General features: G+C 70.7%; 56 protein-coding genes (2 of these 56 running past the window's edge). 32 read left to right on the forward strand and 24 right to left on the reverse strand.

From position 1 onward, the window contains the following. Both V7Z97_RS04400 and V7Z97_RS04405 read left to right on the forward strand, forming a co-directional pair. On the forward strand, nt 1-140 hold the final stretch of the coding sequence (locus V7Z97_RS04400; protein ID WP_334161678.1) for a VOC family protein. Its footprint begins 238 nt before the window's first position; the window shows 140 of its 378 coding nt (coding positions 239-378); its start codon lies beyond the left edge, outside the window; the stop codon is at nt 138-140. Then, the gene (locus V7Z97_RS04405) at nt 128-805 is read left to right on the forward strand and encodes an O-methyltransferase (protein ID WP_334161680.1); all 678 of its coding nucleotides are present in this window, start codon (nt 128-130) and stop codon (nt 803-805) included. The genes V7Z97_RS04400 and V7Z97_RS04405 overlap by 13 nt, the downstream gene beginning before the upstream one ends. A gap of 1 nt (nt 806) precedes the next feature. On the opposite strand, the gene V7Z97_RS04410 is transcribed toward V7Z97_RS04405, so the two are convergent. Then, entirely contained in the window at nt 807-1,592 is a 786-nt protein-coding gene (locus V7Z97_RS04410) for an SDR family oxidoreductase (RefSeq protein WP_334161796.1), read from the reverse strand. Nucleotides 1,593-1,797: 205 nt separating this feature from the next. Between V7Z97_RS04410 and V7Z97_RS04415 the strand changes: the two genes are divergently transcribed. Continuing rightward, nucleotides 1,798-3,660, forward strand: coding sequence for an outer membrane protein assembly factor BamB family protein (locus V7Z97_RS04415; RefSeq protein WP_334161682.1), 1,863 nt, complete (start codon nt 1,798-1,800; stop codon nt 3,658-3,660). Here V7Z97_RS04415 and V7Z97_RS04420 read toward each other — a convergent pair. Continuing rightward, nucleotides 3,657-4,361, reverse strand: a complete 705-nt coding sequence (locus tag V7Z97_RS04420) for an extensin-like domain-containing protein (RefSeq protein WP_334161683.1) — start codon at nt 4,359-4,361, stop codon at nt 3,657-3,659. The two genes, V7Z97_RS04415 and V7Z97_RS04420, sit on opposite strands and share 4 nt — an antisense overlap. Before the next feature lie 134 nt (nt 4,362-4,495). Between V7Z97_RS04420 and V7Z97_RS04425 the strand changes: the two genes are divergently transcribed. From V7Z97_RS04425 to V7Z97_RS04440, 4 genes are all read left to right on the forward strand, one after another. Then, nucleotides 4,496-5,971: a M20 family peptidase gene (locus V7Z97_RS04425; RefSeq protein WP_334161684.1), complete on the forward strand. Its 1,476-nt coding sequence runs from the start codon at nt 4,496-4,498 to the stop codon at nt 5,969-5,971. A gap of 384 nt (nt 5,972-6,355) precedes the next feature. Continuing rightward, nucleotides 6,356-6,979, forward strand: coding sequence for an ATP-dependent Clp protease proteolytic subunit (locus V7Z97_RS04430; RefSeq protein ID WP_334161685.1), 624 nt, complete (start codon nt 6,356-6,358; stop codon nt 6,977-6,979). Nucleotide 6,980: 1 nt separating this feature from the next. Beyond that, nucleotides 6,981-8,597, forward strand: coding sequence for an alpha-glucosidase (locus V7Z97_RS04435; protein ID WP_334161686.1), 1,617 nt, complete (start codon nt 6,981-6,983; stop codon nt 8,595-8,597). Between the two features lie 43 nt (nt 8,598-8,640). Next, nucleotides 8,641-9,732: an aromatic ring-hydroxylating dioxygenase subunit alpha gene (locus V7Z97_RS04440; RefSeq protein WP_334161688.1), complete on the forward strand. Its 1,092-nt coding sequence runs from the start codon at nt 8,641-8,643 to the stop codon at nt 9,730-9,732. Here V7Z97_RS04440 and V7Z97_RS04445 read toward each other — a convergent pair. Further along, nucleotides 9,729-10,817: a L,D-transpeptidase family protein gene (locus tag V7Z97_RS04445; protein ID WP_334161689.1), complete on the reverse strand. Its 1,089-nt coding sequence runs from the start codon at nt 10,815-10,817 to the stop codon at nt 9,729-9,731. The two genes, V7Z97_RS04440 and V7Z97_RS04445, sit on opposite strands and share 4 nt — an antisense overlap. 39 nt (nt 10,818-10,856) lie before the next feature. Between V7Z97_RS04445 and V7Z97_RS04450 the strand changes: the two genes are divergently transcribed. Both V7Z97_RS04450 and V7Z97_RS04455 read left to right on the forward strand, forming a co-directional pair. After that, nucleotides 10,857-11,792, forward strand: coding sequence for a D-alanyl-D-alanine carboxypeptidase family protein (locus V7Z97_RS04450; protein WP_334161690.1), 936 nt, complete (start codon nt 10,857-10,859; stop codon nt 11,790-11,792). A gap of 16 nt (nt 11,793-11,808) precedes the next feature. Further along, complete coding sequence (locus V7Z97_RS04455; RefSeq protein ID WP_334161691.1) at nt 11,809-12,603, forward strand: alpha/beta fold hydrolase; 795 nt, start codon at nt 11,809-11,811, stop codon at nt 12,601-12,603. On the opposite strand, the gene V7Z97_RS04460 is transcribed toward V7Z97_RS04455, so the two are convergent. After that, complete coding sequence (locus tag V7Z97_RS04460) at nt 12,600-13,229, reverse strand: glutathione S-transferase family protein (protein ID WP_334161692.1); 630 nt, start codon at nt 13,227-13,229, stop codon at nt 12,600-12,602. The genes V7Z97_RS04455 and V7Z97_RS04460 overlap by 4 nt on opposite strands. A 73-nt stretch (nt 13,230-13,302) precedes the next feature. Between V7Z97_RS04460 and V7Z97_RS04465 the strand changes: the two genes are divergently transcribed. Next, nucleotides 13,303-14,943, forward strand: coding sequence for an acyl-CoA dehydrogenase family protein (locus V7Z97_RS04465; RefSeq protein WP_334161693.1), 1,641 nt, complete (start codon nt 13,303-13,305; stop codon nt 14,941-14,943). Nucleotides 14,944-14,950: 7 nt separating this feature from the next. Here the strand turns inward: V7Z97_RS04465 and V7Z97_RS04470 are convergent, their stop codons facing one another. Beyond that, nucleotides 14,951-15,586: a TetR/AcrR family transcriptional regulator gene (locus V7Z97_RS04470; protein WP_334161694.1), complete on the reverse strand. Its 636-nt coding sequence runs from the start codon at nt 15,584-15,586 to the stop codon at nt 14,951-14,953. 26 nt (nt 15,587-15,612) lie between these two features. Beyond that, nucleotides 15,613-16,263: a TetR/AcrR family transcriptional regulator gene (locus V7Z97_RS04475; protein ID WP_334161695.1), complete on the reverse strand. Its 651-nt coding sequence runs from the start codon at nt 16,261-16,263 to the stop codon at nt 15,613-15,615. Between the two features lie 424 nt (nt 16,264-16,687). Between V7Z97_RS04475 and V7Z97_RS04480 the strand changes: the two genes are divergently transcribed. Continuing rightward, nucleotides 16,688-16,885, forward strand: coding sequence for a twin transmembrane helix small protein (locus V7Z97_RS04480; protein WP_334161696.1), 198 nt, complete (start codon nt 16,688-16,690; stop codon nt 16,883-16,885). Nucleotides 16,886-16,892: 7 nt separating this feature from the next. After that, complete coding sequence (locus V7Z97_RS04485; RefSeq protein WP_334161697.1) at nt 16,893-17,462, forward strand: cob(I)yrinic acid a,c-diamide adenosyltransferase; 570 nt, start codon at nt 16,893-16,895, stop codon at nt 17,460-17,462. Here V7Z97_RS04485 and V7Z97_RS04490 read toward each other — a convergent pair. Continuing rightward, nucleotides 17,459-17,725, reverse strand: a complete 267-nt coding sequence (locus V7Z97_RS04490; protein ID WP_334161698.1) for a hypothetical protein — start codon at nt 17,723-17,725, stop codon at nt 17,459-17,461. The two genes, V7Z97_RS04485 and V7Z97_RS04490, sit on opposite strands and share 4 nt — an antisense overlap. Before the next feature lie 156 nt (nt 17,726-17,881). On the opposite strand from V7Z97_RS04490, the gene V7Z97_RS04495 reads away from it, so the two are divergent. The 3 genes from V7Z97_RS04495 (at nt 17,882) to V7Z97_RS04505 (ending at nt 20,759) form a co-directional block, all read left to right on the forward strand. Next, nucleotides 17,882-18,634, forward strand: coding sequence for an electron transfer flavoprotein subunit beta/FixA family protein (locus V7Z97_RS04495; RefSeq protein WP_334161700.1), 753 nt, complete (start codon nt 17,882-17,884; stop codon nt 18,632-18,634). Continuing rightward, nucleotides 18,634-19,578, forward strand: coding sequence for an electron transfer flavoprotein subunit alpha/FixB family protein (locus tag V7Z97_RS04500; protein WP_334161702.1), 945 nt, complete (start codon nt 18,634-18,636; stop codon nt 19,576-19,578). The genes V7Z97_RS04495 and V7Z97_RS04500 overlap by 1 nt, the downstream gene beginning before the upstream one ends. A 302-nt stretch (nt 19,579-19,880) precedes the next feature. Next, on the forward strand, nt 19,881-20,759 hold the full coding sequence (locus V7Z97_RS04505) for a 3-hydroxybutyryl-CoA dehydrogenase (RefSeq protein WP_334161703.1): 879 nt from the start codon (nt 19,881-19,883) through the stop codon (nt 20,757-20,759). Nucleotides 20,760-20,768: 9 nt separating this feature from the next. On the opposite strand, the gene V7Z97_RS04510 is transcribed toward V7Z97_RS04505, so the two are convergent. Continuing rightward, nucleotides 20,769-22,250 carry a flavin-containing monooxygenase gene (locus tag V7Z97_RS04510; RefSeq protein WP_334161704.1) on the reverse strand — a complete coding sequence of 494 codons (1,482 nt, stop codon included), beginning with the start codon at nt 22,248-22,250 and terminating at the stop codon, nt 20,769-20,771. 170 nt (nt 22,251-22,420) lie between these two features. Between V7Z97_RS04510 and tipF the strand changes: the two genes are divergently transcribed. The 7 genes from tipF to V7Z97_RS04545 all read left to right on the forward strand — a co-directional run bounded on the left by tipF (nt 22,421) and on the right by V7Z97_RS04545 (nt 30,374). Further along, nucleotides 22,421-23,707, forward strand: coding sequence for a flagella assembly cyclic-di-GMP phosphodiesterase TipF (tipF, locus tag V7Z97_RS04515; protein ID WP_334161705.1), 1,287 nt, complete (start codon nt 22,421-22,423; stop codon nt 23,705-23,707). Between the two features lie 59 nt (nt 23,708-23,766). Then, entirely contained in the window at nt 23,767-24,639 is an 873-nt protein-coding gene (locus V7Z97_RS04520) for a TIGR01459 family HAD-type hydrolase (RefSeq protein ID WP_334161707.1), read from the forward strand. A gap of 46 nt (nt 24,640-24,685) precedes the next feature. Next, complete coding sequence (locus tag V7Z97_RS04525; protein WP_334161708.1) at nt 24,686-25,108, forward strand: MaoC family dehydratase; 423 nt, start codon at nt 24,686-24,688, stop codon at nt 25,106-25,108. Beyond that, a complete protein-coding gene (locus tag V7Z97_RS04530; protein WP_334161709.1) occupies nt 25,105-26,055 on the forward strand; it encodes a bifunctional riboflavin kinase/FAD synthetase in 951 nt (316 codons plus the stop codon). The genes V7Z97_RS04525 and V7Z97_RS04530 overlap by 4 nt, the downstream gene beginning before the upstream one ends. A 234-nt stretch (nt 26,056-26,289) precedes the next feature. Then, nucleotides 26,290-29,235, forward strand: coding sequence for an isoleucine--tRNA ligase (gene ileS, locus V7Z97_RS04535; RefSeq protein WP_334161715.1), 2,946 nt, complete (start codon nt 26,290-26,292; stop codon nt 29,233-29,235). Then, the gene (gene lspA, locus V7Z97_RS04540) at nt 29,232-29,741 is read left to right on the forward strand and encodes a signal peptidase II (RefSeq protein WP_334161716.1); all 510 of its coding nucleotides are present in this window, start codon (nt 29,232-29,234) and stop codon (nt 29,739-29,741) included. The genes ileS and lspA overlap by 4 nt, the downstream gene beginning before the upstream one ends. Before the next feature lie 78 nt (nt 29,742-29,819). Beyond that, nucleotides 29,820-30,374, forward strand: coding sequence for a DUF3035 domain-containing protein (locus V7Z97_RS04545; RefSeq protein WP_334161718.1), 555 nt, complete (start codon nt 29,820-29,822; stop codon nt 30,372-30,374). Nucleotides 30,375-30,412: 38 nt separating this feature from the next. Here the strand turns inward: V7Z97_RS04545 and V7Z97_RS04550 are convergent, their stop codons facing one another. Beyond that, on the reverse strand, nt 30,413-31,378 hold the full coding sequence (locus tag V7Z97_RS04550; RefSeq protein WP_334161720.1) for a TraB/GumN family protein: 966 nt from the start codon (nt 31,376-31,378) through the stop codon (nt 30,413-30,415). Nucleotides 31,379-31,450: 72 nt separating this feature from the next. Between V7Z97_RS04550 and mutL the strand changes: the two genes are divergently transcribed. Together mutL and V7Z97_RS04560 are read left to right on the forward strand one after the other, a co-directional pair. Next, entirely contained in the window at nt 31,451-33,310 is a 1,860-nt protein-coding gene (mutL, locus tag V7Z97_RS04555) for a DNA mismatch repair endonuclease MutL (protein WP_334161721.1), read from the forward strand. 22 nt (nt 33,311-33,332) lie between these two features. Next, nucleotides 33,333-33,728 (forward strand): VOC family protein, encoded by a 396-nt coding sequence (locus V7Z97_RS04560; RefSeq protein ID WP_334161723.1) that lies wholly within the window; start codon nt 33,333-33,335, stop codon nt 33,726-33,728. Here the strand turns inward: V7Z97_RS04560 and rsmD are convergent. Together rsmD and V7Z97_RS04570 are read right to left on the reverse strand one after the other, a co-directional pair. Further along, on the reverse strand, nt 33,718-34,284 hold the full coding sequence (rsmD, locus tag V7Z97_RS04565; RefSeq protein WP_334161725.1) for a 16S rRNA (guanine(966)-N(2))-methyltransferase RsmD: 567 nt from the start codon (nt 34,282-34,284) through the stop codon (nt 33,718-33,720). The genes V7Z97_RS04560 and rsmD overlap by 11 nt on opposite strands. Nucleotides 34,285-34,290: 6 nt before the next feature. Then, nucleotides 34,291-35,430: a pseudouridine synthase gene (locus tag V7Z97_RS04570; RefSeq protein ID WP_442958007.1), complete on the reverse strand. Its 1,140-nt coding sequence runs from the start codon at nt 35,428-35,430 to the stop codon at nt 34,291-34,293. Nucleotides 35,431-35,442: 12 nt separating this feature from the next. Here V7Z97_RS04570 and tadA point away from each other — a divergent pair, with 12 nt between their 5' ends. The 3 genes from tadA to V7Z97_RS04585 all read left to right on the forward strand — a co-directional run bounded on the left by tadA (nt 35,443) and on the right by V7Z97_RS04585 (nt 37,301). Next, nucleotides 35,443-35,892: a tRNA adenosine(34) deaminase TadA gene (gene tadA / locus V7Z97_RS04575; protein ID WP_334161726.1), complete on the forward strand. Its 450-nt coding sequence runs from the start codon at nt 35,443-35,445 to the stop codon at nt 35,890-35,892. Beyond that, nucleotides 35,889-36,332: a DUF6265 family protein gene (locus V7Z97_RS04580; RefSeq protein ID WP_334161728.1), complete on the forward strand. Its 444-nt coding sequence runs from the start codon at nt 35,889-35,891 to the stop codon at nt 36,330-36,332. The genes tadA and V7Z97_RS04580 overlap by 4 nt, the downstream gene beginning before the upstream one ends. Nucleotides 36,333-36,416: 84 nt before the next feature. Beyond that, nucleotides 36,417-37,301, forward strand: a complete 885-nt coding sequence (locus V7Z97_RS04585; protein WP_334161729.1) for an SDR family NAD(P)-dependent oxidoreductase — start codon at nt 36,417-36,419, stop codon at nt 37,299-37,301. Here V7Z97_RS04585 and V7Z97_RS04590 read toward each other — a convergent pair. The 7 genes from V7Z97_RS04590 to V7Z97_RS04620 form a co-directional block, all read right to left on the reverse strand. Continuing rightward, a complete protein-coding gene (locus V7Z97_RS04590) occupies nt 37,298-37,879 on the reverse strand; it encodes a GNAT family N-acetyltransferase (RefSeq protein WP_334161731.1) in 582 nt (193 codons plus the stop codon). The genes V7Z97_RS04585 and V7Z97_RS04590 overlap by 4 nt on opposite strands. 139 nt (nt 37,880-38,018) lie before the next feature. Beyond that, complete coding sequence (locus V7Z97_RS04595) at nt 38,019-38,774, reverse strand: TSUP family transporter (protein ID WP_334161732.1); 756 nt, start codon at nt 38,772-38,774, stop codon at nt 38,019-38,021. A 174-nt stretch (nt 38,775-38,948) separates the two neighbouring features. Next, complete coding sequence (locus V7Z97_RS04600; protein WP_334161734.1) at nt 38,949-40,256, reverse strand: MFS transporter; 1,308 nt, start codon at nt 40,254-40,256, stop codon at nt 38,949-38,951. Between the two features lie 96 nt (nt 40,257-40,352). Beyond that, entirely contained in the window at nt 40,353-41,678 is a 1,326-nt protein-coding gene (locus tag V7Z97_RS04605) for an acyl-CoA dehydrogenase family protein (protein ID WP_334161735.1), read from the reverse strand. A 134-nt stretch (nt 41,679-41,812) separates the two neighbouring features. Beyond that, nucleotides 41,813-42,208 (reverse strand): hypothetical protein, encoded by a 396-nt coding sequence (locus V7Z97_RS04610; RefSeq protein ID WP_334161736.1) that lies wholly within the window; start codon nt 42,206-42,208, stop codon nt 41,813-41,815. 262 nt (nt 42,209-42,470) lie between these two features. Beyond that, entirely contained in the window at nt 42,471-42,881 is a 411-nt protein-coding gene (locus tag V7Z97_RS04615) for a hypothetical protein (protein ID WP_334161738.1), read from the reverse strand. 87 nt (nt 42,882-42,968) lie between these two features. After that, a complete protein-coding gene (locus V7Z97_RS04620; RefSeq protein WP_334161740.1) occupies nt 42,969-44,186 on the reverse strand; it encodes a cyclopropane-fatty-acyl-phospholipid synthase family protein in 1,218 nt (405 codons plus the stop codon). Nucleotides 44,187-44,424: 238 nt separating this feature from the next. Here V7Z97_RS04620 and groES point away from each other — a divergent pair, with 238 nt between their 5' ends. After that, nucleotides 44,425-44,736, forward strand: a complete 312-nt coding sequence (groES, locus tag V7Z97_RS04625) for a co-chaperone GroES (RefSeq protein WP_334161742.1) — start codon at nt 44,425-44,427, stop codon at nt 44,734-44,736. A gap of 39 nt (nt 44,737-44,775) precedes the next feature. Then, nucleotides 44,776-46,425, forward strand: a complete 1,650-nt coding sequence (groL, locus tag V7Z97_RS04630; RefSeq protein WP_334161743.1) for a chaperonin GroEL — start codon at nt 44,776-44,778, stop codon at nt 46,423-46,425. Nucleotides 46,426-46,488: 63 nt separating this feature from the next. Here the strand turns inward: groL and V7Z97_RS04635 are convergent, their stop codons facing one another. Both V7Z97_RS04635 and V7Z97_RS04640 read right to left on the reverse strand, forming a co-directional pair. Beyond that, nucleotides 46,489-46,746, reverse strand: coding sequence for a hypothetical protein (locus V7Z97_RS04635; protein WP_334161744.1), 258 nt, complete (start codon nt 46,744-46,746; stop codon nt 46,489-46,491). A 3-nt stretch (nt 46,747-46,749) separates the two neighbouring features. Further along, on the reverse strand, nt 46,750-47,103 hold the full coding sequence (locus V7Z97_RS04640; RefSeq protein WP_334161797.1) for a phage holin family protein: 354 nt from the start codon (nt 47,101-47,103) through the stop codon (nt 46,750-46,752). A 185-nt stretch (nt 47,104-47,288) separates the two neighbouring features. On the opposite strand from V7Z97_RS04640, the gene V7Z97_RS04645 reads away from it, so the two are divergent. Together V7Z97_RS04645 and V7Z97_RS04650 are read left to right on the forward strand one after the other, a co-directional pair. Continuing rightward, nucleotides 47,289-49,019, forward strand: coding sequence for an ATP-binding protein (locus V7Z97_RS04645; RefSeq protein WP_334161746.1), 1,731 nt, complete (start codon nt 47,289-47,291; stop codon nt 49,017-49,019). A gap of 128 nt (nt 49,020-49,147) precedes the next feature. After that, on the forward strand, nt 49,148-50,878 hold the full coding sequence (locus V7Z97_RS04650) for an ATP-binding protein (protein WP_334161747.1): 1,731 nt from the start codon (nt 49,148-49,150) through the stop codon (nt 50,876-50,878). Here the strand turns inward: V7Z97_RS04650 and V7Z97_RS04655 are convergent. The 4 genes from V7Z97_RS04655 to V7Z97_RS04670 form a co-directional block, all read right to left on the reverse strand. Then, entirely contained in the window at nt 50,875-51,711 is an 837-nt protein-coding gene (locus V7Z97_RS04655) for a TIGR00282 family metallophosphoesterase (RefSeq protein ID WP_334161749.1), read from the reverse strand. The two genes, V7Z97_RS04650 and V7Z97_RS04655, sit on opposite strands and share 4 nt — an antisense overlap. 9 nt (nt 51,712-51,720) lie before the next feature. Continuing rightward, complete coding sequence (locus V7Z97_RS04660; RefSeq protein WP_334161750.1) at nt 51,721-52,287, reverse strand: 5-formyltetrahydrofolate cyclo-ligase; 567 nt, start codon at nt 52,285-52,287, stop codon at nt 51,721-51,723. A 235-nt stretch (nt 52,288-52,522) separates the two neighbouring features. After that, entirely contained in the window at nt 52,523-52,861 is a 339-nt protein-coding gene (locus tag V7Z97_RS04665; RefSeq protein WP_334161751.1) for a cell division protein ZapA, read from the reverse strand. 4 nt (nt 52,862-52,865) lie between these two features. Then, nucleotides 52,866-53,135: a DUF4164 family protein gene (locus tag V7Z97_RS04670; RefSeq protein WP_334161752.1), complete on the reverse strand. Its 270-nt coding sequence runs from the start codon at nt 53,133-53,135 to the stop codon at nt 52,866-52,868. Nucleotides 53,136-53,313: 178 nt separating this feature from the next. Here V7Z97_RS04670 and tkt point away from each other — a divergent pair, with 178 nt between their 5' ends. Beyond that, nucleotides 53,314-54,098, forward strand: the beginning of a protein-coding gene (tkt, locus tag V7Z97_RS04675; RefSeq protein WP_334161798.1) for a transketolase. 1,216 nt of this gene lie beyond the right edge of the window; the window shows 785 of its 2,001 coding nt (coding positions 1-785); the start codon lies at nt 53,314-53,316; its stop codon lies off the right edge, out of view.

Consider the following 54,098-nt stretch of genomic DNA (forward strand, 5'->3'; position numbering starts at 1 on the left):
CCTCCATCGAGGCGGCCGGCGGCAAGGTGATCATGCCGCCCTTCCACATCGAGACGGTCGGCAAGCTGATCTTCTTCCAGGACACCGAAGGCAACATCGCCGGCGCCATGCAGTACGAGGCGACGCAATGGCCGGAATGAGCGTGCTGTCCGACCCGGCGCTGGAGGCGCGGATCGAGGCCCTGCAGGCCGAAAGCCGCGCCCAGGAGCCGGCCGTCTTCGGCTACTTCGCCGAGCGGGCGCAGAAGGGCGACCTCTCCTGGGACGCTCTCGACGCCGACGCGAACCGCTTCATGGCCGACAAGCTGATCGCGCTCGAGCCGATCAAGGCCGAGTTCGCCTACCTGCTCTGCCGCTCGCTCCGCGCCACGCGCGTCGTGGAGGTGGGCACCTCCTACGGCGTTTCGACCCACTACCTGGCCGCCGCGGTGCGCGACAACGGCGGCGGGACGGTGATCGCCACGGAGTACGAGCCGGCCAAGGCCGCCCGCGCCCGGGCGAACTTCGAGGCCGCGGGCCTTTCGGGCCTCATCGACCTGCGCGAGGGCGACCTGCGCGAGACGCTGAAGGTGATCGACGGGCCGGTGGACTTCGTCCTGATGGACATCTGGACCGAGATGGCGCGGCCGGCGATCGAGCTGATCGGCCCGCGCTTGCGGCCCGGCGCGGTGGTCCTGGCCGACAATACCGACCAGTTCCGCCACGCCTACCGCCACTTCTTCGACTACGTGGCCGACCCCGCCAACCGCCTGCGCACCCTCACCCTGCCCTTCGACGGCGGCCTGGAGATGGTCGTCAGGGTCTAGGTCAGCAGGTGCTCCCGCCGTCCACGACGATCGTCTGGCCGGTCGTCCAGGCGCCGGCGCGCGAGGCGAGGTAGATGGCCGCGCCGGCCAGGTCGTCGGGCTCGCCCAGGCGGCGCAGCGGCGTGCCGGAACTGGCGCGCTTTTCGCCCTCCGGCGTGTCCCAGAGCGCCTTGGCGAAGTCGGTCTTCACCAGGCCCGGCGCGATGCAGTTCACCCGGATGTTGTCCGGCCCCAGCTCCTGGGCGAGGTTGCGGGCGAGCTGCATGTCGGCCGCCTTGGAGATGCAGTAGGCGCCGATGGTCGTCGAGCCGCGCAGGCCGCCGATCGACGAGACGACGATGATCGACCCGTCCTTCCGCTCGCGCATCTCCGGCGCGACCATCGAGATCAGCCAGTTGTTGGCCACGATGTTGTTGTTGAGGATCTTGTTGAAGGCGTCGTCGGTGATGTCGAGCTGGCTGCCGTAGAACGGGTTCGAGGCGGCGTTGCAGACCAGGATGTCGATCTTGCCGAAGGCCTTGCGGGTCTCGTCCACCAGCCGCTGAAGGTCCTCCTTCGAGGAGATATTGGCCGGCACGGCGATGGCGTGGCCGGGGCTCTTCTCGTTGATCAGCGCGGCCACCTCCTCGCAGGGGCCCGGCTTGCGCGAGGAGATCACCACCTTGGCGCCCTGCTCGGCCATGCGCTCGGCGATGGCGCGGCCGATCCCGCGCGAGGAGCCGGTGATCACCGCCACCTTGCCCGTCAGGTCGAAGAGGCCGCCCGCCAGAACCTTCGGCTTGTCCATCACCTCGCCCATGGCGCGCTCCTCTTGAAACAGTTGTTTGACTTGGCGGCCATTTGCGACGTCGCGCGCGGCAGCGTCAAGCCGGTCGACTTCCTGAGCAGCGATCACCTATCCTCATGGCCAACGCGCCCCACCGGTCGGCGAGGAGCGCGGAATCAGGGGGGAAGACATGCGCCTATCGCGCCTGGCCGCGGCTGCGGCCGCCATGTTGAGCTTGTCCGCCGGAGGCGCGGCGCTGGCCCAGACGCCCCTGCCCCATCCCGGCCAGGCGCTCTACCGGACGCAGTGCGCCGCCTGCCACGACAACCCGGAAGCCACCCGCTCGCCGGCGCGGAGCACCCTGGAGGCGATGAGCTACCAGGCGCTCAACTACGCGCTCACCCAGGGCAAGATGAAGGTGCAGGGCGCCGCCCTGACCGACGAGACCCGCGGCCAGCTGATCAACTACCTGACCGGCCGCTCCACCGTCACGACCGACGCCTGGACGGGCGCCATGATGTGCCAGGGCGCGCGGGCGAAGGTGGACCTGAAGGGCCCCGCCACCGTCGCCACCTTCGGCTTCGACCCCCGCCAGACCCGCACACTCACCCCACGCCAGGCCGGCCTCAGCAAGGCGAAGCTCGGCAGGCTGGAGCTCGCCTGGGCGGTGGGCTTCCCGGACGTGACCATGATGCGGTCCCAGGCGGCCGTGGTCGGGAACAACCTCTTCCTGCCCGTAGCCGAGGCCGCGGCCCTCTACAGCCTCGACGTCAGCGACCCGGCCAAGCCCTGCGTCCAGTGGATCTACCGCACCCCCGGCGGGGCGCCGCTCAGGACCAGCGCGGCCTATGGCGTGATCGCCGACGGCCGGCCGGTGCTGGCCTTCTCCGGCCTGGATTCGACCGTCCACGTGGTGGACGCGCGCACCGGCAAGGCGCTCTGGACGAAGAACGTCGGGGTCTATTCCTACTCGCTCACCACCGGCACGCCCCGCGTGCTGAAGGACCGGATCATCGTGCCGGTTTCACAGTACGAGATCATGCAGGCCGCCGACAACGCGGTGACCTGCTGCACCAACCACGGCTTCGTGGTCTCGCTCGATCCGGCCACCGGAAGCCAGCAGTGGCGCTACGACACCATGCCGGACGCGCAGCCCGTCCGCGACCGCGGCGACGGCAAGCCGCTGATGGGGCCGTCCGGCGCGCCGATCTGGAACTCGCCGCTCGTGGACGAGAAGCGCGGCCTGGTCTTCTTCGGCACCGGCGAGGCCAATTCGCCGCCCGCCCACCGCAACACCGACGCCCTGATCGCCATCCGGCTGAAGGACGGGACCGAGGCCTGGAGCATGCAGGCCACCGAAAACGACATCTTCAACGCCGGCTGCGGGCCGAACCCTCCGCCCACCCGGCTGAACTGCGTGAAGGAGACGGTCTATCGCGACGTGGATTTCGGCGCCTCGCTGATCCTGGCGAAGCTATCGGGCGGCCGCGAGCTGGTCCTGGCCGGCCAGAAGTCCGGCACGGTCTGGGCGCTCGATCCCGACACCGGCAAGGTGGTCTGGCGGCGCGACATCGGCACGGGCGCGCCCAACGGCGGCATCCACTGGGGCATCGCCTTCGACCGGGACACCGTCTACGTGCCGGTCGCCCAGATCGGCCGGCCGCTGCCCGGCGGCGCGCCGATCGATCCGAAGCTGCAGCCCGGCATGTACGCCGTGGACGCCAATACGGGCGAGATCCGCTGGCACTATTCGGCCACGCCGGATTGTGAGGGCGAGCGGGGAAAGAAGGCGCCCCGCTGCGAGCGGCTCTACGGCTTCTCCGGCGCGCCCACGGTGATCGACGGCGCCGTGGTCCAGGGCAGCCTGGACGGGCGGCTGTTCGTGCTGGACGCGGGCACGGGCCAGGAGCTCTGGCGCTACGACACCCTGCGCGACTTCGAGACCGTGAACGGCGTGAAGGGCCGCGGCGGCTCCATCGACGCGGCCTCGATCGTCGCCGCCAATGGGCTGCTGTTCGTGAACTCCGGCTACGGCATGTTCGGCCAGGCGCCAGGGAACAGCTTCCTCGCGTTCCGGCCCAGGCCCTAGCGGCAGACGCTCCACCGGCCGTGGTCGAGGTGCAGGTGGTCGCGGTGGGCGGCGTTGTAGTCGGGGCTGAGCACCGCCCGGAACCAGGGGCAGGCGCCGTCGCGCACCCGGCGCAGGAACCGGCCGCGGGCGTCCTCGTCCCGGAAGTCGCCCAGCACCGTGATCCGCGCGCCCTCCGTGGTGCGGAAGCTCGCCACATCGATGGCGTTGGCGAACGCGTGCTCGGACCGCCGGCCCTCCTCACGGCCGTAGATGTTGCGGCAGGCGTAGGTCCCGTAGTGCTCCACGCGACCGATGCGGGTCTGCAGCAGGTCCCGCGCCGCCGGCTGCACCACGTGGCGGGTCCACATGGCGTAGCCCAGGGCCACCGGGCAGGTGACCACCGGCGCTGCCGGCGAGAGCGGGACGGCGGTCCCGTCGCGGAGGCGCACCGTGTTCTCCGTAGCGCACTCCCCGAGGTCGCGGTCCGGCTCCTCCGTGAAGGTGACGCGGCCTTCCGCCAGGGCCGCGCGGCAGAGGGCGGGATCGGCGGCGGCGCGCATGAACTGGGTGTGGGTGGCCAGGCCCACCGGCCGGTTCAGGCTGAACGGCTTCCACGGCAGGTCCTGCGGCGGCGCCCAGGCGTTGACGAACACCAGCACGGCGAGCCCCGCCAGCGCCAGGTCGACGAGCGTCGTCCAGAGGCCGGCGAGCGCCAGCATCTCGGGCGAAACGGGCTTCAGCTTGGGCGGACGGAACGGCACAGCGGCGGAACGGGTGGGCGGACGCCCGGTTCAGCCGCTTCCCAACCTCGCGGGAAGCCCTAAGGTCGCGCTTCCTCGGGAGGGATCATCGCATGCGTCTTGTGGGCCGTATCGCGCTCGTCGTGTTCGCGCTGGTTCTCGTGCTGGTGGGCGTGATCCTCGTGCGCACCCTCACCTACAGGCCGCCCGTCACCGCCGACGTCTCGTCCGTGCGGATCGCCGCCCCCGTAGCCGTAGACGTGGCCGGCGCCGCGCAGCGGCTGGCCGCCGCGATCCGCATCCGGACCGTCAGCCACCAGGACCCGGCGCAGGACCAGCCGGGCGAGTGGGACCGCCTGCACGCCTTCCTCCAGGCCTCCTATCCCGCCGCCCACGTCGCCCTGCGCCGCGAGGTCGTAGCCGGCCACACCCTGATCTACACCTGGGCCGGGACGGATGCGTCGCTGGCGCCCATCGTGCTGATGGCCCACCAGGACGTGGTGCCGGTGACGCCGGGCACGGAGCGGGACTGGAAGCACGCCCCCTTCGCCGGCGACATCGCCGAGGGCGCTGTCTGGGGCCGGGGCGCGATCGACGACAAGGGCTCCCTGATAACCCTCTTCGAAGGCGTCGAGACCCTGGCCGCCGGCGGCTTCCGCCCGCGCCGCACCGTGATCCTGGTCAGCGGCCACGACGAGGAGGTGCGCGGACAGGGGGCCCGCGCCGCCGCCGCCCTGCTCAAGTCCCGGGGAATCCGCGCCCAGTTCGTGCTGGACGAGGGGCTGGCGGTGATCACCGACAACCCGGTCACCAACGGCAAGCTCGCCCTGATCGGCACGGCGGAGAAGGGCTACGGCACCCTGGTGGTCACGGCCAAGGCGCCCGGCGGCCACTCCTCCGCCCCGCCGAAGGACGCTGGCGGCGTGGTGACGCTCGCCCGCGCCGTCACCGCCATCGCCGACCGCCCGTTCCCGATGGCGTTCCGCGGGCCCGGCGCGGACATGCTGCAGGTGCTGGCCCCGGACGCGGCGTTCCCCGTCCGGATGGCGGTGGCCAACGACTGGCTGTTCGCGCCCATGCTGGCGGGCCAGGTGGGCGCGACGCCCTCGGGGGCGGCGCTGCTGCACACCACCATCGCGCCGACCATGCTGAAGGGCAGTCCCAAGGAGAACGTCCTGCCGCAGGACGCCACCGCCTGGATCAACTACCGCATCGCGCCCGGCGACACCTCGGCGACCGTCATGGCCCGGGCGAAGGAGGCCGTGGGCGACCTGCCGGTGACGCTGGCCTGGGCGAAGGCGCCGGACGAGCCCTCGCCGGTCTCCTCGATGCGTTCCGACGCCTGGAAGGTGGTCGCCGCCGTGGCGGGCGAGGTGACGAAGGCGCCCGTCGCCCCATCCCTGGTCACCGCGGGCACCGACAGCCGCTACCTGCAGCCGGTGGCCCAGGACGTCTACCGCTTCCAGCCCATGGACCTGTCGCTGAAGGACGTCGGCATGATCCACGGGACCAACGAGCACCTGACGCTGAAGAACCTCGAGCAGGCGGTGCAGTTCTACGCCCGGCTGATCGCGACGGCGGCTCAATGATGCCCCGCCCCTTCTCATATAGCCTGACGCTTGCCCTCGTGACCGCCTGCGTCCCGAACGAGCCTCTGGCGACCACTGTCTCCAGAGCGACGCCCGTTCCCCCAAACTGCTCTGCCTCCTGGGAGGAGTTCCACTGTCCGGGCCAGCCGGTAGCACAGCTCTTTTGCACTGACGGCCCGCGATGGTTGTTTGCGGACGGCTCGAGTCGAGCCGTCCAACTCTCCGACTTCCCCAAGGCTTATGCGATCGTCAGCGAAAAGCCGTCCCGCCCGACTTGCCCGAAGGCGCGTCGACCAATAAGTCCGAGGGACTAGCCGCTGCCCCGCGGCGAGACGAATGGCAGATCTCGCAATGCGACGGTCTGCCTGCACCTACGAGGTATCTATGCGCCACCAGTGGACCGGCCGGCTTGACGACGAAGACGGCGACGACGAGGACAAGGGCCGGCTGCCCGACATGCCGATGACGGCGGGGCCCGTCCAGAACGCGCTGTTCAAGTCTCGCACGGTGCTCGTGTTCGGCGAGATCGACATGCGGCTGGCCGAGCGGGTCACCGCCCAGCTCACCGCGCTCGCCGCCGACAGCGACAAGCCGATCCGGATGATCATCAACTCGCCGGGTGGCCACGTCGAAAGCGGCGACACCATCCACGACATGATCCGCTTCGTCGAAGCGCCGGTGAAGGTGGTCGGCACGGGCTGGGTGGCCAGCGCCGGCGCGCACATCTTCCTCGGGGCGAAGAAGGAAAACCGGCTCTGCCTGCCGAACACCCGCTTCCTGCTGCACCAGCCGGCCGGCGGCATGCGCGGCCAGGCCTCGGACATTCAGATCGAGGCCGAGCAGATCATCAAGATGCGCGACCGCGTGAACCGGATGATCTCCGAGGAGACCGGCCAGCCGGTCGAGCGGATCATCAAGGACACCCAGCGGAACTACTGGCTGAGCGCGGAGGAGGCCGTCGATTACGGCATCGTCTCCAAGATCATCAGCCACGCCTCCGAGGCCTGACGTGTCCGAGCCGTGGTGGAAGGGCGCGGTCCTCTACCACGTCTACGTCCGGTCCTTCTTCGACAGCGACGGCGACGGCCATGGCGACCTTGCGGGCGTCATGGCCCGCCTGGACTACATCGAGAGCCTCGGGGTGGACGGCATCTGGCTGTCGCCGATCCACCCGTCGCCGAACCGCGACTGGGGCTACGACATCGCCGACTTCCAGGGCGTGCAGGCCGACTACGGCAGCCCCGAGGACTTCCGGCGCCTGCTGGACGCCGCGCACGCCCGGGGGCTGAAGGTCGTCCTCGACGAGGTGCTCAGCCATACCTCGGACGAGCATCCCTGGTTCCTGGAGAGCCTGACCGGCGGCCGGGACGGCCCCAAGGCGGACTGGTATGTCTGGGCCGCCCCGAAGGAAGACGGCACGGCGCCGAACAACTGGCTCTCGGTGTTCGGCGGCCCGGCCTGGGCCTACCAGCCCAAGCGGCGCCAGCACTACCACCACAAGTTCCTGCGCCAGCAGCCGAAGCTGAACTGGCGCAACGAGGCCGCCCGCGAGGCGGCGCTCTCGGTGCTCGACTTCTGGCTGGAGAAGGGCGTCGACGGCTTCCGGCTCGACGTCGCCGGCACCTACCTCCACGACGCGGCGCTGACCGACAACCCGCCGGTGCCGGTCGAGGAGCGAACGGGCCTGCACTGGGGTCACGCGGGCAACCTGCAGCGCCACCTGCACGACTCCAACCTGCCCGAGAACGTCGAGATGCTGGAGCTCATCCGCCGTCGGGTGGAGGCGCATGACGGCAGGAACGGTGGCGAGCGCTTCGTGTTCGGCGAGTTCTCGGAGGAGGAGGCCCGCTGCGGCGCCTACTGCACACCGGACGAGGGCCTGCACTCCGGCTACACCTTCGTGATGCTGCTGGCCCGGAAGCTGACGCCGGCTTTCGTGCGCGAGCACTGCGCCACCCTGGCCGACTATCCCTTCCACTGGCCGACGATCAGCTTCTCCAACCATGACGTGCCGCGCACCGTCAGCCGGTTCGGAGGCAAACACGCCTCGCCTGAACTCGCGAAGATGCTGTTCGCCCTGCTGGTCAGCCTGAAGGGCACGACCCTGATCTACCAGGGCGAGGAGCTCGGCCTGCCGCAGGCCACGCTTCCCCGTGACCAGCTGCGCGATCCTGTGGGCGACCTCTACTGGCCCTACGACAGCGGCCGTGACGGCTGCCGCACGCCCATGCCCTGGGCCCCCGGCCCAAACCTCGGCTTCACCAACGGGGAGCCCTGGCTGCCGGCCGCCCGTGAGCACGAAGGCCTGACGGTCGCCGAACAGGAGCAGGATCCGGATTCGGCGCTGACCTTCGCCCGGTCGATGATCGCCTTCCGGCGGAGCTCGGCGGCCATGCGGCTGGGCGAGCTGTCCTTCCTCGACGCGCCGGAGCCCGTGCTGGCCTTCGTCCGGCGCTTCGGCGACGACGCCGTGGCCTGCATCTTCAACCTGGGCGCCCAGCCCGCCGTGGTCGCCGACGCCGCGTTCGCGAACGCCGAGGTCCTGCCCCTGGGCGGCGAGGCGGAGCTCCGCGCCGGCTCGCTGGGCCTCTCCCCCTACGCCGCCGCCTTCCTGAAGCTCGCCTAGGTCCCGGCTTCCACCGGGACGTGCGGACGGCTAGGAACGGTCCATGCCTGACGGCGAGACCAAGGCGGCGCGCACCGGGGGCCGGTTCGGCCAGGGGTTCCTGACCGACATCTGGTACTTCGCCGCGCTCACCTCGGAGCTGAAGCCGGGCCGCCTCACCCGCCACGAAATCCTGGGCGAGCCGGTGCTGCTGGGCCGCTCCAGGGCGGGGCGCCTCTTCGCGTTGCGCGACATCTGCCCCCACCGGGCTGCGCCGCTGTCGGCCGGCCGCTTCCGCACGGAGCCCTCCGGCGCCGAGACGGTGGAGTGCCCCTACCACGGCTGGAGGTTCGGCCAGGACGGCGCCTGCGCGGCCATCCCCTCGCTGGTGGCAGACCAGGCGATGGATGTCTCCCGCATCCGCGTGCGGTCCTACCCGGTCGCCGAGAGCCAGGGGCTGGTCTTCGTCTGGATGGGCGCCGACCCCGGGGCCGAGCCGGCAGAGCCGCCGCCGGTGTTCCCCGGCGTCGTCGGCGGGCCGCCGAAGATTGTCGACAGGATGACCTTCGACGCCCACGTGGACCATGCGGTGGTGGGCCTCATGGACCCGGCCCACGGCCCCTACGTGCACCAGCAGTGGTGGTGGCGCTCGGCGGGCAGCCAGCATGAGAAGGCCAAGCGCTTCGAGCCCCGCGAGGCGGGCTTCGCCATGGTCCGCCACGAGCCCTCGAAGAACTCCCGCGCCTACGCCGTCCTGGGCGGACAACCGCTGACCGAAATCACCTTCCGACTGCCGGGCCTGCGCTGGGAGCACATCTCCGTCGGCCGCCGGCAGGTGCTGTCGCTGACGTGCCTGACGCCGGTGAACGCCACGACGACCAAGATCACCCAGCTCGGCTGGTCGGACCATCCGGCCTTCCTGCTGCTGCGGCCCTTCATCCGGGCCGGCGCGCGGACCTTCCTGCGCCAGGACGGCGAGATGGTGAACCTGCAGAACCAGGGCCTGAAGTACGACCCGCCCCTGATGTGGATCGAGGACGCCGACCGCCAGGCCAAGTGGTACCAGCAGCTCAAGCGCGAATGGGCCGCGAGCCGCCGGGAGGGCCGGCCGTTCCGCAATCCGGTGGAGCCGACCGTCCTTCGCTGGCGGAGCTAGGTCTTGGCCGGCGCCGTCGCCTGCGGCGCTTCCATGAACACCACCTTTGTCCCCTTGGAGACCGCCGAGGCGAGCTGGCGGGCGTCCCAGTTGGTCAGCCGCACGCAGCCGTGGCTGGCGGTCTTGCCCACCAGGCGGGGCTCCGGCGCGCCGTGGATCCCGTAGGTGTCCTTCGTGAGGTCGATCCAGACCGCGCCCACGGGATTGTTCGGCCCGGGCTTGATGGTCAGCTTGCCGGCCGACTTGTCGCCGAAGTTCAGCTTCGAGGGGTCGTAGTTCCAGGTGGGGTCCAGGGCCACGGCGTTGACCGCCCATTCCCCGGCCGGCGTCGGCATGTCGGAGGAGCCGATCGTCGCCGGATAGGAGGCGATCAGCCGCCCGTCCTGGGCGTAGGCGCGGACCTGTCGCTTGGCCTTGTCCACCTGCACCAGGGTGACGGCGGCGGGCAGGGTCTCCGGCCCGGGCGCGGCCACCAGGATCCTCGTCCCGGCCACGCCGAAGTCGGCGTCGGGGTTCAGCGCCTTCAGCAGCGCCTCGTCCATGTGGAACTTCTCGGCCAGCAGCTCGGCGGGGCTGGTGTAGGCCAGCCGGTCCAGCGCGGCCATCTCCTTGTAGTCCGTGGGGATTTTCTCGACGAACGGCCCCTTCACGTCGGCCTCGGTGATCACATAGTCGGTCATGACCGGACCTGAGTCGGCCGCCAGCCGCTCGAATACCTGCTGGTCCAGCTTGCCGTCGGCCGGCAGGCCGTTGGCGGTCTCGTAGTGCAGCACCGCGTCCTTCAGGTTGTCGCCGTCCGCGCCGTCGATGACGCCGGGCGAGAAGTGGGCGCGCGACAGCAGCACCTGGGTGCGGATCAGAAGGGCGCGCATCTGGTCGGGCGTGAGCTGCGTCCCCCACTCGGCCTTGTCGATGGCCTGGCCCACGGGCGAGGAGGAAGGCGCGACCGCCGGGATCGTCAGGGGCGCGGGGTGGACGTCGGGCGCCGGCAGGGCGGCCTCGCGGCCGCCCGGAGCGGGCTCCGAACAGGCGGCGAGAAAGAGCGCAGACGCGCCCAGCAGGAGCGCGACCTTTGCGACGGGCATCTTGGACCTCAGCTTCACGATGCGCATTTGTTACGCGTCGTGAGGATCAAGGTTTCAGAGGCTCTGCGGTTCCTGGGCGCGCTCGCCGCGGCAGTGGTCCTGCTTGTCCTGCTCGTGTGGCGGGTAACCGGGGAGGAGCCGGAGGCGCCGCCGCGCCGCACGGGCCCCGCGGTGGCCGCCGCCCCCGCGCCGCTGACGCCGCCGGCCGCGCCCGACTGTGGCCTCGCCCGGGGATGGGAGCGCGCGGCGCAGCAGAACGCCCGCAGCCTCAAGACCCTGCAGTGGGCGCCCTTCCGCCGGCCCGAGACCGGCTGGGAGATCTACGTCCCGCTGATCCAGACCACGATCCGCACGCCGTGCGCGCCCGACACGCCGGGATTCGCCGCCGCCTTCGCCGCCTGGCAGGGCGACCAGCGGATCTTCCCCAACGGGGTGATGAGCCCCGAGGCCTTCCAGCACCTGAAGGGCCTGGCGCAGGAGAAGCGGGCCTTCGTCCGCCTGTCCTCGCGCGGCGTCTGCCCCAGCCCGCCCCCGGAGGCGCGGCTGACGGCCGGCCGCCCCGCCGAAGGCTACGGCGGCAAGCACGTTGAGCTCAGGCCCGGCGCCTTCGCGGCCTACCGGGCCATGGTCGACGCCGCCAAGGCGGAGGTCCCGGAGATCGCCCGGGACCAGCGCAACCTGACCATCTTCTCCGCCTACCGCAGCCCGGCCTACGACGCCGCCCGCTGCGCCAGGGACGGCAACTGCAACGGCATCGTCCGCGCCCGCTGCTCGCCGCACCGAACGGGCCTGGCCATGGACCTCTACGTCGGCCAGGCCCCCGGCTACGGGCCCGATTCCACCGCCGACCCGAACCGGCTCCACATGACCCGGACGCCGGCCTACCGCTGGCTGGTGGCCAACGCCCACCGCTTCGGCTTCGTGAACTACCCCTTCGAACCCTGGCACTGGGAGTGGACCGGCGAGACGCCCTGAGGCTACCGTCCCGGCCATGGCCAGCTTCACCACCCCCGACGGCGTCACCCTCGCCTACGACGACATCCAGCCGCCCGGCGGGGCGGAGCGGACCATCCTCCTGCTCCACGGCTTCGCGTCCAACCGCGGCGAGGGTTGGCGCCGGACCGGCTGGTACGGCGCCTTCGAACGGCGGCGGATGCGGGTGATCGGCCTCGACCAGCGCGGCCACGGCGAGAGCGCCAAGCTCTACGACCCCCAGGACTACGGCCGCGAAAAGCTGGCCGGCGACGTCCTGTCGCTGATGGACCACCTGGGCGTCCAGCGCTGCGACCTGTTCGGCTACTCCATGGGTACGCGCACCGCCCTGCAGGCGGCCATCCTCGCGCCGGGCCGGTTCTCCAACCTGATCCTCGGCGGGGTCGGCGGGCGGCTGCTGCAGCCTTCCACGGATCGCGGGAGCATCATGGCCGACGCCATGCTGGCCGAGGACCCGGCGACGATCACCCAGCCCTTCCTGCGCAGTTTCCGCCAGTTCGCCGACGAGCAGGGGGAGGATCGCCGGGCGCTCGCCGCCTTCGTGCAGGCCGAGAACCCGCCGCTCGACGAGGCCGCCATGGCCGCCCTGCCGATGCCCGTGCTGGTCGTGGCCGGCCAACGGGATGAGGGCGCCGGCGACCCCGAGGATCTGGCGCGGATCTTCCCGCTGGGCAAAGGCGTGTCCCTGCCCGGCTGCGACCACTTCTCGGCCATTCCGCACGGGCTGACCAAGGCGACGGTCTTCGACTTCCTCGATGGCCTGCTGGACGACCCGTACGAGGGGCGGTTCTAGCCTCGGGCGAAGGAGTAGGCGCCGCCCTTCTCGAGCGCCGCCTTGTAGGCCGGTCTCGCCTGGAAGCGTCCCACCCAGGCGGCGAGGTTCGGGTGCGCCGCCAGCCGGCCGAAGGCGCCGGCGACCTCGCCCACGAAGCTCATCTGGATGTCCGCGGCCGAGAGCTCGACCCCGAGCAGCCAGTCGCGCCCGGCCAGAGCCTGGTCGACATAGCCCAGGTGGTTGGCGATCTCGCTGTCGATCCGCGGCTGGAGCGGCGCGGCCGCCTCGCCCAGCCGCCCGACGTAGAGCTGCAGCATCAGCGGCAGCATGGCCGAGCCCTCGGCGTAGTGCAGCCACTGCAGGTAGGTCTCGTGGGCGTCGGTCCCGGCCGCCGGCGCCAGACGCCCGCCGCCGTGGCGGCGAACGAGATAGTCGATGATCGCGCCGGACTCGTGGACCGTCCGCTCCCCGTCGGTGATCACCGGCGACTTGCCGAGCGGATGCACCGCCTTCAGCTCCGGCGGCGCGAGCCGGGTCGTGGCGTCACGGGCGTAGCGCCTGATCTCGTAGGCGACGCCGAGCTCCTCGAGCAGCCACAGGACGCGCTGCGAGCGCGAGTCGTTGAGATGGTGGACGACGATCATGGCGTCTCCCTCGAAAGGCCGGCAGCAAAGCCCCCTGACGCGACGCAAGGCAAGCATCGCCTATAAGGGGGCCATGAGCCTCGTCCTGCCCGATCTGACCGACCTCCTGGACCTCGCCGCGCGCGAGGCCGACGCCCTCGTCACCGAGCTGCGCGACGCCGTGGCCGCCCGGGTCCGTCGCGACGGCCGCCTGGACCGCGCCGCCCTCGACGCCGGACAGCACGGCGCCCACGGCCTGGCCTGGGCCGCCGCCTACGCCGAGACGCTGCGCCAGACGGCCGCCTGGGCCCGGGCGCTGGGCCCCCGGCTCGGCGAGGCCGACGCCCTGCCGGCCCAGATCCTCGCCTTCGAGTACCTCAGTCAGCTCGCGGGCGGCCTGCCGATGAACCAGGGGGAGATGTTCCGGCCCGGCGACCTGGGCGTTGCGGCCGACCGTCTGCAGTCCGTCATCGAGCGGTTGCGGCCCGGCGCGTCGCAGGCGGTGCGCGCCCGCATCGTCGCCCTGCTGGACCAGGCGCGCGGGCAGCCCTCGCTGGAGGCCAGCGGCCTCGACGAGACGCTGGAGGCGGTTCGGGACCAGTTCCACGCCTTCGCCGCCGAGAAGATCGCGCCCCACGCCCACGGCTGGCATCTCCGCGACGAGCTGATCCCGCTCTCGCTGCTGCAGGAACTGGGCGACCTCGGCGTCTTCGGCCTCACCGCGCCGGAGGCGTGGGGCGGTTCCGGACTCGGCAAGGTGGCCATGTGCGTGGTCTCGGAGGCGTTGTCCCGCGGCTGGATCGGGACCGGGTCGCTGGGCACCCGCTCCGAGATCGCGGCCGAGCTGATCCTGGCCCACGGCACGGAGGACCAGAAGGCGCGCTTCCTGCCCGGCATCGCCTCGGGCGCGATCATCCCCACCGCCGTGTTCACCGAGCCGGAAGCCGGCTCGGACCTGGGCAGCCTGCGCACCCGCGCCGTGCGCGATGGCGAGGTCTGGCGGGTCACCGGGGCCAAAACCTGGATCACCCACGCCGCCCGCGCCGACCTGATGACCCTGCTGGTCCGCACCGACCCGGCCTCGAAGGACCACCGGGGCCTCTCCATGTTCCTCGCCGAGAAGCCGCGCGGAAGCGAGGCTGATCCCTTCCCCGCGCCGGGCATGGGCGGCGGCGAGATCGGCGTCATCGGCTATCGCGGGATGAAGGAGTACGAGATCGCCTTCGACGGCTTCGCCGTGCCCCACGCCAACCTGCTGGGGGGCCATGAGGGGCAGGGCTTCGTCCAGCTGATGGCGACCTTCGAGAGCGCCCGCATCCAGACCGCCGCCCGGGCGATCGGGGTCGCCCAGAACGCCCTGGACCTCGCCCTCGACTATGCATTGGCGAGGCGCCAGTTCGGCGAGCCCCTCGCGGCCTTCCCGCGGGTGGCCAACAAGCTGGCGATGATGGCGGCGGAGATCCTCGGCGCGCGCCGCCTCGCCTGGTTCGCCGCCGAGGCCAAGGACCAGGGGCGCCGCTGCGACCTGGAGGCGGGCATGGCCAAGCTGGTCGCCGCGCGGGTGGCCTGGGCGGCGGCCGACAACGCGGTGCAGATCCACGGGGGGGCGGGGTTCGCCATCGAGCAGCCGGTGAGCCGCGTGCTCGCCGACGCGCGCATCCTCAACATCTTCGAGGGGGCCGGCGAGATCCAGGCCCAGGTGATCGCGCGGCGCCTGCTGGAGGGCGCCAACTGAGCCGCGACTACCGCGGGCGGAAACCCTCGCAGATCAGTCCGATCTGGCGGTCCATGGCCTCGGTCATGGCCCGGGCGTCGGCCGCCCTGGTGATGGCCAGGCGCCAGGTCCAGGCATAGGCCGCCATCAGCAGGTCGATGATCTCCTGCGGGTCGGCGGCAGGGTCGACGTCGCCCGCCTCGACGCCCTTGGCGAGACAGTCGCGGATAACGTCCTGCAGCCGCGGAGTATGGCCGTAGGGCCGGGCCGTGGGCGGCAGGGTCCAGTCGTAGGCGGCCGCGATGTGCGCCAGGAACAGGCGCGCGCGGGGGGCCTCGAAGGCGAAGTGGATGGCGAACATCGACCGGAGCCGGTCGGCGGTGGAGCCCCGCAGGTGCGGGACCACCCGGTCGAGCTCGGCGTAGAGCGGCTCCAGGCGGTCCTGCATGACCTGGCTGAGGATCTCGCCCTTGGAGGCGAAGGTGGTGAACACGCTGCCGACGGAGACGCCCGCGTGGCGGGCGATCTCCCGGATCGTGGTCCCCTGGTAGCCGGAGGTGTCGAACAGCTCCCGCGCCGCGTTCAGAACGCGGTTGCGGGTCGCCTCACGCTGGCTGGCGCGGGCGCCCGAGGCGCCCGGCTGCGGTCCGACATCTGCCTTCATCCATGGCCCCCCGGCCCAGGCCGCGATTAGCCGCGGCGTGCGCCCGCCAGCAGGATGCGGATCTGATCGCGCGCGCGCGCCTGGAGCGCATCCAGGCTCCAGCCCTGGAAGATGGCCTGCGGGAAGTTCGACAGATAGGCGTCGAACAGCATCTGGGTGCGCAGCTTCACCTCCGACTCCTGGCCGAGTTCGCCGCGGGCGACCGCAGCCTCGAGCTGTTCGGAGATCAGGTCCTGGAGGGCCTGCACCGGCGCGGCGCTGCGGATCGCCGGGCCGTCCTGCGGGGCCCAGGAGACGCAGAAGGCGGCGCGGGCCAGCGGCAGCTGCGACTTGTAGAAGGCGTAGCCGGCGCTGAACATCTTCAGCAGGGCGTCCTCCACCGTGCGGCCGCGGCCGGCGGCCTCGCGCATGGCGTCGCTGAGCGCGATCATGTCGGCCATCATGATCTCCCGGAAGAGATCGGACTTGTCGGTGAAGTTGGCGAACACTGCGCCCGTGGACATGCCCGCGGCGGCGGCGATGTCGCGGATGGTGGCGCCTTCATAGCCCTGCTCGCTGAACAGGCGGCGCGCGGCGGCCAGCACCTTGGCGCGCGTCTGCTGCTTCGCGAGCGCGCGGCGGGTGGGCACCTTCACCTTCGTTTCGGCGGCGGGCTGGAGGGGAGAAACGTGCTTCATCTCATGACCTTCGGAAGAGCGCGGGGGAGGCGCTCGTTTGACTGCTCAGTGGTGATGGCGCGGGCTCCGGGGGGCCGGAACGTCGCGAAGTCGGCTGCCATCTAGCCGGGGCCGTCCCTCGGCGCCCCGCCGCGGCGCGTCCTGGCGGGGAAGTGGATTGAACATGTTCAGTATCCCCGTTCCGCGATACGGGGAGAACGCTACAATCAATGCAGGAGACCTGATCCGCCAGAACGACCTTGGGGCCGAAAGACGAGCTTTGAGTCTGACCATCCCTTTCGAGTGTGGCTGATTTGCGACGAAACCAACGAATCCGGATCGTTGAACATGATCAATCCGGACGCAGTCAAGCTTCAATTGCAGCGATATCCGTAAATCACCGTTCTCGGTGGCCGAACAGGCGTCGGCGGCCTAAATTGGGGCGATGGACCTGTTCGACTACCTGATCCCGGCGGCGCTGCTCGCCGTCGCCACCGTGCTGGCCTTCGGCATCTACGCCCTCTTCCGCGGCGGGGATTTCGGCCGTTCCTACTCGAACAAGCTGATGCGCCTGCGGGTCGTCATGCAGGCCGTCGCCATCGCCGTCCTGATGGGCGCGGTGTGGTGGCGCGCGAGCCACTGAGCGACAAATGGTCACGCTGAACCGGATCTACACCCGCACCGGCGACGACGGCCGCACCCGCCTGGCCACGGGTGAGCCGGTGAGCAAGGCCGGCCCGCGGGTCGAGGCCTACGGCGCGGTGGACGAGACCAACGCCTGCATCGGCCTCGCCCGGCTGCACACGGCCCAGGCAGCCGAACTCGACCCCATGCTGGCGCGCATCCAGAACGAGCTCTTCGACCTGGGCGCGGACCTCTCCACCCCGCCCCGCGAGGACGAGGCCGCGACCCTGCGGATCCTCGACACCCAGGTCGCGCGGCTGGAGCGGGAGATCGACGAACTGAACGGCGTCCTGCCGCCGCTGCAGTCCTTCATCCTGCCGGGCGGCACGCCCGCAGCCGCGGCCCTGCACCTGGCGCGCACCGTCTGCCGCCGCGCCGAGCGCGAGGCCGTCAGGCTGATGGAGGCCGGCGAGCCGGTCAGCGGCCCGGCCATGCGCTACCTGAACCGGCTGTCGGACTTCCTGTTCGTGGCGGCGCGCTTCGCCAACGACCGCGGCGCGTCCGAGGTGTTCTGGAAGTCCGGGGCGACCCGCTAGGGGTTCTGGACCGGGGCGGGCGGGCGGCCGATGGCGGCGCGGGCGGCGGCCTCGGCCTCCTTGTCCTGGATCGTGCGGCCGGTGATGTCGGAGATCAGCACCGGCTGGGCGCAGACGCGCTGGCCGTGGTCCCACCACTTGTGGGCCTCCTCGCACTTCTTCATCGGCATCACCCAGCCGACCTGCCAGACGAGCACGCCGACCGACAGGACGGCGAAGACTCCCAGGAAGATCAGTTTCAGGCGGTTGATGGTGCGGGTCATGGCGGGCTCTCTAAGCGCAGGCGCGGCGTCTGGCTAGCGGCGGGTTCCGACGGAAATGCGGCGCCTGCGAAGTCGAGGCGGTTTGCAAAGTGCGCCGGAACCGTTATTGCCCCCTGCGACCGATTTTTCCGCAATGCAAATTTTGAGGCGTAGGCCATGAAGGTATTGGTCACCGTCAAGCGGGTGATTGATTACAACGTCAAGGCGCGGGTGAAGCCGGACCAGTCCGGCGTGGATCTCGCCAACGTGAAGATGTCGATGAACCCCTTCGACGAAATTGGCGTCGAAGAGGCGGTTCGCCTGAAGGAGAAGGGCGTGGCCACCGAGGTGGTCGCCGTCTCCGTGGGCCCGACCCAGGCGCAGGAGACGCTGCGCACGGCGCTCGCCATGGGCGCCGACCGCGCGATCCTCGTGAACGCCGGCGACCAGGACCTCGAGCCGCTGGCCGTGGCCAAGGTGCTCAAGGCGGTCATCGCCGAGGAGAGCCCGGACCTGGTGATCATGGGCAAGCAGGCCATCGACGGCGACAACTCGGCGACCGGCCAGATGCTCGCCGCCATCCTCGACTGGCCGCAGGCGACCTTCGCCTCGGCGGTGGAAGTGGCCGGCGGCAAGGCCAAGGTGACCCGCGAGGTCGACGGCGGCCTGCAGACCCTCGAGGTCGACCTGCCCGCCATCGTCACGGCGGACCTGCGCCTCAACGAGCCGCGCTATGCCTCGCTGCCCAACATCATGAAGGCCAAGAAGAAGCCGCTCGACGTGAAGGAGTTGGCTTCGGTCGGCGCCGACATCGCGCCGCGCCTGAAGGTCGTGAAGGTCACCGAGCCGCCGAAGCGCGCCGGCGGCATCAAGGTTGAGACCGCGGCCGACCTGGTCATGAAGCTGAAGAACGAAGCGGGGGTGCTCTAATGGCCGTTCTCGTCATCGCCGATCACGACAACGCGTCCCTGCGCGACAACACCCACAAGGTCGTCACCGCCGCCCAGAAGCTGTCGGGCGACATCGACATCCTGGTGGCCGGCCAGGGCGTGGGCGAGGTGGCCAAGGCCGCCGCGTCGATCCAGGGCGTGCGCAAGGTGCTGGTCGCCGAGAGCGCCGAGCTCGGCCAGGGTCTGGCCGAGGCCTTCGAGGCCCTCGTCGTGCCGCTCGCCGCGGGCTACGACGCCATCCTGACGCCGGCGACCTCGCAGGGCCGCAACATCAGCCCGCGCATCGCCGCGAAGCTGGACGTGGCCCAGATCTCCGACGCCGTCGAGATCGTCGACGCCAACACCTTCGTGCGCCCGATCTACGCCGGCAACGCGCTGGAGACCGTGCAGTCGTCCGACGCCAAGAAGGTCGTCACCGTCCGCCCGACCGTCTTCAAGGCGGCGGCGGAAGGCGGTTCGGCCACCGTCGAGACGATCTCGGCTCCGGCCGCGCCGGCCAAGGCCAAGTTCGTCGACCAGCAGATCGTGAAGTCGGCCCGTCCCGAGCTGGGCGGCGCCAAGATCGTGGTCTCCGGCGGCCGCGCCCTGGGCTCGGCGGAAGAGTTCCAGAAGGTCATCGAGCCGCTCGCCGACAAGCTCGGCGCGGCGGTCGGCGCCTCCCGCGCCGCGGTGGACGCCGGCTATGCGCCGAACGACTACCAGGTCGGACAGACCGGCAAGGTCGTCGCCCCCGAGCTCTACGTGGCCGTTGGCATCTCCGGGGCCATCCAGCACCTGGCGGGCATGAAGGACTCCAAGGTGATCGTCGCGATCAACAAGGATCCCGACGCCCCGATCTTCGCCGTCGCCGACTACGGCCTGGTGGCGGACTACAAGGCCGCCGTGCCGGAGCTGATGAGCGAGCTGACCAAGGTCGGCAAGTAGTCGCAGCGGACGCACGCGCCGAAACGACAAGGGCGGCTCCTCGCGGAGCCGCCCTTTTTCGTGCGCGGGAGCGCGGCGGCCGGGAGACGGCGCCGATACACGCCCTGCGCGATTAGTGACTGGCGGAAGCGCCAACCATGCAACCCACGGAAGATCCAGCCGGGCGCGAGCGCCACACTCCATGGCGAAGGCTACGCTGCGTCGCAGCAAAGGCCTTGTCTGCGCCGCAATAGGCGATGTTAATAGCGGCCCCATACCGCGGGTGCGAAGGAATGCGCCCCGCCTGCGAGGCTTAAAGCTCAATGGTTCAAATCAGATCGGTCGGCGTCATCGGCGCGGGCCAGATGGGTTCCGGCATCGCCCACGTCTGCGCGCTCGGCGGCTACGACGTCCTGCTGCACGACGTCAGCGAGGACCGGGTCAAGGCGGGATTGGCGGCCATCGAGAAGAACATGACCCGCCAGGTCGCCCGCGGCATCATCGACCACGAGGCGATGGACGCGGCGCTGAAGCGCATCAAGGCCGCCCCGGAGCTGCAGAGCATCGGCGGCGCGGACCTGGCCATCGAGGCGGCCACCGAGGACGAGGAGGTCAAGAAGACCATCTTCAAGGCGCTCTCGCCGCACCTCGGCAAGGACACCCTGCTGGCCTCCAACACCTCGTCGATCTCGATCACCCGGCTGGCCAGCGCCACCGACCGGCCCGAGCGGTTCATCGGCCTGCACTTCATGAACCCGGTGCCGCTGATGAAGCTCGTGGAGATCATCCGCGGAATCGCCACCGGCCCCGACACCTACGAGACCGCCGTCGCCTTCGCGCAGTCGCTGGGCAAGACCACCTCCAACGCCGAGGACTTCCCCGCCTTCATCGTCAACCGGATCCTGGTGCCGATGATCAACGAGGCGATCTACACCCTCTACGAGGGCGTAGGCACGGTGGAGGCCATCGACACGGCCATGAAGCTGGGCGCCAACCATCCCATGGGTCCGCTGGAGTTGGGCGACTTCATCGGCCTCGACACCGTGCTCTCGATCATGAACGTGCTGCACGAGGGCCTGGCGGACTCCAAGTACCGCCCCTGCCCGCTGCTGGTGAAGTACGTCGAGGCCGGCTGGCTCGGCCGCAAGGCCGGCCGCGGCTTCTACGACTACCGCGGCGAGCACCCGATCCCGACGCGCTGATCTGTTCGGCTACTCCGCCGCCAGGCGGAGGGCCGGGCGCTCGGGATTGGAGAACTCCATCACTCCGTCCTCGAGCTTCGCGTAGCGCAGGGTCATGAGGTCCATGGCGTAGTTCTGGTGGAGCTTCCAGGGCGCCCTGGTCCCCTGCTTCGGGAACTTGTCCATCGCCCGGGTCACGTAGCCCGAGGAGAAGTCCAGCCACGGCGCCGTGCCGATGCCGGGGTCGGTGTTGCGCGGCGTCGCCTGGCGCAGGCCGGTCTTCCTCATGTGGTTCAGGAGGCGCGTGACGTACTCGCATGTCAGGTCGCACTTCAGGGTCCAGGAGGCGTTGGTGTAGCCGAAGGCCGAGGCCAGGTTCGGCACGCCCTCGTACATCATGCCCTTGTAGGACAGGGTCTTGCCCGGCTCGACCTTGCGGCCGTCGACGGTCAGCTCCAGCCCGTTCATGACCTGCAGATTGAGCCCCGTGGCGCTGACGATGACGTCGGCCTTCAGCGCCTTGCCGGACTTCAGGCGGATCCCGTCCTCCGTGAAGGTCTCGATGTGGTCGGTCACCACCGAGGCGGTCCCGGCCTTGATCGCCTGGAACATGTCGGAGTCGGGCACCAGGCAGAGCCGCTGGTCCCAGGGGTTGTAGGTCGGGGTGAAGTGGGTCTCGACGTCGTAGTCGGGCCCGAGCTCGGCGCGGACCATGTCGATGATCCGCTGCTTCACGGCGGCGGGCTTCTTCCGCGCCATGTTGAAGAAGTACATGCCGAACAGGACGTTGCGCCAGCGGACGATGTCATAGGCGAGCTTGCCGGGCAGGCGCGCGCGCAGCCAGTTGGCCATGCGGTCCTCGGCCGGGCGGCTGACCACATAGGTGGGCGAGCGTTGCAGCATGGTGACGTGGCCGGCGGTGCGGGCCATCTCCGGCACCAGAGTCACCGCCGTAGCGCCCGAGCCGATGACCACCACCTGCTTGCCGGCGTAGTCGAGGTCCGAGGGCCAGTGCTGCGGATGGACGAACCGGCCGCGGAACCGCCCGCGGCCCGGGAACTCGGGCGTGTAGCCCGCCTCGTAGGAATAGTATCCGCCGCAGAGGAACAGGAAGCTGCAGGTGAAGCGGCGGACCTGCCCTTCGCTCTCGGCCTCCACCGTCCACAGCGCATCCTCGGTGGACCATGAGGCGCGCTTCACCTGGTGGCGGAAGCGGATGTGGCGGTCGATGCCGTGCTCGGCGGCGGTCTCGCGCACATAGTTCAGGATCGACGGCCCGTCGGCGATGGCCTTGGCCTCTGTCCACGGTTTGAAGGCGTAGCCCAGGGTGTACATGTCGCTGTCCGAGCGGATACCGGGATAGCGGAACAGGTCCCAGGTGCCGCCGATCGCCTCGCGGCCCTCGAGGATCACATAGGAACGGTCCGGCGCCTCGTTCTGCAGGTGCCAGCCGGCGCCCACGCCCGACAGGCCCGCGCCCACGATCACCACGTCGAAATGCTCGGCCATCATTCGTCCCCGAAGTCCTCCGTCTCGCGCGCGGAGGTCACCTGAACATTGATCACATAAGTCCCGGCCGAACGCCACTCCGCCCGCGGCCGGACCCGCCCCGCTGCGACGGTTAATCCATTCGACTTCATCGGATTCGGCGTCGGATACTCGCGGGTGATTCGGATGGGACCATGCGACGGCTCACCCCTGCCCTCCTGGGCGCGACCTATCTCTGCGTCTCCCTGACCGTCGCGCTTTCGCTGTGGCGGAACGGCGAGGGCTGGGGCTCGGGCGTCTCGGCCTTCGTGGCCACCATCGGCCTGTGCATGGCGCTGCACGGCATCATCGCCCGGATCATCGAGAACACCGCCATCCGCGCCGAGATGGACGCGGTCCGCGAGGCCCACAAGATCCTCATCGACCAGGTCGAGCGGCTGGACGCCCGCGTCGCCGAGGTCGCCGAGACCGCGGCCGCCGACGCCCACAAGTCCGACGAGATCCTGGACGAGGTGCACCTGCTGGAGAGCCTCGTGGAGCGGATGCAGCAGCGGCTGGAGGAGCGTCCCGCCCCGGCCGGGCCCTCGCCGCTCGCCGCCCGCCTGGGGCACAACTCCGACCACCGCGCCGCCGGCCTGCTGATGGATACGGTCCGCGAGGCCCTGACCGAGAACCGCGTGGACCTCTACCTGCAGCCGGTGGTGGGTCTGCCGCAGCGCAAGACCGTGTTCTACGAGAGCTTCTCGCGCCTGCGCGACGAGACCGGCCGGGTGATGATGCCGGCGGAATACCTGACCGTCGCCGAACCCGGCGGGCTGGTCACCGCCATCGACAACCTGCTGCTGTTCCGCTGCGTGCAGATCGTGCGCCGCCTGGCCGCCAAGGACCGCCGCATCGGCATCTTCTGCAACATCTCCATGGCGAGCCTCGCCGACGAGAGCTTCTTCCCGCAGTTCCTCGACCTCCTGAAGGACAACCGCGACCTCGCTGGCGCCCTGATCTTCGAGATCGGCCAGGGGGCCTTCGACACCCGCGGCCCGATCGAGGCCCGCAACATGAGCAAGCTGGCCGAGCTCGGTTTCCGTTTCAGCCTCGACAAGGTGACCAACCTCGACCTCGATCTGCAGGACCTGGCGCGGGCCGACGTGAAGTTCATCAAGGTCGGCGCCGAGATGCTTCTGGACGAACTCACCGAGGTGGACGGCCGGCTGGTGCTGCGCAGCCTGCCCGACCTCGCCGCGGAGGACTTCGCGGCGCTCAACCGCCGCTACGGCGTCGAGATCATCGCCGAGAAGGTGGAGAGCGAGCGACAGGTGGTCGACATCCTGGAACTCGACATCGCCTACGGCCAGGGCCACCTGTTCGGGGAGCCCCGCGCCATCCGGGACTCGGTCCTCGCCGAGGCCACGCCGCCGGCGCCCGCACTGCGCCCGCCGCTCGCCCACCCGCTGGCGCGCCGCGTCGTGGGCGGGCGGTACTGACGCGCCGCCGCGTCTTCGGGCTTTGCGCCGCCGCCGTCTTGGGCTAGCCCCGCCCGGCCATGACCGCCGCCGCCCAGCCCGCCTTCGCCTCCGGCCTCGCCGAGATCTCCGACCGCTACGACGTGGTGCTCTGCGACATCTGGGGCGTGATCCACAACGGCCGCGAGGCCTTCCCGGCCGCCTGCGAGGCGCTGACGCGGTTCAACGCCGGGCGCGGGCCGGTCGTGCTGATCTCCAACGCGCCGCGCCCCCATCCTCCGGTGATCGAGCAGCTGATGGGCTTCGGCGTGCCCCGGAAGGCCTTCGCCGAGGTGGTCACCTCCGGCGACGCGACCCGCGTGCTGCTGGCCGAGCGCGCTCCGGGCCCGACCTGGAAGATCGGCCCCGACCGCGACTGGCCGCTGTACGAGGGCCTGGGTCTTCGGGAGGCGGCCCTGGACGAGGCGGCCTTCATCTCCTGCACCGGGCCGTTCGACGACGAGAACGACGTCCCGGAGGATTACCGTGAGGACTTCTGCCGGGCGATCGAACGGGGCCTGGAGATGATCTGCGCCAATCCGGACATCGTCGTGCAGCGCGGCGACAAGCTGATCTACTGCGGCGGGGCGCTCGCCCAACTCTACGAGGCGCTCGACGGGCGGGTGCTGATGGCCGGCAAGCCGCACCCGGCGATCTACGACCTCGCGCTGGCCAAGGCCGCCGAGCGGCTGGGCCGTCCGGCGGACCGGTCCCGTGTGCTCTGCATCGGCGACGGCCTGGGCACCGACATCCGCGGGGCCAATGCGCAGAAGCTGGACGCGGCCTTCATCGCCAACGGCATCCACGGCGAGGAGACGGTGCGCGACGGCAGGCTCCAGCCGAAGGTCGTGGAGCACCTGCTGTCCATCGAGGGCCTCACCGCCACCTGGGCCATGGCCGACCTGGTCTGGTGAGGCGCGGCGTTCCTAGGTAAGGATCGGAAGAAGGGGAGCGGCGGGCGTGCAGGGTTTCTATTTCGACGAGCTGACCGTAGGCCAGACCGCGGAGCTGACCCATGTGGTGGGCGCTGCCGACATCGAGGCCTTCGCCGAGGTGAGTCACGACACCAACCCCGTGCACCTGGACGAGGCCTATGCGAAGACCACCACCTTCGGCGGTCGGATCGCCCACGGCATGCTGGGCGCCGCCTATATCTCCGCCGTCCTCGGGACGAAGCTGCCGGGGCCGGGAGCCATCTACCTGTCGCAGTCCCTGCGCTTCCGCCGGCCGGTAAAGATTGGCGACCCGGTCACCGCCCGGGTGACCGTGAAGGCGCTGGACGAGAAGCGCGGCCACGCCACGCTGGAGACGGTTTGCCAGGTGAACGGCAAGACGGTGATCGACGGCGAGGCCGTGGTCATGGTCGCCCGCCGGTCCGCATGAGCCGCGTCCGGGTCATCCGCGGCTGGAAGGACCTGCCCGCCGCCGACCGCGGGGCGGCGGTGGCCATGGGCAGCTTCGACGGCGTCCATCGTGGCCACCAGAAGGTCATCGCCCTGGCGGCCCGGGCGGCGGGCGACCTGGGGGCCCCGCTGGGGGTCATCACCTTCGACCCGCACCCCCGGACCTATTTCCGGCCCGACGAGCCGGCCTTCCGGCTGATGCGCTTCGACCAGCTGGCCCGAGCCCTGGAGGCCCTGGGGGTGGACACCGTCTACGTCCTGCCCTGGGACGCGGAGCTCGCCAACATGACCGACCGCGAGTTCGCGACGAAGGTGCTGCACGAGGGCCTGGGCGCCCGGCACGTGGCGGTGGGCTTCGACAACTCCTTCGGCAAGGGCCGCACCGGCACGCCCCAGACCATGCGCCAGTACGGCGAGGAGCTCGGCTTCGGCGTCTCGGTGGCCGAGCCGGTGGCCGGCGGGAGCGGCGACAAGTTCTCGTCCACCGCGGTGCGCGAGGCCCTGCGCCAGGGCCGCCCCGAGGAGGCCGCGGAGATCCTCGGCCGGCCCTTCGCCATCGAGGGTGTTGTGCAGCGCGGCCGCCAGCTCGGCCGCAAGTTGGGCTTCCCCACCGCCAACGTGCCGCTCGCCGACTATGTGACGCCGAGGTTCGGCGTCTACGCCACCCGCACACGGCTGCAGGACGGCCGGCGCGTCCCGGGCGTGGCCAACATCGGCGTGAACCCCACCGTCGACGGCATCACCGCGCCCCTGCTGGAGGTCTGGCTCTTCGACTTCGACGAGGACCTCTACGACCAGGTCATCGAGACCGACCTGATCGCCTTCCTCCGCCCCGAGGAGAAGTTCGCCGGCCTCGAGGAGATGACCGCCCAGGTCATGAGGGACGCCCGGGCCGCCCGCGACCTGCTGATCCCGGACTTCGACTGAGCGTCTCCCCTCCGATCCGCACGCCCCCCGGCCCGATCCGTCGACTTCGGCGCGGAACGGGCGAGATCACCGGCTTCTATCCGCCGCCCTACTCTGTTAGAGCCTGCCGCCGATGACCCAGGTTCGGACGAGCGTGCGAATTAACCGCCCGGCGTGACGCCGCCGGACGATCTCCAGCGCGCGCCGGGTTACCTCCCGCACCCCTTGATCCCGAGCCAGCCGGAACAGAGTTCAATGGCCGACGACGCCGAAAAGCCTGCTCGCGACTACCGCGAGACCGTCTTCCTTCCCGAGACGCCCTTCCCCATGCGCGCCGGGCTCCCGCAGAAGGAGCCGCAGATCCTGGCGAAATGGGACGAGGCCCGGCTCTACCACGCCATCCGCGCCGAGCGGCAGCGGGCGGGCGCCGAACTGTTCGTGCTGCACGACGGCCCGCCCTACGCCAACGGCGCGATCCACATCGGCCATGCCCTGCAGAAGACGCTGAAGGACTTCGTGGTCCGCTCGCGCTTCCTGCTGGGATACGACGTCGACTTCGTGCCGGGCTGGGACTGCCACGGCCTTCCGATCGAGTGGAAGATCGAGGAGGAGCTGCGCGCCAAGGGCCGGCGCAAGGACGAGGTCTCCAAGGCCGAGTTCCGCCAGCGCTGCCGCGAGTACGCCGCCCACTGGATCGAGGTGCAGAAGGCCGGGTTCAAGCGGCTCGGCGTCCTGGGTGACTGGGAGAACCGCTACGCGACCATGGACTACGGCTCCGAAGCCGCCATCGTCGCCGAGTTCCACAAGTTCGTGGCGTCCGGCCAGCTCTACCGCGGCTCAAAGCCGGTGATGTGGAGCCCCGTGGAGCGCACGGCGCTCGCCGACGCCGAGGTCGAGTACCACGACCACGTCTCGCCCACGATCTGGGTGAAGTTCCCGGTGGTCGAGGGCTCCGACGCGGTCCGCCACGCCTGCGTGGTGATCTGGACGACCACGCCCTGGACCATCCCGGCCAACCGGGCGGTCAGCTACAACCCCGACATCGCCTACGCCGTCTACCAGGTGGACGCGATGGAGCAGGACCTGGCCTTCGAGCCCTGGGCCAAGCCGGGCGACCGGCTGATCCTGGCCGAGAAGCTGGCCGACGAGGTGATGAAGGCGGCCAAGGTCGCCGCGTACCGCAAGGTCGAGTCCGTGGACTGCCAGGGCATGGTGCTGGAACATCCGCTGGCGGCGCTGGACGGCCACTACGGCTTCCAGGTGCCCATGCTGGCGGGCGACCACGTCACCGACGACGCCGGCGCCGGCTTCGTGCACACCGCGCCCGGCCACGGCGCCGACGACTACCTGGTCTGGCTGGCCCACGGCCACCGCGAGATCCCCGAGACCGTCGATCCGGACGGCGCCTACTATCCGCACGTGGCCCTGTTCGGCGGCCTCAAGGTGCTGGAGACCGAGGGCAAGAAGGCGGGCAAGTTCGGCCCGGCCAACGACGCGGTGATCTCCAAGCTGATCGAGGCCGGCCGCCTGCTGGCCCGCGGCCGGCTCGAGCACTCCTACCCGCACTCCTGGCGCTCGAAGGCGCCGGTGATCTTCCGCAACACCCCGCAATGGTTCATCCGCATGGACGAGCCGGTGCAGACCAAGGAACTCGGCGGCCGCACCCTGCGCGAGGCGGCGCTGGAATCCATCGAGGCCACCGCCTTCTATCCGGCCCAGGGCAAGAACCGCATCCGCGCCATGGTGGAGAGCCGGCCGGACTGGCTGATCAGCCGCCAGCGGGCCTGGGGCGCGCCGCTCGCCATGTTCGTGGACAAGGACACCGGCCAGCCGCTGCACGACCCCGACGTCGACCGCCGCATCGTGGACGCCATCCGCGCCGAGGGCGCCGACGCCTGGTTCAACCGCCCGGCGTCCGACTTCCTGGGCAACCACGACGCCGAGCGCTACGAGAAGGTCGAGGACATCCTCGACGTCTGGTTCGATTCCGGCTCGACCCACGCCTTCACCCTGGAGGGCCGGGCCCACACCAGGTGGCCGGCGGACCTCTATCTGGAAGGCTCCGACCAGCACCGCGGCTGGTTCCAGTCGTCGCTACTGGAGAGTTCCGGCACGCGTGGCCGCGCGCCCTACGACGCCATCCTCACCCACGGCTTCACCATGGACGAGGCCGGCGAGAAGATGTCCAAGTCGAAGGGCAACGTCGTCGATCCCGAGCAGGTGATCCGCGAGTCGGGCGCCGAGATCATCCGCCTGTGGGCGGCGATGATCGACTATTCGGACGACAGCCGGATCGGCAAGACGGTCCTGCAGACCACCTCCGACGCCTACCGCAAGCTCCGCAACACCCTCCGCTACATGCTGGGCGCGCTGTCGGACTACACGCCCGACGAGGCGGTGGACTACGCCGACATGCCCTCGCTCGAGCGGTTCGTCCTGCACCGGCTGCATGAGCTGGATGGCCAGGTACGCGCGGCCTACGAGGGCTACGTCTTCCAGGACGTGATCCGGCCGCTGCTCGACTTCTGCCAGAACGACCTGTCGGCCATCTTCTTCGATATCCGACGCGACAGCCTCTACTGCGACCGCCCCGACGCGCTCCGCCGCCGCGCGGCTCGCACGGTGATGGACGCGGCCTTCGAGCGGCTGACGGCGTGGCTCGCGCCGCTGATCCCCTTCACCATGGAAGAGGCCTGGGCGACCCGGTTCCCGAACGGCCATTCCAACGCCCTGCGGGTGATCCCCGAGACGCCTGCGGAATGGAAGAACGAGGCCGAGGCCATCCGCTGGGGCGCGCTCCTCAAGACCAAGGCCATGGTCAACGCCAAGCTGGAGCAGGCCCGCGTCGCCAAGGAGATCGGCGCCAACCTCGAGGCCCGGGCGGTGCTCTACTACGACCCGGCGAAGCACGGCGAGGCGGGGGGCGCGGACGTCCGCGTCGACGGGCTGTCGCCCGAGCAGATGTTCTCCGAGGTCTTTGTCACCAGCGACACGCGGATCGTCCACGAGCCGCCGCCGGCCGGGGCGGAACGCCATGCGGAGGATCCCGCGGTCGCCGCTCTCGTGGAGCGCGCGCCGGGCCAGAAGTGCGCCCGCTGCTGGCGCGTGCTTCCGGAAGTGTCGGCGCCGAAGTACCTCTGCGTGCGCTGCGACGACGCGGTCGCGGCCTGGGACGAGGCGCACGGCAAGGTGGACGCATGAAGGTGACCAAGCTCGGCTGGACCGCCTACGCCATCGCGGCGGTCAGCGTCCTCTTGGACCAGCTCTCGAAGTACTGGATCCTCTACGTCTTCGAGCTGCCGGCGCGGGGCAGCGTGCCCGTGGCCGGGCCGCTGAGCCTGACCATGGTCTGGAACCAGGGCGTCAGCTTCGGCCTCCTGCGCGCCGACCAGGACCTCACCCGCTGGGCGCTGGCGGCCTTCGCCATCGGCGTCTCGGTCGTGCTGGCGCTCTGGGTGCGCAAGGCCGGGCGGCCGATCCTCGCGTATGCGCTGGGCCTGATCATGGGCGGGGCGATCGGCAACGTCATCGACCGCATCCGGTTCGGGGCGGTGGCGGACTTCATCGACGTCTCGGCGCTCTACTTCCCCTGGGTGTTCAACGTCGCCGACGCGGCCATCAACATCGGCATCGCCCTCCTTCTTATCGACATGATCCGGGGCGAAAAGCGGGGAACGTCCGCCAACCCGACCGAGGATGCGGCCTGAAAGCGCGTTGGCGCCGAACGGTGTCTTGCGGTATCCACCCTGTTCGGCCGGGGGCGGCCCTGAGGAGCTTCTGATTTCATGAGCGTCAACCGAGTGATCGTGGCCACCGCCATCCTCGCGGCGGCCGGCCTCGCCGGGTGCCAGTCGACCTCCAAGGCGCTGGGCATGGCCAAGGTGACCCCCGACGAGTTCCGCGTGGTGACCAAGGCGCCGCTGGTGGTGCCGCCCGACTACGCCCTGCGCCCGCCGGCGCCCGGCGAGCCCCGCCCGCAGGAGCTGCAGCCGGAAAGCGCCGCGCGCACCGCCCTGCTTGGCCAGCGCGAGGCCCAGATCCGCTCCGACGGCGAGAAGCTGCTGGTCGCCAAGGCCGGCGCCGAGAAGGCCGATCCGCTTATCCGCTACGTGGTCGACGACGAGTTCGGCGACGTGGCCCACAAGGACAAGAGCTTCGCCGACCGGGTGATGTTCTGGCGCTCGGACAAGACCGAGCAGCCGGCCGGAGCGGCGGTGGACAACACCCCTACCCCCGTCGACGCCCAGTCCGAGGAAGAGCGCGTGAAGTCGCTCACCGGCGGCAAGACCGTGGTCATCGAACGCGCCGGCTCGCGCCGGTTCAAGCTGCCGGGGCTTTGATCGGCTGACGTTTCCGTCTCCCGCAAGGGGGAAGGATCTCACTCCTGCACCACCTCCCCGGGGGTGGTGACCTTCAGCCCCTGGCCGCGCAGGCGGTCCAGCACACCCCGCTCGGCCAGCAGCGGGCGCAGCGGCACGAGGGCGATGGCGTGTCCCGGCGCCTTCAGGGCCGAGGCGATGGCCGCCGCGGTGTCGGCCTTCATCCGCTCGTCGAACTGCCGCCCGCCGGGCACCGCCACCAGGCAGCGCTCGTAGGTGCGCTCGTTCTCCAGCGCCCCAGGCACGTCGCCCACCGCCCAGGCCCGGGCGGCGGCGAGCGTAACGCCCGGTCCGGCCTCCGCCTGGGCCAGTACCTCGTCGAAGCAGACTCGGCCTGCCTCCGGCGGCGTGCGGATGATCGCCCCCAGTAGCGGCCCGATGTCGTAGGTCTTCTCCACCACCGGCACGCCGGCGCGCCGGGCGAGCAGTTCGACCAGCTTGGCCGGGTCCGTAGTGGTCAGCTCCGAGCGCTCCCGGTAGTCGGCGGCGAGCTGCACGCCCGCGGCCAGCGCATTGCCGGTCGGATAGTGGCGCGCGTCGTGGCCCAGCCGGCTGCGCACGGCCACGAACCGCGCGCGGGTCGCCGGGTCAAGCCGGGCCTCGAAGGGCCCGCCGGAGCGCAGGCGCAGCAGGTTGAAGCCCGCCCCCAGGATCCCCGAGGTCTTCGCGCGGATGTTGGTGAAGGGCAGGATCACGGCGTTTGCGCCCGAGAGCCGCTTTTCGAAGATCGCCCGGTCCCACGGCATCCGCTTGGGCGCCAGGCTCGGCACGCCCAGCACATAGACTGTGGTGTCGGCGTCGGAGACGGTCCACCAGGCCGGGCCCGGCAGGCGGCCGGTGACCACCAGTTCCTCCACCAAGGTCGCATCGGGATCGACCAGCGGCGGGGCGGGCGCCGGTGTCTGCGCCTGGACGGGGCCCGCCGCCAGGGCGAGGGCGAGGACAGCCAGCTTCAAGGCCCGCATGGGTGTTTCCCTTCGACGCGCCCCAGCCCCGGCGGAATCGTCCTATATTGCGGGGTCCGCGAAAGCCTTGCCATGCCGATCCGCCGCCTGCCGCCAGACCTCATCAACCGCATCGCCGCCGGCGAGGTGGTGGAGCGGCCTGCGAGCGCGGTCAAGGAGCTGGTGGAGAACGCGCTGGACGCCGGATCGAGCCGCATCGAGGTGCAGGCCGACGGCGGCGGGCTGACCCGCATCCTGGTCGCCGACGACGGCAATGGCCTGCCGCCCGAGGAGCTGCCGCTGGCGGTGGAGCGGCACGCCACCTCCAAGCTCGCGCCCGGCGAGGACGGCGACTACGACCTGCTGAAGATCCTGACGCTGGGCTTCCGCGGCGAGGCCCTGCCCTCCATCGGCTCGGTGGCGCGGCTGTCGATCACCAGCCGCGCGAAGGGCCTGGCCGACGCCCACGCCATCTTCGTCGAGGGCGGCGCGGTGGGCGCGGTGTCCCCCGCCGCCTTCCCCGGCCCGCACGGCGCCCGGGTGGAGGTGCGCGACCTGTTCTACGCCACGCCGGCCCGGCTGAAGTTCATGAAGTCGGAGCGGTCCGAGGCCCTGGCCATCACCGAGGAACTGAAGCGCCAGGCCATGGCGCACGAGGCGGTGAGCTTCGCCCTCGACCTCGACGGCCGCCGCACCCTGCGCCTGCCGGCGGAGACCAGGGGGCCCGACGGGCGACTGGCGCGCCTCTCGGCCATCATGGGCCGGGACTTCTCGGACAATGCGCTCGGGATCGACCATGAGCGCGAGGGCGTGCGGCTGACCGGCTTCGCGGGCCTGCCCACCTACAACCGGGGCAACGCCGCCCACCAGTACCTGTTCGTCAACGGCCGCCCGGTGCGCGACCGGCTGCTGCAGGGCGCCCTGCGCGCGGCCTACGCCGACTTCCTGGCCCGCGACCGCCACCCGCTGGCCGCCCTCTACGTCGAGCTCGACCCGCACTACGTGGACGTTAACGTCCACCCGGCCAAGGCCGAGGTGCGGTTCCGCGATCCGGGCCTGGTGCGCGGCCTGATCGTCGGCGGCCTGCGCCACGCCCTGGCCGCCGCCGGGCACCGGGCCTCCACCACCGTCTCCATGGCCGCCCTGGGCGGCTTCCGGCCGCAGGAGGCGCCGCCGCAGCCGCCCGGCGGCTTCTCGGCCTGGCGCCAGGGCGGCTGGACCCCGTCCCCGCTCGCCGCAGCCGTCCAGGCCATCCCGGGGCTTTCGGAGATCTCCGCCCGCGCCGAGCCCCAATGGGACTCCCCGTGGGCGCCGGAGCCCGGCCCCGGTCTCGCCGAGCCGCCGACGGCGGCTCCGGTGTTCGATCCGGTGGACTATCCCCTGGGCGCGGCCCGGGCGCAGGTGCATGAGACCTACATCGTCGCCCAGACGCGCGACGGCGTGGTCATCGTCGACCAGCACGCCGCCCACGAGCGGCTGGTCTACGAGCGCATGAAGGTCGAGATGGCTGAGGGCGGCGTCGCCCGCCAGGCCCTGCTGCTGCCCGAGGTGGTGGAGCTGGACCCGGCCGAGGCCGAGCGGGTCACGGCCCGCGCCGATGAACTGGCCGCGCTCGGCCTTGTCGTGGAGCCGTTCGGGCCGGGCGCGGTCCTGGTGCGCGAAACGCCGGCCCTGCTGGGCGAGACGGACGTGCATGGCCTGGTCCGCGACATCGCCGACGACCTCGCCGAGAACGGCCAGGCCCTGGCGCTCAAGGAGCGGCTGGATGAGGTCTGCGGGACCATGGCGTGCCACGGAAGCGTCCGCGCGGGCCGCCGGCTCACCGCGCCGGAGATGAACGCCCTTCTGCGCCAGATGGAGGCCACGCCCCACTCGGGCCAGTGCAACCACGGCCGCCCCACCTATGTTGAGCTGAAGCTGGCCGACATCGAGCGCCTGTTCGGCCGGCGCTAGCCGCCCGCAACAGGAGGCCCCCATGGAAACCCACCGCGGTCGCCTGATCGACCACCTGCACCTGCGCACCCGGGACCTAGAAGCCTCGAAGCGCTTCTACAGGGCCGCGCTCGAAGCCCTCGGCCTGCCGATCACCGAAGGAGACGACTACTTCTTCTGCGACGAGCTCTGGGTCGACGTCGGCGAGCAGCCGAGCCACGTCCACTTCGCCTTCCAGGCGAAGGACCGCGCGGCCGTGGAGCGGTTCCACGCCGCCTGCCTCGCCAACGGCGGACGCGACAACGGCGGACCGGGCGAACGGGACTACCATCCCGGCTACTACGCCGCCTTCGCCTTCGATCCCGACGGCAACAACGTCGAGGCGGTCTACCACGGCCCCCACGAGCGGTCGGCCGAGAGCGTGCACATCACCTGGTGAACCGCAGGAAGACGACGCGCGCGGCGCCGTAGTCGCGCGCGTCGAGCTCCTCGAAGCCGTCGACGCTGAACGGCGGCTCGGAGGCGCCGCGCTCGAACACCACCGTGGCCTCCGGGGCCAGCCAGCCGCCTTCGGCGAGTTTCGCAAGGGCCGTCTCGCCCAGGCCCTTCGCATAGGGCGGGTCGAGGAAAGCGAGGTCGAAGGCCGGTCCGTCGGCGCCCGGCCGCTGGCCGAGGTTGGTGGCGTCGCGCCGGTGCACGCGCGTCCGCCCGAACAGGCCCATGCCATCGACGTTCTCGCGGATCGCTCCGCGCGCCGTCTCGTCGGTCTCCACGAACAGGCAGAAGGCGGCGCCGCGCGACAGGGCCTCGAAGCCCAGCGCGCCCGAGCCGGCGAACAGGTCGATGACCCGGGCGTCGCGCACCCCCTTCGACCAGGGAGCGTGCTCCAGGATGTTGAAGATCGCCTGGCGGGCGCGGTCCGATGTCGGCCGCGTCGCCTGGCCGGCGGGCGCGACCAGCGTCTTGCCGCGGAACTCTCCGGAAACGATGCGCATGGGGACCTAGCCGCGCCGCTTCGGGCCGCCGGGCTTCTTCGGCGAGTGGGAGGCCTTGGGCTTCGGCTTGGCCCAACCGGCCTTGAAGACCTTCTTCTTCGGCCCCTCGCCCTCGCCGACCGGGCGGGCGCGCTTGGGCGCGGCGGGGCGACCGGGGCCGGCGGGACGCTCGCCCTTGGACGCCGGGCGGCCGCCGCGCGGTCCGGCCGGGCGGGCGCGCGGCTCGTCCAGCCGGCGCGGCCCGCGCTCGATCAGCGTTCCTTCCGGCGGCGGCTTGCCGCGTCGGCTGGGCGTCGGCGTGGCGGCCTTCTGGAACTGCGGACGGTCGCCCTTGGGCATGTTCTCGGGGGCGATGTGCTCGGCGAGCTGCTCGCGGATCACCCGAGGGCCCACCTCCTCGATCTCACCCAGCGCCAGGGTCCCCAGGACGAACGGGCCGTAGGCCAGCCGGATCAGCCGGTTCACCTTCAGCCCCAGCGCCTCCAGCACCCGGCGGACCTCGCGGTTCTTGCCTTCCGAGAGGGTGACGGTGATCCAGAGGTTGGCGCCCTGCGGCCCTTCCTTGGCCTTGTCGAGCTTCGCGTCGATGGAGCCGTAGCGGACGCCCTCGACGGTGATGCCGTCCTTCAGCTTGTCCAGCCGCTCCTGGGTGATGCGGCCGTGCGCCCGGGCGCGGTAGCGGCGCAGGACGCCGGCCTGCGGCAGCTCGAGCGCGCGGGCCAGCTCGCCGTCGTTGGTCAGCAGCAGCAGCCCTTCGGAGTTGATGTCCAGCCGGCCCACCGAGATCAGCCGCGGCAGGCCCTCCGGCAGCGCCCCGAACACCGTCGGCCGCCCCTGCGGGTCCTTGTGGCTGGTCAGCAGCCCCACGGGCTTGTGGTAGCGGAACAAGCGGGTCGGCTCGGCCTCGCCGACCACCGCCCCGTCGAGCGTGAGTATGTCGCCCGGCTCCACCTTGACGGCCGGCGAGGTCAGGACCTGGCCGTTCAGGGCGATGCGGCCCTCGGCGATCAGCCGCTCCACGTCCCGGCGCGAGCCGACGCCGGCGCGGGCCAACGCCTTGGCGATGCGTTCGCCGCCGGCCTTCGAAGCGGGCGTGCGGGCTTGACCGGCGGGCTGGCCGTGGGTTCGGTGCGGATCGTGGACCATGACATCGCGACAATGCGCATCGCGCTCGAAGCCGCGCAAGCGGCAGCCGACGCCGGCGAGACGCCGGTGGGCGCCGTCGTCGTCGATCCGGCGACCGGGGAGGTGGTCGCCACGGGCGCCAACCAGCCGATCGGCAGCCACGATCCCACCGCCCACGCCGAGATCGTCGCCCTGCGCCGGGCGGCGGAGAAGCTCGGCAACTACCGGCTGACCGGCCTCACCCTGGTGGTCACCCTGGAGCCCTGCGCCATGTGCGCCGGAGCGATCAGCCACGCCCGGATCGGTCGCCTCGTGTTCGGCGCCGAGGATCCCAAGGGCGGGGCGATTGTCCACGGCCCGCGCTTCTTCGACCAGCCCACCTGCCACTGGCGGCCCGCGGTGGAGGGCGGCGTACTGGCGGAGGAGAGCTCGGCCATGCTCAAGGCCTTCTTCCGCGCCCGAAGGAAGGGAGCCGCCGGATGATCCTCGCCGGGCTCGCCGCCGTTGTCCTGATGGCCGACGCTGCGGCCGACGTGGCGAAGCTCGGCTGGATGGCTGGCTCCTGGATCCACGAGAAGGACGGCGTGGTCGTCCGCGAGACCTGGCTGGCGCCGAGGGATGGGGCCATGGCCGGCGCCGCCCAGACCAACCGGCCGGGCCGCAAGCCCTCCATCGAGTTCACCCGCATCACGGCAGAGCCCGCGGGCGCCACCTTCACCGCCCTGGTGGGAAACCAGCCGCCGACCGCCTTCGTCCTCAGGCCCGGGCCGGACGGCGAGGCGGTGTTCGAGAACCTTGCCCACGACTTCCCCCAGCGGGTGATCTACCGCCGCTGCGGCGTGGACCTCTGCGCGCGCGTGGAGGGGACGGTGAAGGGGAAGCTGGAAGCCCAGGAGTGGCGCTACACGCGCATCGCCCCCTGAGCCTTGCCCTTGCCCCGCCCCTTGCCAGGGCGGCGCGCGCGGCGGGATGATCCTCCCATACTTAGACCATAGGGGAAGATCGTGATGGGACTGCTCGACGGGAAGGTGGCGATCATCACCGGCGCCGGGAACGGCCTGGGCGAAGCCTATGCGAAGCTGTTTGCGCGCGAGGGCGCGAGCGTGGTGGTCAACGACCTGGGCGGCGCGCGCGACGGCACGGGCGCGGACCGCTCCGCGGCGCAGAAGGTGGTGGACGCGATCCAGGCCGAGGGCGGCCGCGCCGTGGCCAACGGCGACGACGTCTCCACCGTCCAGGGCGGGGAGAACATCCTGGCCACCGCGCTGGACAGCTTCGGCCGGGCGGACATCCTGGTCTGCAACGCCGGCATCCTGCGCGACCGGAGCTTCGCCAACACCTCCGAGGCGGACTGGGACGCGGTCATCAAGGTCCACCTGAAGGGGACCTACTGCACGGCCCTGCCGGTCTGGAAGTGGATGAAGGACAACGGCGGCGGGGCGATGGTGCTGACCTCGTCCACCTCGGGCCTCTACGGCAACTTCGGCCAGACCAACTACGGGGCGGCCAAGGCCGGAATCTACGGGATGGTGCGGGTGATGAGCATCGAGGGCCGCAAGTACAACATCCGCGTCATGGGCCTGGCGCCGGGCGCCTACACCCGGATGACCTCGGACCTGCCTGGCCGCCAGGGCAAGGAGCCGGATCCGCTCAGCCTGCCGGAGAACGTGGCCCCGGGCGTGCTCTACATGGTCAGCGACCTCGCCGCCGAGCACTCCGGCAAGATCCTCGGCGTCTCCGCGCGCGGCGTCCGCGAGATCAAGATGGTCGAGACCGAGGGCTTCCAGCCCGGCCGGCCCTACACCGCCCAGGAGGTCGCCGCCGCCGCCGACCGGGTGTTCTTCACCGAGCCGGAGAACGTCCACCGCATCGGCGCGGCCGTACCTGCCTAGACGAAGGCGCCGAGCCGCTCGTCGAGGCGCGCGCGCACGGCCGGCCATTCGCTGTCGAGGATCGAGAAGATCACCGTGTCGCGGATGCGGCCCGTCCAGGTCAGCCGGTCCTGTCGGAGGATTCCCTCCTGCACCGCGCCGAGCTTCAGCACGGCGGCGCGGGAACGGGCGTTGATCGCGTCCACCTTGAACTGCACGCGCCGGGCTCCGGACGCGAAGGCGTGGGCGAGCAGCAGGCGCTTGGCCGCCGGGTTGACGGGGCCACCGCGCAACGTCGGATGGTAGTAGGTCGCGCCGATCTCCAGGATCTGGTTCGCCCCGTCGATCCCCAGGTAGCAGGTCATGCCCCTGCAGCCGCCCTCCGCCAACACGGCGAAGTTCAGGCAGCCGGGCGCGGGCGTCGCGAACATCCGGTCCCACGCCGGGTCGAAGTGCTCGCCGGCCATGCTGAACGGGTAGAGTCGGTTCCAGGTGTCGGGATCGGCGTCGCAAGCCTCCCGAAGCCCCGGCTTGTGGGCCTCCGTCAGGGGCTCCAGCCGCACGAACCGGTCTTCCAGCACCTTGGGTTCCAGATTCATCGCCCGACCTCGAAGATTTTTCGGCCGCCGCCCTTGTACGGCCCGATTGCGCACATACCTGAGGGATCGCCCATCCTGGGCGTTTCCTCCCTATGACTTCCCCACCCGGGACCTCGCGGTCCCGGGTGTTTTTTTGCCTTCAGCCGCCGCGCAGGAAGAGCTGCGCCGCCTGGAGGAGGTAGAGCCCGCCGACGCCGGTGACGATCCACCGCGTCCAGCGCTTGAAGTTCACGTCGCTCATCCGATCGAGGATGCGGCCGCCGAGCGCGGTGCCCAGCATCGACAGCGGGATCGCCACGGCGAACACCCACAGCGGCGGTACGCCCGAGCCGGCCACGCCTGCGAGCGGCGCGCCGTAGACCACGATCTTGGCCAGGTGGGCGAACACCTGGGTGGCGGCCTTGGTGGCGACGATGGCGTGGCGGCTGAGCTCGGTGCGCACGAAGAAGATGTCGAGCAGCGGCCCGGCGACGCCGGCCGAGAGGTTGAGCCCAGTAACGGCAAGGCCGGACAGGAAGGCCTGCGCAGGCTTCGCCGCGTCCAGGTTGATCCAGCGCTGCGGCAGCCAGGTCAGGAGCGGGATCAGGCCCAGCAGCAGGAACAGAAGCGGCTTGGAGGGTGCCAGCGCGACCAGCGCCACCGCTATCCCCGCGATCAGGGAAGCCAGCGCGTACCAGCCGACGATGTCCCAGCGCACGTGGCGGCGGTGGAGCACGGCGCGCCAGCCGTTGGCGACGAGCTGCAGGACGCCGTGGGTGACGAAGGCGGCGCTAACCGGCAGGACGAGGGCGAGCGCCCCCATGAGCAGCAGGCCGCCCGCCATGCCGAACACGCCCGAGAGCGTGGCGGTGGCGAAGGCCATGGCCGCCACGAAGGCGGCGGTGAGGATGGGCATCTTTGGGGTCCTCCGGACGTGGAGCCCGCCCCGCGGGGGAGGCACAGGCTCCCCCGGGCGGCGGACCTCCGGCGCATCGTGCGCGGAGCGGAACGGGCGCTGCGAGCCTCGGGGGGCGAGCGCCTTTCAGAAGCGGGTGGCGGGGGCTGGTGGCCGTCATGGGACGGCCCTGGCTTACACCGGGTCGGCGTCCAGGGCCAAGCTTCGGCGCCGGCGGGCGCCCCAGTCGGGCGCGAGCGCCGCGGCGACCAGCAGGGCTGCCGAGAGCGCCAGCAGGCCCGCGCCGTAGGCCCCCGTGCGCTCCTTCAGGAAGCCCATGATCGAAGGGCCCAGGTAGCCGGCGAGATTGCCCACCGAATTGATCAGGGCGATGCCCCCCGCCGCCGCCGTGGCGCGCAGGAAGCGGGTCGGCAGGGCCCAGAAGGCCGGCGCGGCGCAGTTCACCCCGATCGCGCCGAGCGCCAGCCCCGCGAACTGCAGCGCCGGGCTCCCGCCCTGGGCGGCCAGCAGGAAGCCGGAGGAGGCCAGCACCGCGGGCAGGACGAAGTGCCAGAGCCGCTCGCCCGTGCGGTCGGCGTGGCGGCCCCAGAGCACCATGGCCACCGCGGCGACCAGGTAGGGCCCGGCGGTGAGGAAGCCGGTCTGGGCGTTGGTCAGGCCGCCGAAGCCCTTGACGATCTGCGGCATCCAGAAGCCCAGGCCGTAGTTGCCGGTGACGAGGCCGAAGTAGACCAGGGCGAAGCGCCAGACCTTGGGGCTCGCGACCGCCCCCTTCAGCGCGTGCACGTGGTCGTCGGACGGCAGGTGGTCGCGGTCCAGGGCGGCCTGCAGCGTCGCCTTCTCCTCGGGGGTCAGCCAGTGCGCCAGGGCCGGCCGGTCGGTGAGCCACATCCACACCACCACGCCCAGGATGACCGCCGGCAGGCCCTCCAGCAGGAACATGGTCCGCCAGCCCGCCAGGCCGAATACCGAGACGTCCAGGAGAGCCGTGGAGATGGGCGCGCCGATGACGCTGGAGATCGGGATGGCCAGCATGAAGGCGGCGATGATCCGTCCCCGCTCGGCCCAGGGGAACCAGTAGGTGAGATAGAGGATCATGCCCGGGAAGAAGCCCGCCTCGGCGACCCCCAGCAGGAAGCGGACGACGTAGAAGGAGACGGGGCCGTCGATGAAGGCCATGCCGGACGACAGGACGCCCCAGCTGACCATGATCCGGGCGATCCAGCGCCGGGCGCCGACCTTCTCCATGATCAGGTTCGAGGGCACCTCGAAGAAGAAGTAGCCGATGAAGAAGATGCCGGCGCCCGCGCCATAGGCCGCGGCGGACAGGCCGATGTCGGCGTTCATGGTGAGCGCTGCGTAGCCGACGTTCACCCGGTCGAGGTAGGCCACGAAATAGAGCAGGCCGATGAACGGCAGGAGCCGGAAGGTGACCTTCCGAAGCACGCTCGCCTGGTCGGCGGCGGCGGCGGCCGGGCTCATGCGACATCCCTCCCAACTCACTTATGGGAGCGATAACAGCACAGCCGCAGGGCCGCGCCTACCGCCGTTCTGCGACGGCAGGCGCGGGACGCGTCGTCAGTTGCGGAACACCGCCGACATGGAGCTGTCGTGCGGTCCTTCGCGGAACTGCTGCAGCTCGTTGCGGCCGACCACCATGTGGTGGACCTCGTCCGGGCCGTCGGCGATCCGCAGGGTGCGGGTGTTGGCGTACATCCGGGCCAGCGGCGTGTGCTGCGACACGCCCAGCGCCCCGTGCATCTGGATCGCCTGGTCGATGATCTTGCAGACCCGCTCGGGGACCATGGCCTTGACCATGTGGATCCACACCCGGGCCTCGCGGTTGCCCAGCACGTCCATGGCCTTGGCGGCCTTCAGCACCATCAGGCGCATGGCCTCGATCTCGATGCGTGCGCGGCTGACGATCTCGAGGTTGCCGCCGAGCTGGATGATCGGCTTGCCGAACGCCACGCGGCTCATGCCGCGGGTGACCATCAGGTCCAGCGCCTTCTCGGCCGAGCCGATGGCGCGCATGCAGTGGTGGATGCGGCCGGGGCCCAGGCGCAGCTGGCTGATCTCGAAGCCGCGGCCCTCGCCCAGCAGCATGTTGGAGGCCGGCACGCGCGCGTTGTTGAAGCGGATGTGCATGTGGCCGTGCGGGGCGTCGTAGTCGCCGAACACCTGCTGGCCGCCGACGATCTCGACGCCCTCGCAGGGCAGCGGCACCAGGATCTGCGACTGCTGCAGGTGCGGCGGGTCGTTCTCGCCGCCGGTCTTGACCATGGTGATCATGATCTTGCAGCGCGGGTCGCCGGCGCCGGAGATGTAGTGCTTCTCGCCGGTGAGGATGTACTCGTCGCCCACGCGAACGGCGCGGGTGTCGATGTTCTTGGCGTCGGAGCTGGCGGTGTTCAGCTCGGTCATGCAGTAGGCCGAGCGGATCTTCCCCTCCAGCAGGGGCTTCAGCCACTGCTCCTTCTGCTCCGGCGTGCCGACGCGCTCCAGGACCTCCATGTTGCCGGTGTCGGGCGCGGCGCAGTTCATGATCTCGGACGCCAGCCGGTTCTTGCCCAGCTCGACGGCGATGTAGGCGTAATCGAGGTTCGACAGGCCCTCGCCGGTCTCGGCGTTGGGCAGGAAGAAGTTCCACAGACCCTGGGCCTTGGCCTTGTCCTTGGCGGCTTCCAGCACTTCCAGCTGGCCGGGCGCGTAGTCCCAGACGTTCGGGCGTCCTTCGCCCAGGCGGTGGAATTCCTCGGCGGCCGGCTCGACCACCTCGCGGATGAATGCCTTCACCTGGTTGTAGAGCGGCACCGCCTTGTCGGACATCCGCAGGTCATTGAGCTCGTCCTGGGGGCTCAGGCCGAAGCTGGAGTTCGCGCGTTCCGCGGCGACGTTGTTCATGGGTCACTCCTCCCAGAGTGCTGGAGCCGATCATCAGGTCCGGGGACCATGGGCGCAGATCGGGAGAAAATCAAACAACTGTTCGGCCGCGCTTGCGGATACGCGCCGGCGGAGACCGCCGGCGCGCGGGGCCGTCAGGCCAGGCGCTGCGCCCGCCGCAGGCCCATGAACTGCAGGTCGGCGATGACCGCGACGGCGGCGGCCTGGGCGATCACGAAGCCGTAGCCCAGGGACGTCGGCTGCGCCCAACCGAGCATCAGCACCAGCGCGCTTTCCACAATCCACAGGACATTGACCCCGATCAGGGTCCAGACCACCGCCCGCGGAAGGGCCGGCCGGGTGGCGAGGAAGGCCAGCAGGGCCGCCCAGACCAGCAGGAATCCGCCGGCGGGCCGGGTGAGCTCGGGCTGCAGGCCCGTGAGCGCCGCCAGCGGCTGAGCGGCGAAGGCCATCAGCGCGCCAGATGCGGCGCAGGCGGCGGCGTCGACGGCGATGACGCGGCGCAGGAAGGACGACTGGACGGCGGACATGGCGGGCTCCTCATCTCCCCGCGGCCCGGGAGCGGGCGGCGGCGAGGGAGAGCATTCCCCGCCCGAGGAGGCGGGTCGATTACCTGTCAGGTCATGAGTAGAGCGGCGGCGCCTTGGCGGACAGCACCAGGGCGATCGCCAGCGCAAGCACGGCCAGGGCCGGAAGGAGCTTCAGCCACCATCCCATGTCCCTGAGATAGGAAGCGGCGCCCGGCGGTTCCAGTTAAGCTTTGGACAGGCTGCGCCGGGGGCCCCGGCCCGCCTATCTCACCGGCACGTGGTCTGCGTGCGGGCAGACGGCGGCGAGCAGGGCCTCGTTCTCGGCGCCGGTGGCCTTCTTCGGCGTCTCGTCGCGCCACCTGGCGGGGATCTCGAAGCTCGTCGAGGGCTTGTAGGCGGCCACGGTGATCAGGTTCTTCTTGCCACAGTCGATGGCGTAGACGTAGCCGACGCCGTCGGGCTTGCCGGGACCCGAGGGGCCGAGCTTGGCCTCCGGCTTGGAGACCGCCTGCATGACGACGAGGCGGCCCGAGGCCTTGTCCTTGTAGGTGTAGTCGGCGTCGTAGGACCACTGGGTGCCATTCGGCCCGTCGGTGAACTTGGTCCAGGTCTCGGCGGACGCGGCGGTGGCGGCGAAGGCGGTCGCGGCGGCGAGCCCGATGACGCAGCGCATGGGTGGTCACTCCAACAAGCGTTTCAATCCCTTCGCCGACCCTAGCGGGCGGCGCGCCGCGCCACCAAGGGAAATCCGGCCAGGAACTCAGGCCGCGCGCCGCCGCCGCCGATGGAGCCAGGCCTCGGCCTCGCCCATGTAGTCGCGGGTCACCGGCACGGCGTCGATCCGCTTGGCGAGCTGAAGCTGGAAGACCATGTGGCCGCGGTAGCGGAAGGCGAGCTCGCTGACCGCCAGGTAGAATTCCCACATCCGGCAGAACCGCTCGTCGTACATTCTCGCGGCCTCCTCGCGGCGCACCGCGAAACGCTCGCGCCAGGCCTTCAGCGTCTCGGCGTAGTGCAGGCGCAGCACCTCCACGTCCGTGACCATGAGGCCGGACCGCTCGACCGCAGCCAGCGTCTCCGACAGCGCCGGGATGTAGCCGCCGGGAAAGATGTACTTGGCGATCCACGGCTGGGTGAACGCCGGCCCCTCCGCGCGCCCGATGGAATGGATCACGGCCACGCCGTCGTCCTTCATGAGCCGGGCCACCTGGTCGAAATAGGCCTGGAAGTTGGGCCGGCCCACATGTTCGAACATGCCGACCGAGACAATCCGGTCGTAGGGGCCCGCCACGTCGCGGTAGTCGGTGAGCGAGAAGCGCGCCCGCTCGGCCAGGCCCTGGGCCTCCGCCCGCCGGGTGGCGGTGGCAAACTGCTCGGTGGACAGCGTGACCCCCTCCACCTCCGCGCCGGTCTCCTCGGCCAGCGTCAGGGCCAGGCCGCCCCAGCCGCAGCCGATGTCGAGCACCCGGTGGCCCGGCCGCAGGAGGAGCTTGGCGGCGAGGTGGCGCTTCTTGGCGAGCTGGGCCTCCTCCAGGCTCGCATGGGGGTCCGGGAAATAGGCGCAGGAGTACTGCAGGTCCGGGTCGAGGAAGAGCCGGTAGAGGTCCACCGAGAGGTCGTAGTGGTGGGCGACGTTGCGCCGGGCGGCGGCGCGGGCGTTGGCCTGCAGCCGGCGGTCCAGCCACCAGCGGGCGATTGGCCCCGCGCGCTTCAGCGGCCGGCGCCAGGCGTTGCGGCCGATCAGGTCGATGAAGTCCCAGACGTCGCCACGCTCGAGGACCAGCCCGCCCTCCATGTAGGCCTCGCCGACGGCCAGCGCCGGCTTCAGCGCAATCCGCGCGGCCCAGAGCCTGGAGGTGATGGCGACGACCACCGGCCGCCCCGTCCCGTCCCCCAGCACGAGCTTGCCGCCGCCGGGCAGGCGGACGGTCAGGTCGCCCTCACGGATCGTCCTGCGCAGGAAGGCTTGCAGAGCCATCACCGCACCCCTCGCGTGTCCCTGGTGCAGTCAGAAACCCACGATCCACGGCCAAGGTTCCGCGAACGCAGATTGGAAGCGCTGGTTCCGCAGGGTTTTTCCGCCTTCCGCTTGACTCCGGAGGGCGGCTTTCTTACGTCCCAGCCCGGCGTTAGCACTCAGGGGCCGCGACTGCTAGCAGCGCCCCTCCAGCGTTCACGTCACCACAAATTCCAACCGTCTCGACGGAGATAAGAACATGGCGTTTCGTCCTTTGGGTGACCGGGTCCTCGTCCGGCGTGTCGAGGAAGAAGAGAAGACCCGGGGCGGGATCATCATCCCCGACACCGCCAAGGAGAAGCCGCAGGAAGGCGAAGTCATCGCCGTGGGCCCGGGCGCCCGCGACGAGTCCGGCAAGGTCCAGCCGCTGGACGTCAAGGCCGGCGACCGCATCCTGTTCGGCAAGTGGTCGGGCACCGAGGTCAAGCTCGAGGGCCAGGACCTGCTGATCATGAAGGAAAGCGACATCCTGGGCGTTCTGGAGCCCGAGAAGGCCGCCAAGGCCGCCTAAGCGCTCACATCCAGGCATCTTAGAAAAAGGGACAGCAACATGGCTGCCAAAGACGTCTATTTCTCCTCCGACGCGCGCGACCGCATGCTGCGCGGCGTCAACATCCTCGCCAACGCGGTGAAGGTGACCCTGGGCCCCAAGGGGCGCAACGTGGTCATCGAGAAGTCCTTCGGCGCCCCGCGCTCCACCAAGGACGGCGTGTCGGTCGCCAAGGAAATCGAGCTTTCCGACAAGTTCGAGAACCTCGGCGCCCAACTGATCCGCGAAGTCGCCTCCAAGACCAACGACAAGGCCGGTGACGGCACCACGACCGCCACGGTCCTGGCCCAGGCGATCGTCGTCGAGGGCCTGAAGTCGGTGGCCGCCGGCATGAACCCGATGGACCTGAAGCGCGGCGTCGACAAGGCGGTCGCCAAGGTCATCGAGGAGATCAAGGGCAACGCCAAGAAGGTCTCGGCCAACTCCGAGATCGCCCAGGTCGGCACCATCTCCGCTAACGGCGACCTGGAAGTGGGCGAGATGATCGCCCGCGCCATGGAGAAGGTCGGCAACGAGGGTGTCATCACCGTCGAAGAAGCCAAGACCGCCGAGACCGAGCTCGACGTGGTCGAGGGCATGCAGTTCGACCGCGGCTACCTCTCTCCGTACTTCATCACGAATGCGGAGAAGATGGAGGCCGACCTCGAGGAGCCGCTGATCCTGCTCTTCGAGAAGAAGCTCTCCTCGCTGCAGCCCCTGCTGCCGGTCCTCGAGGCCGTCGTGCAGTCGGGCCGCCCGCTGCTGATCATCGCGGAAGACGTGGAAGGCGAAGCGCTGGCGACCCTCGTGGTCAACAAGCTGCGCGGCGGCCTGCGCGTCGCGGCGGTGAAGGCTCCGGGCTTCGGCGACCGCCGCAAGGCCATGCTGGAAGACATCGCCATCCTGACCGGCGGCCAGCTGATCTCCGAAGACCTCGGCATCAAGCTCGAGAACGTGTCGCTCGACATGCTCGGCCGCGCCAAGAAGGTCACCATCACCAAGGACGACACCACGATCGTCGACGGCTCGGGTGACAAGGCCGGCATCGAAGGCCGCGTGGCCCAGATCAAGAAGCAGATCGAGGACACCACCTCCGACTACGACAAGGAAAAGCTGCAAGAGCGTCTCGCCAAGCTGGCGGGCGGTGTTGCGGTGATCCGCGTCGGCGGCGCCACCGAAGTCGAGGTGAAGGAGAAGAAGGACCGCGTCGACGACGCCCTGAACGCCACCCGCGCCGCGGTGGAAGAAGGCATCGTCCCCGGCGGCGGCGTCGCGCTCCTGAAGGCCTCGAAGGTTCTCGACGGCTTCAAGGGCGACAACGACGACCAGGAAGCCGGCGTGGCCATCGTGCGCCGGGCGCTGCAGGCCCCGATCCGTCAGATCGCCGAGAACGCCGGCGTGGAAGGCTCGATCGTGGTCGGCAAGGTGCTCGAGAACGCCTCGCCCACCTTCGGCTTCAACGCCCAGACGGAAGAGTACGTCGACCTCGTGCAGGCCGGCGTGATCGACCCGGCGAAGGTCGTCCGCACGGCCCTGCAGGACGCCGCCTCGGTGGCTGGCCTGCTGATCACCACGGAAGCCGCAATCGTCGAGGCCCCCAAGAAGGGTGGCGCCGGCGCCGGCGGCATGCCGGGCGGTGGCATGGGCGGCATGGGCGACATGGACTTCTAGTCCACGCCTACCGACCGAGATGGGGGGCGGGGCCGCGAGGCTCCGCCCTTTTTCTTTGGGCGGTCAGTCCGCGCGCCGGCCCTTGGCGCGGGCGAGGGCGACGGCGCCCGGGAAGACGATGGCGAAGACCACCGCCAGTCCCAGGAGCATGCCGAGCGGACCCAGACGCGCGAGCCAGGGGGCGGCGAGAAGCAGCAGGCCGGTGGGGACCGCCACGAGCAGCAGCAGCGCGAGCCAGCCCTGCCAGGCCACGGGCGTGGCGCTGAAGCGACCCGCGGTGACCTCGTACTTGAACCAGAGGTTCTTCTGCGGCCCCGCCATGGTCTAGTCCCGCCGCGCGTCGCCCAGCACCATGTAGCCGACCCAGCTCGTCACGCCCGTGACGATGGCGGCCAGTATGCCGGCCACCAGGCCGTCCACGTGGAAGCCCGACAGAAGCCAGGCCACGAGGCCGATCATCGCGGCGTTCACCACCAGCAGGAACAGGCCCAGGGTCAGGATGGTGATCGGCAGGGTCAGCACGAAGACCACCGGCCGGACGAAGGCGTTGACGATCCCCAGCAGTACGGCCGCGAGGACCAGGGTGCCGGTGTCGTCCACCCTCACCCCAGGCACGAACCTGGACGCGAGCCACAGCCCGAGCGCCGCGAAGATGGCGCGCACGATGAACTTGGCCAGCATGAGACCCCTCCCGTTGCACTCGCACTAGAGCCGCGTTTCGCCCCGGTCGCAACCTGGGCCCGAATGCGAAGCCGCCCTTGCAACCGCGGTGGACGCCATTCGGCGAGCTGTTGTAGATGAGCGCGCCGACTCGCCACGGCCAAGCTTGCGGCGGGGGGCTCAAGAAAAAAGGGGGGCTGCGCGTGGGAAAACCGCAGTGGAAGGCGCTCGACGAGCGGCTGGATATCGTGGCGCGCACGTCGTGGGAGGTGCTGGCCGTCCGGGTGGCGGCGGCGGTCGCGGCGACCCTCCTGTCCATCGAACCCTTCGGTCTCGCCTGGAGCCTCGGCTGGCTCGCCTGTTTCGCGCTCACGGAGGCCGGCGCCCGCCTCGCCTCCCGAAGGGCCGCGCGGGGCGGCCGCCTGCCGTCTTCCGCCCGCCTCGGCTACGTCGTCTGGATGGGGCTGGCTGGCCTGGTCTGGTGTTCGCTCGCGGTCCGCGGCTGGGTCTCCGGCGAGGAGGCCCTGCGCCTGGCCGCGGTGGCCATCCTTGTCACCGTGCTGGTCCACGCCCAGGGCTTCTCCTCACACACCCCCGCCGCCCTGGCGGTCATGGGCGTTCCGGCCGCCCTCCTCTGGATGCTCCTGCCGACCGTGTTCGGCGGCTATGCGCTCGACCACCTGCTGATCGTCGGCTTCGGCTTCGCCATGGCCCTCGCCTATGTGGCCGCCGCCGCCCGCGCCACCGCCCAGAACGCCGCCGCCCTGGCCGACGCGGAGCGCCGCGCCGTCGACGCCAACGAGGCCAAGTCCGCCTTCCTCAGCATGGTCACCCACGAACTGCGCACCCCGATGAACGGCGTGCTGGGCATGGCCCGGGCGCTTCAGCAGACCGAACTCAACGCCCGTCAGCGGGACTATGTGGAGACCATCGTCCGGTCCGGCGACGACCTGCTCGCCATCCTCAACGACGTGCTCGACCACTCCAAGATCGAGGCAGGGCGCCTCGATCTGGAGGTCGCCCCGTTCAACCTCAAGGCGGTCAGCCAGCAGTCCCTGCAGCTCTGGACCGAGGCCGCCGCCGCCAAGGATCTGGAGCTGGTCTGCGACATCGACCCCGCGCTCCCCCACCACGTCCAGGGCGACGAGACCCGGGTCCGCCAGATCATCCTCAACCTCTTGTCCAACGCCCTGAAGTTCACCGAGCACGGGCGTGTCAGCCTGACCGTGCGCCCGGCGCCCGCCGCCGACGGCGAGGGCGCGGTGGAGATCCTGGTCGCCGACACCGGGCCGGGCATGACCGCCGAGCAGGTCTCGCGCCTGTTCCGCCCCTACAGCCAGGCCGACGCATCCACGGCGCGAAAGTTCGGCGGCACGGGCCTGGGCCTCTCCATCTGCCGGCGGCTGAGCTCCATGATGGGCGGCGACATCGGCGTGGAAAGCGAGCCGGGCCGCGGCTCGACCTTCCGCGTCTGGCTGCCGCTGCCGGCGGCGGAGAGCCGGCCAGTGGACACCCAGGAAGCGGCCTCCACCGAGTTGCCGCCGCTGCGCGTACTGGTCACGGACGACAACCCGATCAACCTGGCCGTCGCCCGAGCCCTGCTGGAATCCGCCGGCGCCTCCGTGGAAACCGCCGTCCACGGCGCCGACGCCCTGGAGCGCCTGCAGGTCGAGCTCTTCGATCTGGTCCTGATGGACGTCCGCATGCCGGTGATGGACGGGATCGAGGCGGTGCGGCGAATCCGTGAAGGGGCCGCGGGACCGGCAGGAATCCCGATCATCGCGCTCACCGCAGACGACTCCCCCGGCGAAGAGGAACGGCTGAAGTCGCTCGGCTTCGACGCGCTCCAGGGCAAGCCGATCCAGCCCGCCCACCTGTTCGCCGCCATCGAGCGGACCCTGGAGGCCCGGCGGGTCGCCCTCGACGTCGCCTGAGGGGGCGATTACGGCGATCACTCTTCGCCGAACAACGATCTGTTTACCATAACGGGTCATTCTGCCGCAGGGACGCGCGCCGATTGTGCGGCGCTGAAAATCCGTCAAAGCGTGGAAAGGGTGCCGGCGTGGGCGACAGGCGCTGGAGGCTGCTGGACAATCGGCTGGACGTGGTGGCGCGCACCTCGTGGGAAATCCTCACGGTGCGCCTGCTGATCGGGGCCGGCGCCGCGGCGCTCGCGGCCCAGGCCTTCGGTCCGCTTTTCGGCGCCGTCTGGTTCGCAGCCTTCGCCGTCACCGAGGGCGCCACGCGGTTCGTCTCCCGCGCGGGCCTGAGCGGCGGGAGCCTCACCCCGGTCCAGCGTGCGGCCTATCTCGGCGGGATGTTCCTGGCGGGGCTCGTCTGGTGCTGGCTCGCCGTCCGCTGCTGGACCGCCGGCGACGAGGCCCTGCGGCTGACGGCCGTGGCGATCCTGGTGACCCTGATGATCCACGCGGCGGGCTTCTCGTTCCGCACGCCTGTCACCCTCGCCCTGCTAGGCGGCCCCGCCCTGGCGCTCTGGATCCTGCTGCCGGCGGTGTTCGGCGGCTATTCCGGCCGCGACGCCCTGATGCTCGGCTTCGGCTTCACCATGACCGTGGTCTACATGGCCGCCACGGCGCGTCTCAACGGCCGCACGGCCGAAGCCCTGGCCGACGCCGAGCGCCGTGCCGTCGAGGCCAGCGAGGCCAAGTCCGCCTTCCTCGGCATGGTCACCCACGAGATCCGCACCCCGATGAACGGCGTGCTCGGCGTGGCCCGGGCGCTCCAGCAGACCCGGCTCGACGCCCGCCAGCAGGATTATGTGGAAACCATCCTCCGGTCCGGCGATGGGCTCCTGACGATCCTTAACGACGTACTCGACCACTCCAAGATCGAGGCCGGGCGCCTCGACCTGGAGGTCGCCCCGTTCAACCTGCGGGTCGTGGGCCAGCAGTCCATCCGCCTCTGGACGGAGGCGGCCGCCGCCAAGGACCTGCAGCTCGACTGCGAGGTCGATCCCGACCTGCCCGCCCACGTGCTGGGCGACGAGGCCCGGGTGCGCCAGATCATCCTCAACCTCCTGTCCAACGCCCTGAAGTTCACCGAGCAGGGGCGCGTGGTCCTGGCGCTTCGCAGGGCCCCCGGCGCCGACGGCGAGGGCGGGGTGGAGATCGTGGTCCGCGACACGGGCCCGGGCATGACCGCCGAGCAGGTCTCGCGCCTGTTCCGGCCGTTCAGCCAGGCCGAGGTTTCCACGGCGCGGAAGTACGGCGGCACGGGCCTCGGCCTCTCCATCTGCCGCAAGCTGGCGTCCATGATGGGCGGCGACATCGACGTGGAGAGCGAGCCCGGCCGGGGCGCCGCCTTCCGCGTCTGGCTGCCGCTGCCGGCGGTCGAGGGCGGCCCCGTCGAGGTCCGCGAGACGGCCCCCCTGGAGCTGCCCCCGCTGCGCGTGCTGGTCACCGACGACAACCCGATCAACCTGGCCGTAGCCCGGGCCCTGCTGGAATCCGCCGGGGCGTCCGTGGACACCGCCGTGCACGGGGCCGACGCCCTCGAGCGCCTGCAGGTCGAGCTCTTCGACATCGTGCTGATGGATGTCCGGATGCCGGTGATGGACGGGATCGAGGCCGTGCGGCGGATCCGCGACGGCGCCGCGGGTCCCGCCGCCATCCCGGTGATCGCGCTGACCGCCGACGCCTCCCCGGGCGAGGAGGAGCGGCTGAAGGCGCTCGGCTTCGACGCGCTGCAGGGCAAGCCGATCCAGCCGGCCCAGCTGTTCGCCGCCATCGAGCGCGCGCTGGAGACCAAGCAGGCCGCGCGCGACGTCGCCTAGGCCTGCACCGATTCCAGGGCCGGAATGGTCTGCGAGAGCCGCCCCCCGATGCGGATCGGCTCGATCCGCCGCGCCAGGCCCGTGCGGTCGTCCGTCTCCACATAGACGCCGCACACCGTCGCCGGCCCCTCCGCGGGCTTGTAGCGGCCGCCGGAGATCCGCGTCGTGAACCGCCGCAGCGGCTCTTCCTTCTGGTTGCCGATCACGCTGTCGTAGTCGGCGCAGGCTCCGGCGTCGGTCTGGTAGGCCGTGCCCCCGGGCAGGACCTGGGCGTCGGCCGTGGGCACGTGGCTGTGGGTGCCCACCACCAGGCTCGCGCGCCCGTCGCAGAAGTGGCCCATGGCCATCTTCTCCGACGTCGCCTCGGCGTGGATGTCCACCACCACGGCGTCGGCGGCCATGCCGAGCGGGCAGGCCTCCAGCTCGGCGTCCACCGCGGCGAAGGGGTCGTCGAGGGCGTCCATGAACACCCGGCCCAGCAGGTTCACCACCAGGATCCGCTTGCCCGAATGGGTCTCGAAGAGCTGCGCCCCGCGGCCGGGGGCATCGGCGAGCTTCGGATAGTTCAGCGGCCGGATCAGGCGCGGTTCGCGGACGATGTAGGTCAGCGCCTCCTTCTGGTCCCACGAGTGGTTGCCGAGCGTCAGCGCGTCGGCGCCGGCGTCGAACAGTTCGCGGGCGGTGGACTCGGTGATGCCGAAGCCGGCGGCGGCGTTCTCGCCGTTGACGATCACGAACTCGAGGTCCAGGCGGCGGCGAAGCCCGGGAAGGTGCTCCGCGAGGCCCTCGCGGCCCGAGCGGCCCACCACGTCTCCAAAGAAGGCGAATTTCATGCAGCGTCCTTAGCCGACCTCGATGTAGTCCGTCTCGGTCAGGATCGCATCGAGCCGCTCGTCGTGGGGTTCGGCGGGCAGTTCCTCCACCTCCTGGCCCGAATAGGCGAGGCCAAGCACGAAAACGGGTTGGACGGCCCGAAGGTTCGCCAACGTCCGGTCGTAGTGGCCGGCCCCCTGCCCCAGACGGTGTCCGCGGCGGTCGAAGGCGAGCAGCGGCGCGATGACCAGGTCTGGAAGGACGGGCGCCGCGCCCGGTGGCGGGGCCGGGATGCCGAAGGCGTCCGGCTCGAGCGGCCTCTCGTCGTCCCAGGCGCGGAAGGCCAGCGGCGCGTCCCGGCTCTCGGCCACCGGCAGGGCGGCCGCCGCGCCGGTCTCGGACAGGCGGCGCATCAGGGGACGTGGGTCCATCTCCGAGCCCGTGGGCTGGTAGCCTGCGAAGGTGCGGAAGGCGGGCAGCCGGTCGAGCGGCAGCCGCAGGGCGGCGCGGGCGGCCGCGTCCGGCGTCCCGGCGGCCAGCCCGCGGCGGACCTGGCGCAGCAGGACCCGGAGCGTCGTCTTGTCGAGGGTCTTCACGCCCCGCTCATAGCAGGGAATGGGTGGCGGCGCCGCGAGAGCCGTGAAGGACTGTTTCATTCCCTCGACCTGGATAGACCAGGTGGGCGCCGTGTGCCCAAGACCACGGTCCGGGGCAGGGACAGCTCCCTATGAGTGAATTAAGGTCGCTGGAATATGTCGCCTTCGACGCGAGCCGCAGCAGACCCGCCGGCGTCTAAGGTAGTGCGCCCGGGCCCCGGTCTCAAGCGAGGCCTCAGGCCGCGACGTCGTCCACGGCCAGTTTCTCGATCCGCTTGGCGGCGTTCTCCAGCGCGGCGACCGCCCGGGTCTCCATCCGTGCGCGGTCCGACTGCAGCCGGGCGAGCTCGGCCTGCAGGCTGGCCAGCCGGTTGCGCGCGTCGGCCAGCTCGTCGGCCAGCAGCAGGGCGCCCATCAGGAACAGGCGGGTGTCGCCCAGCTGGCCCATGTCGGCGCTGACGTGCCGCACCTGCCGGTCGAACAGCCTGGCCAGCTCCATCAGGTGCTGCTCCTGGCCGTCCTCGCAGCCGACGGCGTAGGGCCGGCCGTTCACCTCGATCTGGATCTGGGCCATGGCTTCAGTGCTCCTGGGCGGCGCCGTTCAGGGCGGCGCGGATCTCGAGGATGGCGCGCCCCAGCGCCGCGGAGGCCTCGGCGCCGGCCGCCTCCAGTTCCTTCTCGCGGGCCCGGGCGTGGTCGAGCTCGGCAGCGAGCCGGGCGCGGTCCTGGTCGAACAGGCCGCCAGTGTCGGCGTCCTTCAGACGCTCGGCCAGGCGCTGCTCCAGCATGGCGACCGCCCGCTCCAGGCGCTTGGCCGCAAGTTCGAGCGCGCTTTCGCCCGCGTTCATGCCGTCCTCCCGAAAAGGTATGGCGACCTAATCTATAGACCTGTGTCGGGTTCCTTGTGAATCTACGGGTTTAGCTCGGGAAGCTCGCACAGGCTGTTTTCTTTCCGCTTCGCCCCGCGACGGCCCCGCGGCCCCGCTCGCCTTGACCCTCGCGCCAGCGCATGCCACCCCCCGCGCCATTCCCTCCGCCCAGGATTTCCGGACCTCGATGCCAGCGCCCCTGAAGATCATGGCCGACGCCATCCGCGTGCTCTCGATGGACGCCGTCGAGCAGGCCAACTCCGGCCACCCCGGCATGCCGATGGGCATGGCCGACGTGGCCACGGTGCTCTGGACGAAATTCCTGAAGTACGACTCCGCCCGGCCGGACTGGGCCGACCGCGACCGATTCGTGCTCTCCGCCGGCCACGGTTCGATGCTGCTCTATTCGCTCCTGCACCTGACGGGCGTGAAGGCGGTCACCCTCGACCAGATCAGGAACTTCCGGCAGCTCGGCTCCAATACCGCCGGCCACCCGGAGTGGGGTCATACGCCGGGCGTCGAGACCACCACCGGGCCGCTGGGCCAGGGGCTGGCCACCGCCGTCGGCATGGCCATGGCCGAGCGCAAGCTCGCCGCCCGCTTCGGCGAGGACCTCGTCGACCACCGGACCTGGGTCGTGGCCGGTGACGGCTGCCTGATGGAGGGCGTCAGCCACGAGGCGATCAGCCTGGCCGGACGGCTGAGGCTCGCCAAGCTCACGGTTCTCTGGGACGACAACGACATCACCATCGACGGCCACGTGGGCCTGTCGGACGCCACCGACCAGCTCGCCCGCTTCAAGGCCGCCGGCTGGGGGGTGAAGCGGATCGACGGCCACGACGAGGGCCAGATCCGCCGGGCGCTCGCCTGGGCGACCAAGCAGGACAAGCCCAGCCTGATCGCCTGCAAGACGATCATCGGCAAGGGCTCGCCGACCTTCGC

The sequence above is a fragment of the Phenylobacterium sp. genome (assembly GCF_036821595.1).
Lineage (GTDB): Bacteria > Pseudomonadota > Alphaproteobacteria > Caulobacterales > Caulobacteraceae > Phenylobacterium.

Excerpts from the sequence above, each read along its gene's own strand:
- V7Z97_RS04665 (WP_334161751.1), bottom strand. The coding sequence starts at position 52,861 with ATGGCCCAGATCCAGATCGAGGTGAACGGCCGGCCCTACGCCGTCGGC.
- V7Z97_RS04465 (WP_334161693.1), top strand. The coding sequence starts at position 13,303 with ATGAGCCTCGTCCTGCCCGATCTGACCGACCTCCTGGACCTCGCCGCG.
- V7Z97_RS04560 (WP_334161723.1), top strand. The coding sequence starts at position 33,333 with ATGGAAACCCACCGCGGTCGCCTGATCGACCACCTGCACCTGCGCACC.
- V7Z97_RS04670 (WP_334161752.1), bottom strand. The coding sequence starts at position 53,135 with ATGAACGCGGGCGAAAGCGCGCTCGAACTTGCGGCCAAGCGCCTGGAG.
- V7Z97_RS04495 (WP_334161700.1), top strand. The coding sequence starts at position 17,882 with ATGAAGGTATTGGTCACCGTCAAGCGGGTGATTGATTACAACGTCAAG.
- V7Z97_RS04420 (WP_334161683.1), bottom strand. The coding sequence starts at position 4,361 with ATGCTGGCGCTCGCCGGCCTCTGGACGACGCTCGTCGACCTGGCGCTG.
- groL (WP_334161743.1), top strand. The coding sequence starts at position 44,776 with ATGGCTGCCAAAGACGTCTATTTCTCCTCCGACGCGCGCGACCGCATG.
- V7Z97_RS04410 (WP_334161796.1), bottom strand. The coding sequence starts at position 1,592 with ATGGACAAGCCGAAGGTTCTGGCGGGCGGCCTCTTCGACCTGACGGGC.
- tipF (WP_334161705.1), top strand. The coding sequence starts at position 22,421 with ATGCGACGGCTCACCCCTGCCCTCCTGGGCGCGACCTATCTCTGCGTC.
- V7Z97_RS04635 (WP_334161744.1), bottom strand. The coding sequence starts at position 46,746 with ATGGCGGGGCCGCAGAAGAACCTCTGGTTCAAGTACGAGGTCACCGCG.
- V7Z97_RS04490 (WP_334161698.1), bottom strand. The coding sequence starts at position 17,725 with ATGACCCGCACCATCAACCGCCTGAAACTGATCTTCCTGGGAGTCTTC.
- V7Z97_RS04440 (WP_334161688.1), top strand. The coding sequence starts at position 8,641 with ATGCCTGACGGCGAGACCAAGGCGGCGCGCACCGGGGGCCGGTTCGGC.
- V7Z97_RS04595 (WP_334161732.1), bottom strand. The coding sequence starts at position 38,774 with ATGCCCATCCTCACCGCCGCCTTCGTGGCGGCCATGGCCTTCGCCACC.
- V7Z97_RS04550 (WP_334161720.1), bottom strand. The coding sequence starts at position 31,378 with ATGCGGGCCTTGAAGCTGGCTGTCCTCGCCCTCGCCCTGGCGGCGGGC.
- tadA (WP_334161726.1), top strand. The coding sequence starts at position 35,443 with ATGCGCATCGCGCTCGAAGCCGCGCAAGCGGCAGCCGACGCCGGCGAG.
- V7Z97_RS04415 (WP_334161682.1), top strand. The coding sequence starts at position 1,798 with ATGTTGAGCTTGTCCGCCGGAGGCGCGGCGCTGGCCCAGACGCCCCTG.
- V7Z97_RS04610 (WP_334161736.1), bottom strand. The coding sequence starts at position 42,208 with ATGTCCGCCGTCCAGTCGTCCTTCCTGCGCCGCGTCATCGCCGTCGAC.
- V7Z97_RS04430 (WP_334161685.1), top strand. The coding sequence starts at position 6,356 with ATGCGCCACCAGTGGACCGGCCGGCTTGACGACGAAGACGGCGACGAC.
- V7Z97_RS04500 (WP_334161702.1), top strand. The coding sequence starts at position 18,634 with ATGGCCGTTCTCGTCATCGCCGATCACGACAACGCGTCCCTGCGCGAC.
- V7Z97_RS04505 (WP_334161703.1), top strand. The coding sequence starts at position 19,881 with ATGGTTCAAATCAGATCGGTCGGCGTCATCGGCGCGGGCCAGATGGGT.
- V7Z97_RS04545 (WP_334161718.1), top strand. The coding sequence starts at position 29,820 with ATGAGCGTCAACCGAGTGATCGTGGCCACCGCCATCCTCGCGGCGGCC.
- V7Z97_RS04620 (WP_334161740.1), bottom strand. The coding sequence starts at position 44,186 with ATGGCTCTGCAAGCCTTCCTGCGCAGGACGATCCGTGAGGGCGACCTG.
- V7Z97_RS04590 (WP_334161731.1), bottom strand. The coding sequence starts at position 37,879 with ATGAATCTGGAACCCAAGGTGCTGGAAGACCGGTTCGTGCGGCTGGAG.
- lspA (WP_334161716.1), top strand. The coding sequence starts at position 29,232 with ATGAAGGTGACCAAGCTCGGCTGGACCGCCTACGCCATCGCGGCGGTC.
- V7Z97_RS04520 (WP_334161707.1), top strand. The coding sequence starts at position 23,767 with ATGACCGCCGCCGCCCAGCCCGCCTTCGCCTCCGGCCTCGCCGAGATC.
- V7Z97_RS04615 (WP_334161738.1), bottom strand. The coding sequence starts at position 42,881 with ATGCGCTGCGTCATCGGGCTCGCCGCCGCGACCGCCTTCGCCGCCACC.
- V7Z97_RS04530 (WP_334161709.1), top strand. The coding sequence starts at position 25,105 with ATGAGCCGCGTCCGGGTCATCCGCGGCTGGAAGGACCTGCCCGCCGCC.
- V7Z97_RS04425 (WP_334161684.1), top strand. The coding sequence starts at position 4,496 with ATGCGTCTTGTGGGCCGTATCGCGCTCGTCGTGTTCGCGCTGGTTCTC.
- V7Z97_RS04405 (WP_334161680.1), top strand. The coding sequence starts at position 128 with ATGGCCGGAATGAGCGTGCTGTCCGACCCGGCGCTGGAGGCGCGGATC.
- V7Z97_RS04600 (WP_334161734.1), bottom strand. The coding sequence starts at position 40,256 with ATGAGCCCGGCCGCCGCCGCCGCCGACCAGGCGAGCGTGCTTCGGAAG.
- ileS (WP_334161715.1), top strand. The coding sequence starts at position 26,290 with ATGGCCGACGACGCCGAAAAGCCTGCTCGCGACTACCGCGAGACCGTC.
- V7Z97_RS04485 (WP_334161697.1), top strand. The coding sequence starts at position 16,893 with ATGGTCACGCTGAACCGGATCTACACCCGCACCGGCGACGACGGCCGC.
- V7Z97_RS04510 (WP_334161704.1), bottom strand. The coding sequence starts at position 22,250 with ATGATGGCCGAGCATTTCGACGTGGTGATCGTGGGCGCGGGCCTGTCG.
- mutL (WP_334161721.1), top strand. The coding sequence starts at position 31,451 with ATGCCGATCCGCCGCCTGCCGCCAGACCTCATCAACCGCATCGCCGCC.
- V7Z97_RS04455 (WP_334161691.1), top strand. The coding sequence starts at position 11,809 with ATGGCCAGCTTCACCACCCCCGACGGCGTCACCCTCGCCTACGACGAC.
- V7Z97_RS04605 (WP_334161735.1), bottom strand. The coding sequence starts at position 41,678 with ATGAACAACGTCGCCGCGGAACGCGCGAACTCCAGCTTCGGCCTGAGC.
- V7Z97_RS04460 (WP_334161692.1), bottom strand. The coding sequence starts at position 13,229 with ATGATCGTCGTCCACCATCTCAACGACTCGCGCTCGCAGCGCGTCCTG.
- rsmD (WP_334161725.1), bottom strand. The coding sequence starts at position 34,284 with ATGCGCATCGTTTCCGGAGAGTTCCGCGGCAAGACGCTGGTCGCGCCC.
- V7Z97_RS04480 (WP_334161696.1), top strand. The coding sequence starts at position 16,688 with ATGGACCTGTTCGACTACCTGATCCCGGCGGCGCTGCTCGCCGTCGCC.
- V7Z97_RS04585 (WP_334161729.1), top strand. The coding sequence starts at position 36,417 with ATGGGACTGCTCGACGGGAAGGTGGCGATCATCACCGGCGCCGGGAAC.
- V7Z97_RS04475 (WP_334161695.1), bottom strand. The coding sequence starts at position 16,263 with ATGAAGCACGTTTCTCCCCTCCAGCCCGCCGCCGAAACGAAGGTGAAG.
- groES (WP_334161742.1), top strand. The coding sequence starts at position 44,425 with ATGGCGTTTCGTCCTTTGGGTGACCGGGTCCTCGTCCGGCGTGTCGAG.
- V7Z97_RS04445 (WP_334161689.1), bottom strand. The coding sequence starts at position 10,817 with ATGCCCGTCGCAAAGGTCGCGCTCCTGCTGGGCGCGTCTGCGCTCTTT.
- V7Z97_RS04655 (WP_334161749.1), bottom strand. The coding sequence starts at position 51,711 with ATGAAATTCGCCTTCTTTGGAGACGTGGTGGGCCGCTCGGGCCGCGAG.
- V7Z97_RS04470 (WP_334161694.1), bottom strand. The coding sequence starts at position 15,586 with ATGAAGGCAGATGTCGGACCGCAGCCGGGCGCCTCGGGCGCCCGCGCC.
- V7Z97_RS04580 (WP_334161728.1), top strand. The coding sequence starts at position 35,889 with ATGATCCTCGCCGGGCTCGCCGCCGTTGTCCTGATGGCCGACGCTGCG.
- V7Z97_RS04570 (WP_442958007.1), bottom strand. The coding sequence starts at position 35,430 with ATGGTCCACGATCCGCACCGAACCCACGGCCAGCCCGCCGGTCAAGCC.